This is a genomic window from Xanthobacter autotrophicus (assembly GCF_005871085.1).
GTDB lineage: Bacteria > Pseudomonadota > Alphaproteobacteria > Rhizobiales > Xanthobacteraceae > Xanthobacter > Xanthobacter autotrophicus.
In genome coordinates this window covers 281191-338861 of the sequence record NZ_VAUP01000031.1, presented here as the reverse complement: position 1 = coordinate 338861, position 57671 = coordinate 281191, and the positions used below count along the sequence as shown (strand labels likewise).

The window sequence follows — 57671 nt, the reverse complement described above, 5'->3', positions numbered from 1 at the left end:
GGCTGGTCACCAACATCGTCTTCATGGGCATGGGCGAGCCGCTCTATGCCTATGACAGCGTGAAGGAAGCCATCGAGACCCTGTCGGACGGCGATGGCCTCGGCCTCGGCCGGCGGCGCATCACGGTGTCCACCTCCGGCGTGGTGCCGGAGATCGAGCGGCTGGGCGCCGAGGTCGGCCCCATGCTCGCCATCTCGCTCCATGCGGTGCGGGACAAGCTGCGCGACGAACTGGTGCCCATCAACAAGAAATACCCCATCGCCGAGCTGATGGAGGCGTGCCGCACCTATCCCGCCGCCTCCAACGCCAAGCGGATCACCTTCGAATACGTCATGCTCAAGGGCGTGAACGACAGCCCCGCCGACGCCAGGGCGCTGGTGAAGCTGCTGGAAGGGGTGCCGGCCAAGATCAACCTGATCCCCTTCAACCCCTGGCCGGGCACGCAGTATGAATGCTCCGACTGGGAGACCATTGAGCGCTTCTCGGACATCGTGTTCCGCGCCGGCTATGCGAGCCCGGTGCGCACGCCGCGCGGCCGCGACATCCTTGCCGCCTGCGGCCAGCTGAAGAGCGAGAGCGAGAAGCTTTCGGCCCGCGAGCGCCTCGCCTTGCGCGCCATGATGGCGCAGGACGAATAGGCCGGCCCGTCGGGACCTTGTCGCGCGAAGCCGATAGGCTCCGCGCGGGCCGGGCAAACAGGCTGAGGAGACCATCATGCTGGACCATGTGGGCATTTCCGTGCGCGATATGGAGCGCTCGCGCGCCTTCTACCTCGCCGTCCTCGCCCCCCTCGGCTACGGCATCGTCATGGAGGCGAACCCGCCGGGCGGCCATGCCTATGTGGGCTTCGGCGCCGGCAAGCCGGAATTCTGGATCGGCGACGCGCCCATCGCCACCGGACATCTGCACGTAGCATTTGCCGCCACGAGCAGGGCGGCGGTGGACGCCTTTTACGCAGCGGCGCTTGCCAACGGCGGGCGCGACAACGGCGCACCGGGGCTGCGGCCCCATTATCACCCGCATTATTACGGTGCCTTCGTCTTTGATCCCGACGGCCTCAACGTGGAAGCCGTCTGCCACCTTCCGGAATGACGGAACCTGTATGGACAATTTCGCCCGCCTGTTGCTGCGCCTCATTCTGGTACCGGTCGGCTATCTCGCCGCGGTGATGGCGGGCTCGGCTGTCATTCTCATCGGCGAATGGCGCATCGGCACCCTGTTCGAGGCGACCCAGCCGGATGCGGCGGCGCTGGGCTTCGTCATCGCCATCGTCGCCTCGGCCACGGTGCTGGTGGTGCTCCTGTCCCTCATGTGGCTGGTGGCGGCGGTGGGCATCCTGTTCTCCGAGGCCTTCGCGGTGCGCTCCTGGATGTTCCATGCCGCCAATGGCGTGGTCTCCGCCTGGATCGGATCGCAGCTTTTCGCCCCCGCCGACGGCACGCCGGCCGTGGCCTCCGACCCGTTCTACGTGGTGGCCGCCGGCCTTGCGGCGGGGCTCGCCTACTGGCTGGTGGCCGGCTCCACCGCCGGCTTTTTCAAGCCGATCCTGCGGTCGCCGGCCGAGCGGGCGGGGCGACTTCCTCCACCGCCACCCCAGCCCGAACTGCCACCCCCGGCGGCATGACGAGGCGCACCGGCCGGGCGGCCTCCCAACAATCCTTTGATTCCGCGCCCCGTTCCGGCTAAGGCTCCCCCTCCCAGCCGCGCGAACGCCAAGATGCAAACTCAACCCCCGCTTTCGCTCGCCGACCTGCGCTCCGAGATCGACCGCATCGACGAGGCCATGCACCGCCTCCTCATGGAGCGCAGCGCGATCATTGACCGCCTGGTGCAGGTGAAGCGCACCGCAGGCGCGGAAAGCGGCTCGGCCTTCCGCCCGGCCCGCGAAGCCGACATGATGCGCCGGCTGGTGGAGCGCCACCACGGCCTCTTGCCCCTCGACACGGTGGAGAGCATCTGGCGCGTCATCATCGCCACCTTCACCTATGTGCAGGCGCCTTATTCGGTCCATGCCGACCTTGCCGTGGGCGAGCCAGCCATGCGCGACAGCGCCCGCTTCCATTTCGGCTTCACCGTGCCGTTCGTACCCCACATGGGTGCGCGGGGGGTGATCGACGCGGTGAAGTCCTCCAAGGGCGACCTCGGCCTCATCGCCGCCGTCGCCCCCGGCGCCGGGGACCCGTGGTGGACGGCGCTGGAGGCGGAGGGCGCCCCCAAGATCATCGCCCGCCTGCCGTTCGTGGAGCGCGCGGACCATCCCGCCGGGTTGCCGGTGTTCGTGGTCTCCCACCCCATCGATGATGCCGCCGTGCGCGAGGTCCGCGTCTATTCGCTGCGCGTCACCGGATGGAGCGCGGCGGCGGGCCGTGGCATACCCGCCTTCGCCGAAGTGGTGGTGGCGCCCGATGAAGCGCTAGACGGCGCGGCGCTCCTCGCTTCGCTGCCCCCCGGCCATGGGGTGGACGAGGTGATCACCGCCCTCACCGAGGCCGGTGCCGGCGTCCGCGCCGTCGCTGAGGTCGGCAGCCACGCCGCCATCCACAGGGTGGGGGCGGAAACGTAAGGGTAGACTGCCAAGGGCCGCCGGGCGGCCCGATCCGTCAGGTTCTGGAGTATGTTGAGATGACCGCCGTGCTGAAAGACCCGATCCCCGCTCCCGGCCGCCCCGAGCCGCGGCCCGGCGTGCTCGCCATCGAGGCCTATGTGCCCGGCAAGAGCCACGCCCCCGGGGTGGACAAGGTCTTCAAGCTCTCCTCCAACGAGACCCCGCTCGGCCCGAGCGAGAAGGCGCTCGCCGCCTTCGCCGAAGCCGGCCGCAAGCTGGAAGACTATCCGGACGGCTCCGCCACCGTGCTGCGTCAGGCCATCGCCACGGCCTACGGGCTCGATCCCGCGCGCATCATCTGCGGCGCCGGATCCGACGAAATCCTGAACCTCGTGGCCCACACCTATGTGGGGCCGGGCGACGAGGTGATCTTCAGCGAGCACGGCTTCCTCGTCTACAAGATCGCGACGCTGGCCTCCGGCGGCACCCCTGTGGTGGCGAAGGAGCGCGACCTCACCGCCGACGTGGACGCCATCCTCGCGCTGGTGACGCCGCAGACGCGGCTCGTCTTCCTTGCCAACCCCAACAATCCCACCGGCACCTACCTGCCGTTCGACGAAGTGCGCCGCCTGCACGCCGGCCTGCCCGCCAACGTGCTCCTGGTGCTGGACGCGGCCTATGCCGAATATGTCCGCCGCAACGACTACGAGACCGGGCTCGAACTGGCGCTCACCGCAGACAACGTGCTGATGAGCCGGACCTTCTCCAAGATCCACGGCCTTGCTGCCCTGCGCATCGGCTGGGCGGTGGGCCCGGCCCATGTGATCGACGCCATGAACCGGGTGCGCGGCCCGTTCAACATGAACACCCCGGCCCTGCTCGCCGGCGCCGCCGCCATCGCGGATGCCGCCCACGTGGAAAAGGCGGTGGCGCACAATGCGCGCTGGCTGCCGTGGCTGACGGAGCAGATCGAGGGGCTGGGCCTGAAGGTCACGCCCTCGGTCGCCAACTTCCTGCTCATCCACTTCCCCGACACCCCCGGCCGCACGGCGAAGGAGGCGGATGCCTTCCTGATGAAGCGGGGCCTGGTGCTGCGGCAAGTGGCGTCCTACGGCCTGCCACACGCCCTGCGCATGACGGTGGGCACGGAGGAGGCCAACCACCTGGTGGTGGCCGCCCTCGCGGACTTCATGTCGGGCAACGGGCCGGCGGGGCAGGAAACCGGGGGCAAGAACAAGTGATCCGCCCGCTCGTTCCCCGCCTCGCCATCATCGGGGCGGGGCTCATCGGCTCGTCGCTGGCCCGCGCGGCGCGTGAGAAGCATCTCGCCGGCACCATCGTGGTGGCCGATCGGGACGCCGCCGTCTGCGCCCGCGTGCGCGAACTGGGCTTTGCCGACGAGGTGACCCAGAGCGCCGCCGAGGCCGCCAGGGACGCCGACATCGTCATCGCCTGCGTGCCCGTGGGCGCCTCCGGCGCGGTGGCGGCCGAGGTGGGGCCGCACCTGAAGCCGGGCGCCATCCTCTCGGACGTGGGCTCGGTGAAGGCGTCGGTGGTGGAGGCCATGGCCCCCTTCGTGCCGGCCCATGCCCATCTGGTGCCGGCCCATCCCGTGGCGGGCACGGAGTTTTCCGGCCCGGACGCCGGCTTTGCCGCCCTGTTCGAGAACCGCTGGTGCATCGTCACCCCGCCGGAGGGGGCCGATCCCGCCGCGGTGGACCGCATCGTCGCCCTGTGGCGAGCGGCTGGAGCGAACGTGGAGACCATGAGCGCCCAGCACCATGACCTGGTGCTCGCCATCACCAGCCATGTGCCGCACCTCATCGCCTACAACATCGTGGGCACGGCGGCGGAGCTGGAGGAGACGCTGACCTCCGAGGTGATCAAGTTCTCGGCCGGCGGCTTCCGCGACTTCACCCGCATCGCCTCGTCCGACCCCACCATGTGGCGCGACGTGTTCCTCTCCAACCGCGAGGCCGTGCTGGAGATGCTCGGCCGCTTCACGGAAGACCTCACCGCCCTCCAGCGCGCCATCCGCTATGGCGACGGCGACGCCCTGTTCGAGCATTTCACCCGCACGAGGGCCATCCGCCGCTCCATCATCGAGCAGGGCCAGGAGACCGCCGCCCCTGATTTCGGCCGTCGCGCCGCCGAAAAGCCCAAGCACGAGCAGAGCTGACGAGCAGAGCTGACACAGCTGAAGCCGGGCAAGGGGATAACCGAGCCGCCGCCGTAGCGGCAGGCGCCGCTGTCACGCCACCGGCAAGAAACTGTGCCACTGGGGCGTGCCACTCTTCCGCCGAAGTCCGGGGCGAGGTGATAGCCGGATCGGATTCGCCGATGCGCCCGCACAGGCGGCATCGACGGACCGGTGAATGAGGACGATTGCCGATGACGCCGCGCACCGTGACGGTCGCCCTGAGCCTTGTGACCGCGCTCCTGTTCGCCGCTCTGGCGCCGCGCCCGGCGCAGGCGCATCCCCATGTGTGGGTCACCATGAAGAGCGAGCTGGTCTATGACGCCAGCGGCCGCCTCACCGGGGTGAAACAGATCTGGACCTTCGACGATGCCTTCTCCGCCTTCGCTTTGCAGGGCATGGATAAGCAGAAGGACGGCAGCTACGGCGACGATGTGCTCAAGCCCCTCGCCGAGGTGAACGTCACGTCCCTGAAGGAATACAATTATTTCGTCGTGGGCAAGACTGCGACGGCCAAGCTCGCCTTCAAGGACCCCATCGATTATTTCCTGACCTACGAGAATGAGCTGCTCACCCTTCATTTCACCCTGCCGCTGGAAAAGCCGGTGGCGGCGAAGGGGACAACCTCCCTTGAGATCTACGATCCCACCGCCTTCGTCTCCTTCTCCTTCAACGAGAAGGATCCGGTAAAGCTGGTGGCCGCTCCGGCCGGCTGCACCCAGGAGGTGATCTCCCCGGAGCCGCCGGCGAGTGGGACGCTGAACGAGGCCTTCTTCTCCAATCTCACCTCGGCCAGCACCTATGGCGCCCAGTTCGCCGACAAGATCACGGTGAAGTGCCCGTGAGCGATATCACCGTGAAAGCGCCGGCCGGGGCTGGACGGCCCCTGCGCCGGATCGCCGTGCTGCTGCTGGGCCTGACCGCCGCCCTCGCCTTTGCCTTGCTGGCGGCGCTGGTGCTGTATCCGGACCTCGCCTTCGCGCAGGGCTTCGGCCCGGCCCCCAAGGCGACGCCCTTCGGCCTCGGCGGCGGCGCCCAGCCCACCGGCATTGCCGGCTTCATCCTCGCCAAGCAGGCGGAATTCTACCGCGCGCTGGTGCAGGCGGTGCGCGCCAGCAAGCAGGACGGCAACGCCACCTTCCTCCTTGCCGGCCTGTCCTTCGCCTATGGCGTGTTCCATGCCGCCGGCCCCGGCCACGGCAAGGCGGTCATCTCCTCCTACCTGCTGGCCGATGGCGGCACGCTGAAGCGCGGCGCGGTGCTGGCGCTGGCCTCGGGCATGGTGCAGGCCATCGTCGCCATTGCCTTCGTCGGCGTGCTGGCGCTGGCGCTGAACGCCACCGCCGTGTCCATGGCGCAGGCCATGAACTGGGTGGAGATCGTGGCCTATGGCGGCATCGGCGTGTTCGGCCTTTATCTCGCGATCGTGAAAGGCCGGGCGCTGGTTGCTGCGGCGCGGGGCGAGAGCGCCCACGTCCACGGCGCCGATTGCGACTGCGGCGATATCCACGCCCCCGATCCAGCCCTGCTGGAGGGCAAGGGCGGCTGGAAGCGGGCGGCGGTGGCGGTGGTGTCCGCCGGCGCGCGGCCGTGCTCGGGCGCCATCCTGGTGCTGACTTTCGCCCTCGCGCAGGGCGTGTTCATGAGCGGCGTCGCCTCCGCCTTCGCCATGGGCCTCGGCACCGCGCTGATGGTGACGGCCATCGCCGCCATCGCGGTCTATGGCAAGCGCCTCGCAGTGCGGCTCGCCGGCCGCGACGACCGGCGCGCGGTGCTGCTGCGCCTCGGCGTGGAACTGGGGGCGGCGATCCTGGTGATGGCCTTCGGCTTCGCCCTGCTCACCGGCTATCTCCAGAGCGAGCGGCTGCTGCCGGGCTGAGCCAGCATAACCATGCTGCATCGCCGTGAGGCAGATGCCGCATTGCGCCAAAATTCGCCACGCCCGTCTTTTAAGCAATTTCGTTGCGCCTTGACTTAGAACAACGAAATTGCCGGGTGCGACACTCCGTGCCAGCCTAAGGTCGAACGGCTGCGACGGTTTGCCCCCGTCCGCGCCGCGCCCGCCTGGAGGCGCCCATGGCCCTGACGCCGGTCTCGCTCGACGACAAATACGACCTCACCCAGGACCGCGTCTTCGTCTCGGGGACGCAAGCGCTGGTGCGCCTCGCCTTGATGCAGAAGGAGCGCGACCGCCGCGCCGGCCTCAATACCGCAGGCTATGTCACCGGCTACCGCGGCTCGCCGCTGGGCGGGCTCGACCAGCAGTTCCTGAGGGCCGAGAAGCTCCTGAACATCAACGACATCAAGTTCCAGTCCGGCCTCAACGAAGACCTTGCCGCAACGGCCCTTTGGGGCTCCCAGCAGGCCGAACTTCGGGGCGAAGGCAAGTATGATGGCGTTTTCGGCCTCTGGTACGGCAAGGGGCCGGGGGTGGACCGCTCCGGCGACGTGTTCCGCCATGCCAATAATGCGGGCACCTCCCGCCATGGCGGCGTGCTCGCCCTCATGGGCGACGACCACACCTGCGAATCATCCACTACCGCCCACCAGAGCGAATTTCATTTCGTCGACGTGATGATCCCCGTGCTGAACCCGGCCGGGGTGCAGGAGATCATCGACTACGGCCTCTATGGCTGGGCCCTGTCCCGCTTCTCCGGCGCCTGGGTGGGCCTGAAGGCGGTGAAGGACACCATCGAGAGCACCGGCATCGTGGACGGGCGGCTGGACCGGGTGCGCATCGAGCCGGCGCTGGGGTTCCAGATGCCCCCGGGCGGGCTCAACATCCGCCTCGGCGACACGCCGCTGGCACAGGAGGAGCGGCTTCAGGAATACAAGCGCGACGCGGTGCTGCACTTCCTGCGCGCCAATCGGCTTAATCGGTTCATCACCTCGGGCGGATCGCGGCCGCGCATCGGCATCGCCACCGTGGGCAAGTCCTATCTGGACGTGCGGCTCGCGCTGGACGAGCTGGGCATCGACGAAGTGCGCGCCAACGATCTCGGCCTGCGCATCTGGAAAGTGGCCTGCCCTTGGCCGCTGGAGACGGAGGGCCTGAAGGAGTTTGCCCGCGGCCTCGACCTCATCATGGTGGTGGAGGAGAAGCGCTCCCTCATCGAGGTGCAGGTGCGCGAGGAGCTGTACGGCACCGCCAACCAGCCGGTCTGCATCGGCAAGAAGGACGAGGAGGGCCGCTGGCTGTTCCCGGTGAAGGGGGCGCTGGACCCCAACGACATCGCCATCCAGCTCGGCCGCCGGCTGCTCGCCTATGGCGACATCCCGGACATCGCGGCCCGTGTCGCCGAGCTGGAGGAGGCCCAGCGCGTGCTGGCCGCCACCTCGGACGTGGCCACCCGCATCCCCTATTTCTGCTCCGGCTGCCCGCACAATTCCTCCACCAAGGTTCCGGAAGGCATGCGCGCTTATGCCGGCATCGGCTGCCACTACATGGTGCAGTGGATGGACCGGGAGACCACCGGCTTCACCCAGATGGGCGGCGAGGGCGCCAACTGGATCGGGGAATCCTCCTTCTCCAAACGCCCCCACGTCTTCCAGAATCTCGGCGACGGCACCTACAACCATTCGGGCTACCTCGCCCTGCGCGCCGCGTGCGCGGCCAAGGTGAATGTTACCTACAAGATCCTGTTCAACGACGCTGTGGCCATGACCGGCGGCCAGAAGCACGACGGCGACCTCACCGTTCCGGTCATCGCCCGTCAGGTGGCGGCGGAGGGTGTCGAGCGGGTCGTGGTGGTCACCGACGAGCCGGGCAAATACGCGCCGACCACCCTGTGGCCCACCGGCCTCACCATCCACCACCGGGACGAGCTGGATGCGGTGCAGCGGGAGCTGGCGGCCATCCCCGGCGTCACCGTGCTGATCTACGACCAGACCTGCGCCTCCGAGAAGCGCCGCCGCCGGAAGCGCGGCCAGTATCCCGACCCGGACAAGCGGGTTCTCATCAATGAGCGGGTATGCGAGGGCTGCGGCGATTGCGGCGTGAAATCCAATTGTGTCTCGGTGCAGCCGCTGGAGACCGAGTGGGGCCGCAAACGGGAGATCGACCAGTCCTCCTGCAACAAGGACTTCTCCTGCGTGAACGGCTTCTGCCCCTCCTTCGTCACCGTGAAGGGGGCCAAGCCCAAAAAGGCGGCCGGGGCTGCCGGCGTGGCGGGGGACTGGCCGGCGCTGCCGGAGCCGGCCCATCCTGAGATCCATGGCACCTACGGCATCATCGCCACGGGCGTCGGCGGCACCGGCGTGGTCACCATCGGCGCCATCCTCGGCATGGCGGCGCATCTGGAAGGCAAGGCCTGCGGCATGATCGACATGGCCGGCCTCGCCCAGAAGGGCGGCGCGGTCTACAGCCACATCCGCCTTGCTAACGACCCCGCCGACATCACCGCCATCCGCGTGCCGGCGCGCGGGGCGGACGTGGTGCTGGGCGGCGACCTGGTGGTGGCGGGCACCAAGAAGGTGCTGGCGGCGGTGAAGCCCGGCAAGACCATCGTGGTGGTGAATACCCATGAGGTGCTGCCGGGCGATTTCACCCGCAACGCCGATTATTCGCTGCCCACCGAGCGCATCAAGCGCACCATTCGCGACCTCGCGGGCAGCGAGATGACCCATTTCATCGAGGCCAGCCGACTGGCCCAGGCCCTGTTCGGCAACGCCTTGGCGCAGAACATCTTCATGGTGGGCTATGCCTACCAGTTCGGCGCCCTGCCCCTGTCGGCGGAGGCCATCGAGCGGGCCATCGAGCTGAACGGCGAGGCGGTGGCCATGAACAAGACCGCCTTCCTGTGGGGACGCCGCGCCGCCCATGATCCGGCGGCGGTGGAACAAGTGGCGACGCCGAAGGGCGAGACCGCCAGCGACGCCCGCCGCCTCTCGGCCAGCCTCGAAGAGGTGATCGCCCGCCGCGTCGCTGAGCTGACCCTCTATCAGGATGCCACCTATGGGCAGCGCTATGCCCGGCTGGTGGAGAAGGTGCGCGCCGCCGAGGCGCAGAAGGCTCCGGGACGGGGCGGGCTGACCGAGGCGGTGGCGAAAAACCTGTTCAAGCTCATGGCCTATAAGGACGAATACGAGGTCTCCCGGCTCTATGCGGACGGTGCCTTCCAGGCCCAGGCCGCAGCCGCCTTCGACGGGGACCTCACCTTCGAGTTCCACCTCGCGCCTCCGCTGCTGGCCCGGCACGATCCCGTCACCGGCGAGCCGCGGAAGATGACGCTGGGTCCCTGGATGATGCGGGCCTTCGGTCTGCTGGCCAAGCTGAAGGGGCTGCGCGGCACGCCGTTCGACCCGTTCGGCTACACCGCGGAACGGCGCACCGAGCGCGCGCTCATCGGCGCCTATGAGAAGACGGTGGAGGAATTGATCGCCGGCCTCGATGGCGCAAGCCATGCCGTCGCGGTCGCCATCGCGGCGCTGCCGGAGAAGATCCGCGGCTTCGGTCCTGTGAAGGCGCGCAATCTGGCGGCGGTGCAGGCGGAGGAAGCCGAGCTTCTCGCCCGCTTCCGCGCCCCGCCGCAGGCGCCTGCCGTAGCGGCGGAATAGGCGGCGGACAAGCGGACGGTGGGGAGCTTCCCGACCGACTGCACCGAAGCGTCGGGGCAGAGGAAGCCGTTTCAGGGGCCGGACGCGCCGGCCCCTGAAACGTCAGGGTTCAGTTGCCGGCGAGCTCAGTTGGCGGCGAGCATGGCGTTCAGCTCGGCGCGGAACTCCGCCTCGATGTCCGGGCGGGACAGGGCATAGGCGACGTTCGCCATGAGGAAGCCGATCTTCGAGCCGCAATCATAGATGGCGCCGTCGAAGCGCACCGCGAAGAACGGGTCGGTTTCCTTCAGCTTCAGCATGGAATCGGTGAGCTGGATCTCGTTGCCGGCGCCGCGCTCCTGCTTGGCGAGCAGCTCGAAGATGGCCGGCTGGAGGATGTAGCGGCCGGAAATGGCGAGGTTGCTCGGCGCGGTGCCGGCCTTGGGCTTTTCCACCATCTGGGTGATGGCCTTGGCGCCCTTGGCCTTCTCCTCGCCGACGCCGACGATGCCATACTGGTGGGTCTGGTCGTCCGGCACCTCGTAGACTGCGACCAGATTGCCCCCGGTTTCATTATAGGCTTCTACCATGGAGCCGAGGCATCCCTGGCCATTCTTCGGCATGTGCAGCATGTCGGGCAAAAGCAGCGCGAACGGCTCGTCGCCGATGATCTCGCGGGCGCACCACACCGCATGGCCAAGGCCCAGCGGCAGCTGCTGGCGGGTGAAGGAGGTGGTGCCGGGCTTCGGCGTGTCGCGGTCGAGCTGCGCCAGCTCCTTGGTCTTGCCGCGCTCCTCGAGGGTGCGCTCCAGCTCGAACTGGCGGTCGAAATGATCCTCGATCACCGCCTTGTTGCGGCCGGTGACGAACACGATGTGCTCGATGCCGGCGGCGCGCGCCTCGTCCACCACGTGCTGGACCACCGGACGGTCCACGACGGTGAGCATTTCCTTCGGCACCGCCTTGGTGGCCGGTAGGAAGCGGGTGCCGAGACCCGCGACAGGAAGGATCGCCTTACGAATGGGTTGACGCATCAATTCTGCCCCTTCTTTGCCAGGCCGTCGGGTCTTGCAGAGCCGGTTCCGATCAGGTGGGCCCCACCGACCGGATCGGAGCCGCCTCTCCCCAGAATAGAGAACGCGGATGGACCGGCTTGCGATGCATGCCGGCCAGCGATTTGCTCTAGCACACCGTCACAGGCTGCGCTGCATTGCAACTCAGCTACGCTGCGTCGCACCAAATAAATCTGGGCATGGTAACCCGGCCGCCACAACGGGGGAGCGGCGCCGGCGCAGGTAGCCCTGTCCCGGCCGCGGGGCGTCCACGGGAAACTTGCCATCCATTAACCGCGACGCAACCATATTGCCGCCCAGTAGAGGCCTATCGGTGAGGTGAGGCGGCGGCAGAAGGACGCGCGCCGGGGAGGAAGGCTTGGCCATGGCTCAAACGACCTGCATGCGTGCCCTGAAGGGTGCCCTCAACGGGACCGTCAAGGGCGTCTGCGTCGCCGGGCTCGCGCTCGCGCTCGCGGCGCTGATCACGCCGGCACGGGCGCAGGCCCAGACCACGGGCTCCATCTTCGGCTTCCCGCCGCTGAGCCAGCCCCAGGCGGCGCAGGCGAACGGCGGCCATCCGCTGATGACGCCCCAGGCGCTGGCGGACGCCCAGGCCAATTTCCCCGCCTGCATCGCCAATCTGTGGCCGCTGGCCCAGTCGAAGGGCGTCTCCCGGCGTACCTTCGAGCGCTACACGGCCAACCTCGAACCCCAGATGAAAATCATGGAGTTCATGGACAGCCAGCCGGAATTCTCCAAGCCCATCGGCGCCTATGTGAACATGCTCGTCACCGAGACGCGCGTGAAGAAGGGCCGGGAGATCCTGGAGCGCTACAAGCCCATCTTCGACCGGATGGAAAAGGCCTATGGCGTGGACCGCTATGCGGTGACGGCCATCTGGGGCATCGAATCCACCTATGGCGACCCGGACGGCATCGGCCGGCGCAACGTGCTGGACTCCACCGCCACGTTGGCCTGCATCGGCCGGCGGCAGGATTATTTCCGCGACGAATTCATCGCCACCCTCCAGATCCTGGAGAAGGACGATGTGCCCTACGACCACCTGAAGGGCTCATGGGCCGGCGCGTTCGGCCCCACCCAGTTCATGCCCACCTCGTTCCAGCGCTTCGCCGTGGACTTCGACGGCGACGGCAAGCGCAACGTGGTGGATTCCATCCCCGACATCATCGCCTCCACCGCCAACAACCTGAAGCTGGACGGCTGGGAGTTCGGCAAGGCCTGGGGTTATGAGGTGGTGCTGCCGCAGGGCTTCGACTACCGCAACGCCAACCGCTCCATCAAGCGCACGCTGGGCGAGTGGAATTCCATGGGCCTGCGCCGGCCCAGCGGCGTCGCCTTCCCCCGCGCCGGGGAGACCGCCTACCTGCTGTTGCCCGCCGGCGCCAACGGCCCGGCGTTCCTGATGATGAAGAATTTCGACGCCATCCTGAAATACAACCCGGCCGACGCCTACGCCCTCGCCATCGGGCACCTGGCGGACCGGCTGCGGGGCGGCGGCACCTTCGCCCAGTCCTGGCCGAAGGAGGAGCGCGGCCTCTCCAAGGCCGAGCGGCAGGAAATCCAGTCCCGCCTCGCCCAGATGGGCTACGACATCGGCAATGTGGACGGCATCCTGGGCCAGAAGTCCCGCGTGGCCATCCAGGATTATCAGGTGCGCTCGGGCGCGCTGCCCGACGGCTACCCCGACTTGCAACTGCTCCAGCAGATGCGGCGCTGAGCGGCCCGCGCTTCCCCTGAAACGAAAAACCCGCCGGTGCGAGCCGGCGGGTTTTCTTTGGCCTCATGCCGGGGCCGGGCCCCTCACCCCAGCCCGATGCGGTAGCTCTGGGGGAACGGGGTGCCGGCCATGTCCACCGGCGCCAGCGGCCGGGCGGCGGGGCGCTTCAGCACCCGTTTGACGATCTCCGGGATCATCACGGAGCCCACATAGCGGCCGAGGCACTCGTGGTGGCCGTAGCCGAAATGCAGGTAGGTGTGGAACGGCCGGTCGGGCCGGAACGCCTCCGGGTCCGGCACGAAGTCGGGATCGAACATGGCGGACAGGCTCAGCGGCAGCACCACCGTGCCCTTGCCGATCACCTTCTCCCGGTCGGTGCCCTGGGCAATGGTGATGGTGGAAGCCGCCTCCCGGAACATGAAGGCGACAATGGGCGAGAAGCGCAGCGCCTCCCACACATAACCGTCGAAGGCGGCATCGTTCCCCGCTTCCGCCGTCGCGCGCGCGCCGGCCAGCGCCTCGGGACGGGCGAACAGCTCGGCCAGGGCGTTGACGACCGCTTCCGCCGTGGTCTCGATGGCGCCGATGAGCAGTCCGCCCACATTGATCACCACCCGGTCCATGCCGAAATGGTCGGCCGCCGGCAGGTTCAGGCTCAGGATGCGGGTCAGGCTGTCGTCGGGGGCGGTGCCGGCCTTGATCTCGGCGATGCGCGCCGGGATCAGCTGGGCGAACAGGGTGCGCAGCTTCACCCGCGAATCTTCCGCCGCCTGGTGGATGGCCTCGGCGTCGGGGCGGTCGTCGTAGGGCAGGTTGTTGAACTGGTCCATCTGGTTGGCATAGGACCAGTCGAGCAGGTCCTGGTCCGGCCCGTGGATGCCGAAGCAGCGCTGCACGATGCGCATGGGCACGTGGCGGGCGAGCTGCTGCACTGCCTCGATCTCGCAGCCGGCGGCGTCCAGCGCCGTGTCCGCCACCTCCGCCGCGATGGCGCGGATCTTCGGCAGGTCGTCCCAGGCGAGGATGGCGCGCATCACCGACTTGTCGCGGTAATTCACGATGGTTTCGTCCATGGCCAGCATGAAGTCGCCCATCTTGGGCTTGTAGAGATCCACCGTGAACACCTTGGGGAGCGAGAGCACCTCGATCACGTCGGCGCGCTTGGCGACCAGCGTCACCTCGCTGGTCTCATAGATGGGGGCGTGGGCGCGCAGCTCGGCGAAGAAGGCGCGCGCCTCGTTGGCGATGAAATCGCGGGCGAGCGGCCAGCGCTCGGCCGGCCGCAGGGCCGCGAGGCGGTCGAGCAGGGGCGTCGGCGAGGCCCTGTTGCCCTCAGTGGCGGCGGACATCCGGCCCCTCCAGGATCTTGAGATATTCGATGATGGCGGTGCGATCGTCCGGCGAGAGCTTCGCCACCGAGGGGTCGGGGAAGGCGTGGCCCCGGTTGGAATTGCCCGCAAGGTTGGTGTCGAACAGGAACAGGCCTTCGCGCTCCTTCTCGGTGAAGGCGTCGGGCGAGGAGACGAAGCCCAGCTTCTGGGTATCGAGCTGTTTTGCGCCCACATAGAAGCGGGCGGGCCGCTCGTCCTCGGGCGACAGCAGGTCGTAGACGGTGGGCACCGAGCCATTGTGCAGGAACGGCCCCGTCGCCCACACGCCGGCGAGCGGGCCGGCCTTGTAGCTCGCGGGCGTCAGCCAGCCGGACTGGGGCGCGGTGCTGCCGGGGGCGAAGCGCCAGCCGTACCACTGCTTGCGCGCATCTCCGGTGATGCCCTGGGCGCGCAGGCTGTTCTCGGTGATGACGGTGACCGCCGCCAGCAGCACGGCGCCGGCCGGCACCTGCCCGTCGGACAGGTGCGGCGCGTTGGCCACCAGCGGGCCCAGCACGCCGGGCTTGGCGAAGCGGCCGGTGAAATTGGTGAGCATCTTGGGGTCGGTCTTCACCTTGGCGATGTCCACCATGGAGACCGCCAGCCACTGGCGCCCGCCCTCGGTATCCGCGGCAGGGGTGAAGCGATACTCGGGACCGCCATGGCAACCGGAGCAATGGGTCTTGAACAGCTCGGCGCCGCGCTTCGCCTTGGCGGCGTCCACCTTGCCCAGCTCTTTTTCCGGCCACGGCGGCGGCTTCAGGTCCGCCACCCAAGCCTCCAGCGCCACCAGATTACCGGGCAATGCGGTGGAGGCGAAGGCGCCGGGATTGCCGTTGGCAAAACTGGTGTGGCCGAACACGCCCAGCACCTCGCCCAGGTTGCGCCCGAGCGGATTGCCGGCCACGCCGTTCCACTGCACGTAGCGCTGGGCCGGGGTGGTCCACAGGAAGGGATAGCTCACCGGCGCGTCGGGCATGCGGAAGTTGGCGGGCTCGCCGAGGGCGTCGGCGGCCACCGCATTGAGGATATGGCCGAACGCGTCGAGCCGGCCGCGCCCGTAGGGCACCGGCGTCCAGGACGCGGCCTCGAGCCGGCGGATCTCGGCGGCGGTGGCCTCCAGCGCCGGGCGGATCTGCTTGGGATCGGCGGCCACGAGGCGCGCGGCGAAGCGCTGGAACTTGGCGGGATCGGCCAAGGTATTGTCGAGGGCGCGGCTCAGGCGCTTCATGAACAGCTGGTAGTCGGCAAGGGCGGCGCCGCCATCGATGCGGATGCGCACGCCATTGGCCTCGATATCGGCGGTATGGCAGGCGGCGCAGGTCATGCCCACGCTGGGGCCCAGCGCTCCGCCGGGCCGCGGGTCCTTCACGAAGCCGATGGGCAAGCTGTCCGGATTGAGCTGCGAGGGGCCGTCCGCCGGCAGGAAGCCCATTTCGGCGATGTGCGCCGGATCGAGGAAGAGCTTGTCGGAGAGCGGCTGCTCCAGCGCCCGCAGGAACACATAGGGCAGGAGCTGCGAGCCCTGAGAGGTATAGTAGAACTGCTCGCGCAGGCTGTCCGACCAGCCCTGGTCGAGCACCTTCGGCGGCCCGGCCTGCTCCACCGCCTGCCTCCGCGACATGATCGCGTCGGTGGCCGCCGCAAGGCCCAGAAAGCCCGCGACGCCCGCGAGCACGAACAGACCCTTTCGCCCCAGCATCTTCTCCCCCAAAGCTTGTTGCGGGTCTTCATACGCCCGCACATGCGCCGGTCCGAAACCGGTGCCTCACCCCCGTGAAGCTTCAGCTCGGCCGGCGCAGAATGTCCGCAATCGAGACCGGCGTCAGCCGCCGATCTCAAGAACCTCGCGCGCCCGCATGTCAGGCGAGCGACAGCTCACACCCACTCCGGCTCACACCAGCGACAGGTCGAGACTTTCGCGCAAGCGGGCCACCAGCTCGCCCTGGCGGTTGGTGTCGGTCTTCTCGTACAGCGCCTTCAGCTGGCTGCGCACCGTGGACATGGCCACGCTGCGCTGCTGGGCGAAATCGGCGAGCGAGGCCCCCACCGCCAGCGCTGCGCCGAGCGCGGCTTCCGACGGGGTGAGGCGGAAGGTGGTCTGCAGCCGGCGCGCCACGTCGGTACCGCTGCGGCCCGGTGCCCGCACCACCACCGCGATCTGCGAGCGGGTGGCGAGCTTCACATTGCCCGTGCCCAGCGGCAGCGGATGCAGCGACACCCGGTAGGGGCCGCTGTCCGAATTCGGGCGCGGCACTTCCATGTGCTCGGCGTGGGGCAGGTTCGCTTCGCCCCGGGCCGCGGCCAGCGCCAGCGCCACCGCCGCCGCCACCTGCCGCGAGGCGCGGTCGTCGCGGAAGGCGAGCTTGCCGCCGCGCAGGGCGATGTCGCCCTCCTTCACCATGGCGTCGCCCGCCATGTTGACGTGGGCCACGCGCATGTCGGCGTCCACCAGGAAGATGCCGGCATCGACGATGTCGAGTGCGGCGGCGATGTCGCCCACCTTGGCCTTCGCCTCGTCGAGCAGCGCGTACAATTCAAAGGCCCGGCGCAGGTGCGGCACCACGAGGCCCAGCTTCTGCTTCTCGGGCGCGCCGAACGCCCCCTGCCCCCGCCCGCGCATGGCGCACACGGTGGCCATCACGTCCGCCTCCTGCGCGAAGTAGGAGACCAGCGAATGTTCGAGGTCCATGGGCTCCACCACCTCGCGGAACATGGCGGTGGCGCGGAACTGGTCGGGGTCCACCCCGTCCTCGCCGCAGATGATGCGGCCGGGGTTGGAGAGGATGTACGACAGGCGCGGGTCTTCCGTGGCGTGGCGGTACAGGAAGGTCTTGTAGTCCTGCGGGTCGTGGCCCCACACGCGCCAGGTGGGCTTGCGCTGCTGCTTGAGGCTGAACACCGCGAGCTGGCCGACGCGGCCGTCCACGAAGCGTGTCACCCCCTCCAGCAGGATGCCCCACTGCTGGGGATCGCCGCTGAGTTCGTACACGTCGCCGATGAGGCGGGAATATTGATCAAGATCGCCCATGTCCGTCCCATTTCCGCGCATCGCCGCGTCCGGCCGGGCCGGAAGGACGAAACGCTCAGATCCGTTGGACCGCCATGGCTCATCCCCGCGAGAGCCAGAGGCGCGCTGGCACCCTCAATTCTCGCCGACAGGCAAGGAAGAGGGCGAACGGTAGCGCCCAAGACGCCACCCGATGCCGCCGTCGCCGGAGCGGTCACGCTCCTTGATCGCAGCATTGCACAACCGTCTCAGGCTGCAAGACGGCGGATGGGTGGGTCATCCCCCATTCGCGGGATGCTGCCCCATGGGGCTCCATGCTGCCCTAAGGGAGAAGGGCAAGGGCAACAAGAACAGCGTGAAGAACCGAATGACATTTGGAAGGTCCATGGAAATGTGTGCGGGGGGAGAGGATCCGCGCCCGTCGCGCCACGAGGCGATCGGGGAGCGTGTGCGTGCCCTGGCGCTGGAATCGGGCGCCCGCCCCGCCGATCACGGCTTCGGCTTCATGTTTCCCGCCTTGTGCGGGCCGGCCCATCGCCTGGCGCCGGAGCCGCGCACCCTGAAGGACCTCGCGCGCCTCGCCTCGGTCATGGCCGAGCCGCAGGACACGCTCCAGGACAGCCCACCGCCGCCGCGTGTCCGGTCGGCCGGCGATGGCGATCTGCCGGCCGCCTATACCTATCTGGTCGAATTCCTGCGCAACGATCTCATTTGGGAGCGGCGCACGCCCGACGAGGCGGGCCTTGGCCCCGATGCCCTCGCGCCGCTCTCCTCCCTCGCCGGCCTTTTGAACCGACGCTCGGGCGGGCTTGACCTCGACAGCGTCTATGATGCCCCGCGCGACCCCCAGGCGGTGCGGCGCATGCTGGTCGGCACCCTGTCGCCCAGGCCCAAGGACTGCCCCCATGGGCGGCCGCCGCGCACGGGCCCGGGCAACGACCTGCCGCGCCATCCCCGCAGCCCCGAACCCGGCCGCGACCGCGCCCCGCGCATGAGCGATGCCCGCAACGACGAGCAGCTGATTCTCAGCCAGCTGCACGTGGCCTTCCTCAAGGCCCACAACGCCCTCATCGCCTCCGGCCTGTCGTTCGAAGCGGCCCGGCGCGCACTGCGCCGCCGCTTCCAGTGGATGGTGCTGTTCGACCTGCTGCCAAAGCTCGTGGCGCCGGATGTTCTCGAAAATGTGATGGAAGACGGCCCCCGGCTGTGGCGCGTGGAGCGCCCCGCCGCCCTGTTCATGCCGGTGGAACTGTCCGCCGCCGCCCTTGTGCTGGCCCCGTCCATGCGCCGGCCGAGCTATGACTACAATGTCCATTTCCGCAACGTGGAACACGGCGCGCTGGCGACGCGCAACGTGCTCGCCGGCGGCCGGCACGGGCCGGAGACCCTGCCGGAGCACCATGTGATTTCCTGGGGGGGCTTCCTGCCCCTGGCCGCCGAGGCTCCGCAGCGGGCGCGGCGGCTCGACACCCTCATCTGCGGCGCGCCCGAAAGCGTGGAAGCGCTCGCCACCCGCCATCTCCTGCGCGGCTTCCGGCTCGGCCTGCCCACCGGGCAGGCGCTGGCGCGACACATGGGCCTCAAGCCCCTGAAAGACGACACCCTGCTCGCCGCCCTGCCGGACCATCAGCGCGTCGCCGCCCTGCCGTTCTGCGAGGCAACGCCGCTGTGGTTCTACATTCTCGCGGAGGCCGGCGATCCCGAAGGTCCCGCCGGCCGGCACCTCGGTCCGGTGGGCAGCCGGATCGTGGCCGAGGCCCTGTGGACGCTCGCCCGCCATTCGGATGCATCCATCCTCGCGCCGGGCACCCTGCCCGACTTCGCGCGCTTCTCCCTGGGCGACCTCATCCTGCTCGCCGCGGAGGAGGACCGGCTCTGACCTTTGGACAGGGCCAACACCGCACGCGAACGGCTAAGCTTTATAAATTCCGCACGGACCTAGGAAAACCTCCCGGCCCCGGTCAAAGACCGGGGCCGTTTCATTGTACGGCGCGCTCTTCTTCACACGACAGATCCCGCCTTCCGCCGGACGCACCGCGACGGCGAATCTTCTGGTCCACGTCACGACGCCCCCGAGTTGCAGCGCATCATGAGGAGGATGAGCCTGGGCGACTGGTCCGCACCGTGGTGAGGCAAAAGCTCTGAAGAGTCCAAGCAAAACCCGGTAGTATGATGCCTCACTCTGCTTAACTTGCAGGCATCTACTTTCAAATCGCAAAAAGTTCGAAGAAATCAGGTGACAGCTCCGCGCCGGTCCGCATAGGTTTGCGTTGCGGCAATTCTGCGGAAGAGGGCGCTTCCCATGGATAGCTTGGATCTTCTGGACGGTCAGGCACGGGCGGTCGGAAACGGCCTTGGTCAAGAACCCGAAGCTGTTGCCGTTATCGGAATCGGCTGTCGTTTCCCCGGTGGCATCACGAGCGCGGACGGATACTGGTCCTTCCTGCTCGGAAAACGATGCGGAATTCGCGAAATACCGGCGGACCGCTGGAATGTCCGCAATTATTACGATCCAGACCCCGAGAGCGCCGGGCGCTCCTATTCCAAGTGGGGCGGATTCCTGTCGGGCGACGTCTTCAACTTCGATCCGGCCTTCTTCGACATGGCCCCGCGCGAAGTCATGCTGATGGACCCCCAGCAGCGCCTGCTGCTGCAGGTGGCTTACGAATCCATCGAGGATTCCGGCGTGCCGCTGCGCACCCTGCAACGCCAGCGCGCCGGCGTGTTCGTGGGCATCTCCACCTCCGACTTCAGCTACAGCCAGCGCTACCGGCGGGTCGCCACCGACATCTTCGCCGGCACCGGCTCGGCCTATTCCATCGCGGCCAACCGCATCTCCCACCGGCTCGACCTGAAGGGGCCGAGCATCGCGCTCGATACCGCCTGCTCCTCGGCCCTGGTGGCGGTGGACCAGGCCATGCGCCACCTCGCCATGGGCACCTGCGACGTGGCGCTGGCCGGCGGCGTCAACCTGATGCTGGACCCCGGCCCGTTCGTGGCCTTCGCCAGTGCCAACATGCTGTCGGCCACCGGCAAGATCTATACGTTCGACGCCCGCGCCGACGGCTTCGTGCGCGGCGAGGGCTGCGGCATCGTGGTACTGAAGCCGCTGGCCCGCGCCGTGGCCGACGGCGACCGCATCTATGCGGTGATCCGCGGCTCCGCGGTGAACCAGGACGGCCGCACCCCCACCCTCACCGCCCCCAGCGACGTGGCCCAGACCGCCATGCTGGAAAGCCTGGTGGGCCACGCCAACATCGATCCCGAAGACGTGGGCTACGTGGAGGCGCACGGCACCGGGACCCCGGTGGGCGACCCCATCGAGGCCAGCGCCATCGGCCGCGTGTTCGGCGCCGGCCGCGTGGACCGGCCGGTGCTGGTGGGCTCGTTCAAGCCCAATCTGGGCCATCTGGAATCCGCCTCCGGCGTGGCCGGGCTGATCAAGATCGTGCTGTCCACCCATCACGGCATCGTGCCGCCCAACCTCAATTTCGAGACCCCCAACCCGACCATTCCGTTCGATGCGCTGGGCCTGTCCGTCCCGGTGGAGCCCACCCCCTATTCGAGCGAGCACGACGTACGCCTCGCGGTGGTGAATTCCTTCGGCTTCGGCGGCACCAATGCCTCGGTGGCGGTGGAAAGCTTCCACGGCGGCAAGCGGCCCCGTGCAGACATGCGTGCCGACTTGCGCGCCCGGCCGGCACCCGCCGAAGGCCCGGTGTTCATCCCGCTCTCGGCCAACGGCAAGGCCGCCCTCGGCCTGTGGGCGGAAGAACTCGCCGACGCGGTGGATGAGGGCGGCACCCTCGCCGAAGTCCCCTACGAGACCCTGGCCAGCGCCCTCAAGACCAGCCGCGACCACCTGACCGAGCGGGCCGCGATCCTCGCCGATCCGCAGGCGCAGGATCTGCCGCTGAAGCTGCGCACCCTCGCGCTGGGCGCCGACGCGCCGGCCAACGAGGCCATCGCGCCCTATATCATCACCGGCCGCGCCAAGCCGCGGCGCCTCGCCTTCACCTTCTCGGGCCAGGGCGGCCAGTGGTGGGCCATGGCCCGCAAGCTGCTCACCGAAGACAAGACCTACCGCGCCTTCGTCGAGACCTTCGACGAGGCGCTGAAGCCCTATACCGGCTGGTCGGTGATCGAGGAGATCACCCGCGACGAGGCCACCACCCGCATCAACGACGCGGACGTGACCCAGGCCGCCATCTTCTCCAACCAGGTGGGCCTCTACCGCATGTGGCGGGAGCGCGGGCTCACCCCGGAACTGCTGGTGGGCCACAGCTTCGGCGAGGTGGCGGCAACCCATATCGCCGGCTGCATTGACCTCGATACCTGCGCCAAAATCATTTATCACCGCGGCCTCATCCCCCACGGCAGCACGCGGCGCGGCGCCATGGCGACGCTCGGCGTCACCTATGATCAGCTCGCCCCCCTGCTTCCGGCGGACGAGAGCGTGGTGGTCGCGGCCTATAATGGCCCCACCGCCCAGACCATCTCCGGCATGGAAGCGCCCGTGGTGGCGTTGCTGGAAGAGGTGAAGCGGCTTTATCCGGATGTCACCGCCCGCCGCCTCACCATGGATTTCGGCTGGCATTCGCCCCACCTCGATGATTGCGAGGCGAAGTTCCGCGAAGGCCTCGGCGAGATTTCCTGGAAGACGCCGGCCTTCCCCATCGTCTCCACCGTCACCGGCATGCTGGAGACCTGCTTCGACAGCGAATACTGGTGGCAGAACCTGCGCCAGGCGGTAAGCTACAAGAAAGCCATCGATTTTTGCCTGGATCTGGGCATCGATGCCTTTCTTGAACTGGGGCCGCACCGCACCGTTACCCCGCTGATCCACGGCATCGCCCAGGAGCGCAACGCCTCCGTGGTGGCTGTGTCCTCGCTGGAGCGGCAGGGCGACGACCGCCTGGTGATGGCCCGCTCGCTGGCGAGCCTCTATGTGAACGGCGTATCCTTCGACTGGAGCGAGAGCGACACCGGCGCCGAGGAACATCTGCCCCTGCCGCGTCGGCCGTGGGTGAACGAGCGCCTGGTGCAGTTGCCGCTGGAAGCGCGGCAATTCCTGTTCGACAGCGACCGCCACCCGCTCCTGGGCTGGCGCGAGATCGGGCCGGAGCCGGCCTGGACCAACGAGATCACCCTCAAGAGCGCCAAATATCTCGCCGACCATCGTCCCGGCGGGGACTGCCTGTTCCCGACTGTCGGCTATCTGGAAATGATGACGGGCGCCCTGCGCGAGCTGTTCGGCGAAGCCCCGGTGGAGCTGCGCGACTTCCGCATCCACGAGGCCCTGTCCATCGGCGGTGACGACGTGGTGCTGCTGCGCACCTCGTATGATCCCGCCACCAGCCGGCTGCGCATCTCCTCCATGAAGCGCGACACCGAGGAAGACTGGCGGCTGCGCGTGGAGGCCTATGGCTGGCAGCATGCCTTCGCCGTGCCGCCGGCCAGCTTCGACCCGGCCATCCTCGCGACCCGGCCGGCCATCGAGCGCGAGGATTTCTATCGCCTCACCGCCCGCCACGGGCTCGATTACGGCCCGACCTTCCAGGCCGTGCAGGCCCTGTGGCTCGCCGGGCCGCGCCACGCGGTGGCGCGCATCTCCAGCGCCGATGCCGCCAAACGCGACGGCTTCATCGCCTTCCCCGGCCTGTTCGACAGCGTGCTCCAGTCCGGCCTCGTGCTGGAGGACGTGGACCTTGGCCTGTGGATCCCCGGCGAACCGCTCCCCGACGAGGAGAGCGTCGCCGGCAAGTACAAGCTCATGCTGCCGGTGGGCATCCGCAAGGTGATGGTGGCGGGCCCCCTGCCGCCGGAAGTCATCTGCGAATTCTTCACCGATCCCGCCGACGACACCGGCATCTACCGCGTCTACGCGCTCGACGGCACGCCGCTGCTCTCGGTGGAGAACCTCAAGGTCAAGACCCTTGGCGCCCTGAAGGCGAACGCCGGTGACGGCGGCTCCGTGGTGATCGAGGAAACCTTCGAGACCGTGGCGCCCAAGGCCGACACCCCGGTGAGGCTGGGTCGCTGGCTGGTGCTGTCGGGTGATCCAGCGACCACCGAGCCGCTCGCCTCCGCCCTCGTGGCATCGGGCGCCATCGTGGAAACCCTGGCACCGGACATCTTCACCGCCATGCAGGCGGAGGACGCCACCCGCTTGATCGAACAGCGGCTCGCCGCGCCCGAGGGCCTCACCGGCATCGTCTATGCGGCGACGGCGGGGGTCGAGCTGGGACCCGAGGCGGAGCTGTCCACCGAGCGCCTGGTGGCGGCGGTGGAAGCGGCCTCCTTCGGCCTCGTCACGGTGGGCCAGGTGCTGGACCGCCTGCGCACCGCGCCCAGCCGGCCGGCCCTCGTGGTGATCGGCCGCGCCAGCCGCCTGATCCCCGGCGACGGGCCCATGGCGACGGAAGGCCTCGCCGATTCCGCCCTGCTCGGCCTGTCGCGGACGCTCGCCAACGAGTGCCCGGAATTCGCCGTCCGCCATGTGGACGCCGACGCCGCCGCCTTCAGCGAGGGCATGGCCCTGGCCCAGGCGGTGCTGGAGGAGAGCGACGAGGCGGAAATCATCCTGCGCGGCACCGAACGGACCGTGCCGCGCCTGCGGCAGGGCCCGCTCAACAGCCTTGCGCCGCGCCGGCGCACCATCACCAAGAGCGCCGACCCCGCCAACTTCACCGTGACGATGACCAGCCCCGGCCTCATCGACAATGTGGTGGTGCGCGAGTGTCCCTACCCGACCCCCAAGGCGGGCGAGGTGGTGGTGGAAGTGGCCGCCGTGGGCCTCAACTTCCGCGACATCATGGCTGCCACCGGCATCCTGCCGGACGAGGCCGAGGGCGAAGGCGCCTGGTGGCGCAATCTCGGCCTGGAATTCGCCGGCACCGTGCGCTCCACCGGCGAAGCCATCACCGCCTTCAAGGTCGGCGACCGGGTGATGGGCATGGGCAAGGGCTTCCTGCGCCGGTTCGCCGCCGCCGACGCCCGCTTCCTCATGCATGTGCCCGACGACGTGGCGCTGGAAGACGCCGCCACCCTGCCGGCCGCCTTCATGACCGCCCATTATTCGCTGGTGGACATCGGCCGGCTCGAACCCGACGAGAAGGTTCTGGTGCACCTCGCCACCGGCGGCGTGGGCCTTGCCGCCATCCAGGTGGCGCGGGACATCGGCGCCGAAATCCTCGCCTCCGCCGGCTCCGACGCCAAGCGCAACTTCCTGCGCGACCTCGGCATCACCCATGTGATGAACTCGCGCAGCCTCGAATTCTCCGAAGGCGTCCGGGCCGCCACCGGCGGGCGCGGCGTGGATGTGGTGCTGAACGCTTTGTCGGGCGCCGGCATCGACAAGGGGCTGGAGTGCCTTGCGCCCTTCGGCCGCTTCGTGGAAATCGGCAAGCGCGATCTCGCCCAGGACAAGCCCATCGGGCTGAAGTCGCTCTATTACAACAACTCCTATTCGGTCATCGACCTCTCCACCATCGCCGACGAGCGCCCCGCGCGCCTGTCGTCCCTGCTGCGGGCGGTGGAGGCCAAGGTGGCGCAGGGCCTGTATCGGCCCCTCGTCGCCACGCGCTTCCCGGTGTCCCGGGCGGCGGAGGCCATGCGCCTGTTCTCCAAGGCGCAGCATCTGGGCAAGGTGGTGCTCACCTTCGACGAACCCGCCATCGAGGTGGAAGTCGACCTCAACCAGACCATGCGCTTCTCGGGGGAGGCGAGCTATCTCGTCACCGGCGGCCTGCGCGGCTTCGGCGTGGCGGTGGCGGACTTCCTCAGCCGGCAGGGCGCCGGGCGGTTGCTGCTGTGCGGCCGCAACGGCACCCCCGACGCGGATTCCGAGCCGGTCCTCGCCGCCATCGCGGCGCGCGGCACCGAAATCGTCCCCATCGCCCTCGACGTGACCGACGCTGACGCCGTGGACGCGCTGATCGCCGCCCACGCCAAGTCGGACAAGCCGCTCAAGGGCATCGTCCACGGCGCGGCGGTGATCCAGGACGGCTTCGTCAGCCAGCTCGACGAAGGCCAGATCTCCCGCGTCATCCGCCCCAAGGCGGGCGGCGCCTGGAGCCTGCACCGCGCGGTGACCCGGCACGGGGCGGACCTCGACTTCTTCGTCAGCTTCTCGTCGCTGGCACAGGTCATCGGCAGCCCCGGACAGGCCAATTACACGGCGGCCAATTCCGTGCTCAACGGCATGGGCTCGTTCCGCAAGAGCCGCGGCCTTGCCGGCTCGGCGGCGGCCTGGGGTTCCATCGCCGGCTCGGGCTTCGTCGCCCGCTCCGAAGCGCTGGGCAATTATCTTGAAAGCATCGGCATGAAGCCGGTGCCGGACACGGAGGCCGCAGCCTCCCTCGGCACGCTCCTGCGCGCCGAGGACGAGAATCTCGGCTTCGCCCGCGCCGACTGGGCGGCCATCTCGCGCGCTCTGGCGCGCACCGCCGGAACCGCCCGCGTGAAGCCGCTTCTGGCCCAGCGCACCGGCGGTCGCTCGCGCATCCAGGCCGAGCTGCTCGCCGCCCCGCGCGAGGCGTGGGACGGCATGCTGGCCGACCTTATCCGCGGCGAGGTGGCGAAGGTCCTGAAGGTGTCGCCCAACGACATCCCGTCCGACCGCCGCCTGTCGGAACTCGGCCTCGACTCCTTGTCCTCGTTCGAATTGAAGAACCGCATCGAGGCCCATGTGGATGTGAACATCCCGGTGGCCAAATTCCTCCAGACCCCCACCGTCACCGGCCTGTCCGGCGTGGTGGCGGCCACTTTCGAGGCCACCCAGAAGGCCCGGGCCGCCACCGCCGCCGCGCTGGCCGACGGCGGTGGTGGCGTCGGCGGCGCAGGCGGCGGCACGGTGTTCCGTCCGCTGGTGAGGCAGGAGGCGGTCATCGCCCTCGGCGGCCGGCCCATGACCTCCGGCATCACCCGCGCGGCGCTGGAGGTCGCGGCCTCCCGCGCCATCGATCCCACGCTCGATTTCGAGACGCTGGCGCAGGCGCTCGCCGCCCTGGCTTCGGCCGAGGACGCCCTCAAGCTCACCGGCACGGCGTCGGGTGAGATCGTGGCCGGCGAAGCCCCGGACCTCGAGTGGATCACCGACGCCTCCGGCCTTGCCCCGGTCACCCAGCCGGGGCCGCTCTGGCGGTTCGGGCTCTCCAAGGCGGCGGACGGCGCCCTCACGCTCCATGCGCGGGCCCACCGCGCAGCGGCGGATTCCCTCTCGCCCCACCTCGCGCTCGCCGCCCTCGTGGCGGCGGCTAAGGCAACGCCCGCGCCGGGCACGCCCTTTGCCGCCTTCGCCGCGGCGGAACGGCCCGTGGACGGCACCATGGCCCTTGCCGGGCACATGGCCTTCTGGAAGGAAATGCTGCGCACCCCGCCGGCCGCCCTGCCGAGCCTTGGCCGCACGCTCGCATCCGCGCCCACGGGCTTCGGCCTCAATCGCGGCGCGGTGGGCCATTTCGACGCCACCCTGACCGTACCAGGCTTCGACGCGCTGTCCGCGCCGGACCAGGAAGCGCTCCTCATCGCCGCGCTGGGCCGTGCGCTGGCCGCCGGCTCCGGCATCGACCGGGCGCTGGTGGAATGCCATGACCCAGCCCGGCGGGAGGTCCCCGCGACCCTGATCGGTCCCGTGGGCACGGGCATGCCGGTGCTGCTGGACCGCCTCGACGCCCCCGCCGACTGGCTGATCCGCCGGGCCCGCCAGCGGCTCGCCGCCGCGCGCAGCCACCGGGCGCTGGACACGGCGGCCGTGGAAGCCCTGCTGGCGGACCGCCTCAACGCCGCCGGCGCGGCGCTCCGACAGGTGGGCTTCGCCTTTATCGACGCGGACGGCGCGGCTCGGGCCAAGGCCCTCGGCATCGCCGAGCCGCTGGCGGCCCTCACCGATCCGTTCAACGAGCTGCGGCTCGACGCGACGGCGGACGGCGCAAGCCTCAAGCTGCGGCTCGCCCTCGACACCGCCGCCTTCCCGACCGAAGTCGGGCGCGCCCTCCTCGACGCCATCGCCACCGCCGTGGCGGAGCTCTCCGGCACGCCGGCGACGATGGGACCAGCCACCTGGCACGGATCCACGGGAACAGCCCGCCGCGCGGCGGCCGCGGCCCCCCTGCCGCCTCCCGTCGTGGCGGCCCCCGCGACCCCCGGCCTGACCCCCGCCGGCGAACGGCAGGTTCCGCTTTCCGTCAAGCAGAACAACGTTCTGCGGTCCCTGATGAAGCCGGGGACCAACCACGCCTACCGGGTGTTCTGGTCCATCGGCCGCGCCTTCCGCATCGCCCCCCGCGCCGATATCGATCGCCTGCGCCGGGCCCTGAAGCTGGTGGAGGAGCGGCAGGAATCCCTGCGCACCCGCTTCGTGGTGGACAACGACGGGCAACCCCGCGCCCTCATCCTGCCGTGCGGCGAGCCGCCCCTGGTGGTGGAGGACATGCCCGGGGCCGATGCCGCGGCCGTGCAGGCGCGCCTGTCGGCCCTGCTGGACTCCCCGCTCGACCCCTTCGCGGAGGCGCCTTACCGCGTCACCGTGCTGCGCGGCGGCGAAGACGGCGACGTGGTGGTGGCTCAGGGCCATCACCTCATCTTCGACGGCTGGGCGCTGGGTGTCTTCGTGGAGGAAGTGTTCCAGGCCTTCCTCGGCATTCCGCTTGGCCCCCCCGAGATGACCGTCGAACAGTATGTGAACGAGTTCGACCGGGCGACGGACCCCGTCTTCATGGCCGAGCGCGAAGCCTATGTGCGCGAGCTTTACGGGGCCAATCCGCCGCCGCTGCCGAATTTCGGCCGCAAGGCGAAGGGCCTCGCGCCCAACCTCGACCGCACCCAGGCCGGTCCGGGCGGCGAGATCTTCGCCTTCCTCAACGCCACCGGGCACGAAAGGGTGCAGACCCGCGCCCGCCGGATCGGCATCACCGAGACCTCGCTCCTCAACGCCGCCGTGGCCCAGGCCATCGCCGTGCGCGGCGGGGTGGAGGACGTGATCCTCAACATCCCGGCGGCCATGCGGACCGACCGCCGGCTGAACAACTTCGTGGGCTGGGTGCACGGCTCCACCCTGCTGCGCGCCCCCGGCGGGGCGGTCGCCGATCTCGACGTGCTCGGCGTGATGCTGTCGGACCAGCTCAACCGGGCCCTCGTCTACACCCCGTTCGAATTCTGCTTCCTCGACGGCGACCTGCACGACGATCTGGTGGCCAAAGGCTCCTATCTGGCGCTCTTCGTCAGCGGCATGCAGACGCCGGACCGCTTCGCCCGGGGGGCCACCACCTCCGCGCTCCAGCGTCAGGGCAAGACGGAGGAACTGGACCTCGGTCTCATCAAGGTGGCGCCGCTTTCGGCCAAGCTGCTGCGCTACGCCATCAACGAGATCGACCTCAGGTCCTTCCAGAGCGCGGATGGTCTGGCCTATCGTCTCGGCTACGACACCACGGCGCTGACGGCGGCGGAAGGACTGGAGCTCGTCGCCGACGTGCTCGATCGCCTGGGTGTCGGCCCCGATGGCTGCGAAGCCATCGTGGACACCGACGCGGAGGAGAAGAACGCGTGAGACAGGCCGCCAGCGCCCGCACGGGCCCCCCCCTTGCGGCGGCGGAGGGGATGCGGTGAAACCGCAACCTCTTCCCCCCGCCCTGACCGAGACGGACTATTCCGCAGGGTGGCGCCGTCTTGCCGTCGTGCTCGCCCTCGCCGTGGTGGCGGGGGCCCTGCTCGGCTACTGGTACGTGGTGCCGCGCACCGCCGCCTGGCATGCGGTGCAGGCGCGCCCCATGAGCCTTGAAATCAACGGTCCCGGCCTGCTCGACGCCATCAATCGCGTGGTGGTGACGAGCCGCATCCAGGGCTTCCTGAAATCCATCGAGGTGGACCGCAACGACGTGGTGAAGCGCGGCCAGGTGCTGGCGCGGCTGGAATCCGTCGACCTCCAGAACCAGCTCGCCACCGCCGAGGCGCAGGCGAGCGCCGCCGCCCTCGGCATCACCGGGAGCGAGAGCGAACGGGCCCGCGCCAAGGCCGGCTTCGACCGGGCCAAGATCGAGTTCGAGCGGCGCACCACGCTTGCCCGCACCAATGTCATCTCGCCCGCCGAGCTGACCACCGCCGAATCCAACTTCCTGCAGGCCCAGGCGGACATGGCCCGCGCCGACGCCGCCATCGAGCGCTCGAAGGCGGAACTGCTCGCCCAGCAGGCCAACGTGAAGGTGCTGGAGGCCCGGCTCGCCGATGCCACCATCACCGCCCCGCTGGACGGCGTGGTCATCTCCCGCGAGCGCAATCCCGGCGACCTGCTGTTGCCCGGCGCCAACCTGATGCAGGTGGTAGAGTTGTCCACCATCATCATCTCCGCGCGCTTCGACGAATCCGCCCGCTCCGCCATCAGGCCGGGCCAGCCGGCGCGCATCCGCTTCGCCTCCGACCCCACGCGGGTATGGACCGGGCAGGTGCTGCGCCTGTCCCGGCAGGTGGACCAGGAGACCCGCGAGTTCACCATCGACATCACCCTCGATGCCCTGCCCGAGAGCTGGGCCATCGGGCAACGCGCCAATGTGGCGGTGGAGGCGCAATCCCCGGCAGTGGCCATCGGCGTGCCGGAGACCTTCGTGACCCGCCGCGACGGGCGCGCCGGGGTCTGGCTGGCGCGGTCCGGCCGGGCGACCTGGACGCCGGTGTCGCTCGGCTATACCAGCGGAACGAACATCGAGGTCTCCCGCGGCCTCAAGGCCGGCGACGTGGTGCTCTCACCGGTCGGCCGCTATGCGTTCGAGCCGGTCGATCTCGGCGAAGAGGTGCCCTGAGGCGGGTGGCGGAGGCGGAGGCCCATGAACATCGCCCTCAAGGACATGCGGTTCTCGATGCTGCGCTTCGCCCTAACGGCGGTGGGCATCGGCCTCCTGTTGGGGGCGACCATGGGCATGATCGGGCTCTATCGCGGCATCGTCCACGAGGCGCTGCTCATCATCAACGACGTGGGCGCCGACCTGTGGGTGGTGGAGGGCGGCCGCTCCGGCCCCTTCGCCGAGACCTCCGCCGTGCCCTCCAGCCTCGACCGCCGGGTGGAAGGGGTGCCGGGGGTGGCCGCCACCCGCCGCTTCATCCAGTACAACCAGCAATACGACATCAACGGCAAGAGCGTGCGCCTCGCCGTCACCGGCATCGACTATCCCAAGGATTCCGGAAGCTGGATCCCGCTCATCGACGGCAGGCTGTTCCGCTCCACCCGCTACGAGGCCATCGCCGACCAGACCACCGGCCTTCTGGTGGGCGACGTGATCCGCCTCGGCCACGATGATTACACCGTGGTGGGCCTGACCAAGGGCCAGGTGGACATGGGCGGCGACGGCATGTTCTTCGTCACCATCCCGGACTCGCAGGCGATCAACCGGGTGCTGCCCTCCGAGGCCATCCTGCTGAACCGGGTGGCCAAGGGCCGCTCGCGCATGGGCCTCGGCGACGGCGGCGCGCTGGCGGCGGTGATGGTGGAGCTGAAGCCCAATGCCGACCCGCAATTGGTGAAGGCCCAGATCAAGGCCTGGGGCGACGTGGAGGTGCTGACCAAGGAGGAGGAGCGCTCCATGCTGCTCGACGGGCGGCTGTGGCGCCTCCGGGTGCAGATCCTCGCCTTCACCGCCATGACGCTTCTGGTGGCGGGCTCCATCATCGCGCTCACGATCTACATGCTGACCCTGGAGAAAATCAACCAGATCGCTCTGCTGAAGCTCATCGGGGCGCGGGACCGGGTCATCATCGGCCTGATCGTGCAGCAGGCCCTGTGGATCGCTGTGCTTGGCTTCTCGGTGGCTCTGCTCATCTCCTTCACGATCTATCCCCATTTCCCGCGCACCGTGCTTCTGGTGTCGGAGGACCTCGCGGGTATCGGGGGGGCGCTTCTGGTGATCAGCCTTGGCGCGAGCTGGTTCGCCATCCGGCGGGCCATGAAGGTCCGGGCGCAGGAGGTGCTGGCGTGACCGCTCAATTCTGGCCCAGCCATGTGGTGATGGAGGTGCGCAACGCCTCGAAGACCTACCTTTCCGGGGCCAACGAGGTGCGCGCTCTTACCGACATGACGCTGGCGCTGAAATCCGGCGAGCTGACCGGCATCGTCGGCCCGTCCGGATCAGGCAAGACCACCTTCCTGATGATCGCCGGCCTGCTGGAGCCGCCCACCAACGGCACCGTGCACTTCCGCGACCAGCCGATCGCCAACGCCGCGACCCGCCTCAACAATTTGCGCGACTTCCGCCGCACCCATGTGGGCTTCATCTTCCAGAAGGCGAACCTGATCCCCTTCCTCACCGCGGTGGAGAATGTGCAGATCGCCCTTGAGATCAACGACGTGCGGCCCAAGCAGGCGAAGGCGCGGGCGCGGGAGCTTCTGGCCCAGTTCGGCCTCGACCACCGGGAGAACAATTACCCCTCCCAATTGTCCGGCGGCGAGCAGCAGCGCGTGTCCATCGCGAGGGCGCTCGCCAACGATCCCGTCATGCTGCTGGCGGACGAGCCCACGGCGGCGCTGGACGGCTCGCGCGGACGGCAGGTGATGGAGGTGTTCCGCACGCTCGCCGACGTGCACCGGGTGGCGGTGTGCGTGGTCACCCACGATCCGCGCTGGTCCGACATCTTCGACCGCATCGTGGAGATGAGCGACGGCCGCGTGGTGGAAGTCCGCCCCGGCGGCGCCATGAAGGCGCGGCTGCAGGTGTGAGACCATTGCCCCGTGAGCTTTGCTCAAGGGTCAATGGTCAAGCCCGCGCGGCGTTCGAGCGGACCCACCTGGCATCGGTCGAACACCGGGGCCGATGGTATGAGTCGCCGTCCGGCCGGTTTTCCAGCTTCCGGATCGCAGCCCCTTACACCACCGGCGGCAGGTGGTCGGCGACATCGTCCAGCGTGCCCTTGGGCGCGAGATATTCGATGAGCCGAAGGGTGCGCTCACCGGTGCCGGCGAGCTTGGCGATGATGGCGCGCAGCGCCTTGAAATCGGCCGCCGAGAGCGGCTCGAACAAAGCGTCGTTGGCCGGCACCTGAACGCGCGTCAGCTCGGCGAGGCGGCGCTCGGCCTCCACGGTCACCGCCAGCACCACGCGGCGGCGGTCATCCGGGTTCGGCACCTTGGTGACGAGGCCGGCCTGCACCAGCTTGTTGACCTCGATGGTCACGAACGCCCCCGACAGGTGCAGGTGTTCCGCCAGCGCGTTCACCCCCAGTTCCGGCGTGCCCCGGCTGAGCCGGGCGATGGAATTGAGGATGGTGTATTGGGTGCCCGACAGCCCGATGAGGCCGCCGAGCCGGTTGCGCACCTCCTGCAGGGCGGCGGCGAACGCCAGCATGTTGTGCACCATCTCGCGGAATTCGAGATCCGACCCGTTCACGAGCAGGGCGGCGCGGGACGCGGTCAAAGGCAGTCGCCGACGGACTTTGGACGTGGATTGCGGCATGCGGGCGCTCCCTAGCCGGGCCGGCGGCGGGCGCGGATCGGACGGCGGGCGCAATCCCTGAACCGCCGGGTCCCGACCCGCCTTGCCCCGACGCAGACGTATCGTGTTCGCGCTTCATAGGCGCGGAATCGGCTTGACGTCTATCGCCTCTTCATAATAGCTTTGTTACAAAGCTAATTGAAGCGGACATTGCCCCATGTCGGCCATCCCAGCAGACCCCTTCGACACCCGCGCCTTCCGGTGCACCCTCGGCGCCTTCGCCACCGGCGTCGCCATCGTCGCCGCCGAGGGCGAGGACGGCACCCTCGTCGGCATGACCATGAGTTCGTTCAACGCGGTGTCCCTCGATCCGCCGCTGGTGCTGTTCTCGGTGGCGCGGGCCGCCCTGTCCCTGCCCGCGCTGAAGTCCGCGCGCGCCTACGGCATCTCCGTGCTGGCCCACCACCAGCAGGATCTCTCCGGCCGCTTCGCCCGCGCGCAGGGGGAGAAATGGGCCGGGGTGGCGCACCTGCGGGGGGCCGGCGGCGCGCCGCTGATCGCGGAGGCGGCGGCGCATCTGGAATGCGCGCCCCACGCCATCCATGACGGCGGCGACCACGAGATCTTCATCGCCCGCGTCCTCGCACACCGCTGCGAGCCCGAGGCGGCCCCCCTCGTCTTCCATGCCGGACGCTATCGCAGCCTTTCGGCCATCGCGTCCTGACCCCCTTCCGGAGCACCAGCCATGATCAAGACCGGCAGCGCCCATATCGCCAGCCTCAGGGACGGCCGCGAGATCTTCCTCGACGGCCAGAAGATTTCCGACGCCACCGCCCACCCCGCCTTCCGCCGCGCGGTGGCCTCGGTGGGGCGCATGTTCGACTTCCACAGCGCGCCGGACAACCGCGCGCTGATGACCTTCGAGACCGACACCGGCACGCTCGCCAACCGCATCTGGCAGTTGCCTACCAGCTATGACGAGCTGAAGACCCGCCGCCGGGGCCTTGAGGCCTGGACCGAGCTGCACGCCGGCTTCCTCGGCCGCGCGCCGGACCATGTGGCGTCCTGCATCTCCGGCATGTACATGGGCCTCGACCAGTTCGAGCTGTACGACCCGGCCCGCGCCCGGGCGCTTGGCGACTACTATCGCCACGCCCGCGACAACGATCTTTATCTCACCTACGTCATCATCAACCCGCAGGCCGACCGCTCCAAGAACGCGGCCGAGCAGGCCGACCCGTTCCTCTCCGCCGCCATCGTGGACGAGGATACTTCGGGCATCACCGTGCGCGGGGCCAAGATGCTGGCCACCGGCGGCATCATGGCCAACGAAGTGTTCGTCACCTGCATCCAGCCGCTGCAGAAGGGCGAGGAGGCCTATGCCCTCTCCTTCGCCATTCCCATGAATACCAGGGGCCTGAAGATCCTGTCGCGCAAGTCCTATGAGGCGGGCGCCCCGTCGGTGTTCGACAATCCCCTGTCGAGCCGCTTCGACGAGAATGACGCTGTGCTGTATTTCGACGACGTGAAGGTGCCGTGGGACCGCGTCTTCATCGCCGGCGACATCGCCATGACCGGCCGGCAGTTCCATGCCACCCCGGCCCATGTCTACCAGAACTACCAGGCCCAGATCCGCCTGTCGGTGAAGCTGAAATTCCTGCTCGCCATCGCCCGGCGCACCGCCGAGGTGAACGGCACCACCGGCTTCCCGCAAGTGCGCGAGACCTTGGGCCAGCTCGCCGCCGAGGCCGCCATGGTGGATGCCTTCGTGGCCGCCATGGAGGCCAAGGGCAGCTATTACGGCCCCTATTTCGTGCCCGACCGCCACACCCTCTATGCGGCGCAGACCCTGACCCAGCAGCTCTACGGCAAGTTCATCACCAGCCTTCGCGAACTGGCCGGCGGCGGCATGATCATGCTGCCCTCCTCGGTGCAGGATTATCAAAACCCGGAGCTGGCCGCCCTCATCGCCAAGACCCAGCAGTCGCCGGCCGCCAGCGCCGAAGAAAAGGTGAAGTTCTACAAGCTCGCCTGGGACGCGGTGGGCTCGGAATTCGCCTCCCGCCACGCCCAGTACGAGATGTTCTATGCGGGCGCCGGCTTCGTGGTGAAGAACCACTCCTTCCGCACCTATGACTGGGCCGGCGCCGAGCGCCTGCTCGACATGATGCTCTCCTCCTATTCCCTCGCCGACGAGGTGGCCCAGCCCGCCGCCCGCGCCGCCGAGTGATCCCCTTTCATCGCAGGACTGCCCCCATGCCCATCACCAAGATCCACGACGAGTTCCACACCCTCGACCTCGCCACCGGCTGGGAAGTGCCGCCCGGCTATCCGGAAGGCATCAAGCAGAAGATCCTTTCCGGCGCGCTGGACGAGGAGAACAAGAGCGGCTCGCGCACGCGCCTGCTGAAGTTCGATGCGGGCGTCTTCACCACCAAGCCGTTCGTGCATGAGTATTGGGAAGAGGTGTTCCTGGTCACTGGCGACCTCACCGTTGGCAATGACGACAAGGGCGAGGGCGGCGAGAGCTTCTCCCCCTTCACCTATGCGGTGCGCCCCCCGGGCGCGTTCCATGGTCCGTTCAAATCGGATAAGGGCTGCATACTGCTCGAAATCCACTATTTCGACCCCGCCTGATCCCGCCCGCCCCTTCTGCTGACCCGGACTTCGCCATGCCCCAGCCGACCCTTGCCGCCCTCGCCGAAGACCTCGCCTCCGGGCGCACCACGGCGCGGGCCCTGGCGGAAGCCTGCCTCGATCGCATCGCGGACCCCGACGGCGAAGGCCCCCGCGCCTTCGTCAGCGTGAACCGGGAGGGCGCGCTGAAGGCGGCGCAGGCGCAGGACGACCTGCGGCAGGCGGGGGCGGCACCCTCGCCTTTCGCCGGCATCCCCATTTCGGTGAAGGACCTGTTCGACGTGGCCGGCGAGGTCACCGCGGCCGGCTCCAAGGTGCTGAAGGACAATGCCCCGGCCACGGCGGATGCCCCGGCGATTGCGCGCCTGCGCCGGGCGGGGTTCGTCCTCCTCGGCCGCAACACCATGACCGAGTTCGCCTATTCCGGCCTCGGCATGAACCCGCATTATGGCCACCCGCGCGCCCCGTTCGAGCGGGCTGAGGGTGGCCGCGTCTCCGGCGGCTCCAGCTCCGGCGGGGCGGTGGCGGTGGCGGACGGCATGGCCCACGCGGCGCTGGGCACCGATACCGGCGGCTCCTGCCGCATCCCGGCCGCCTTCTGCGGCATCACCGGCTACAAGCCCACTGCCAGCCGGGTGCCGCGCGAGGGCGCCTTCCCGCTCTCCACGACGCTGGATTCCATCGGCCCCATCGCCCGCTCGGTGGCCTGCTGCGCGGCGCTGGACGCTATCCTCGCAGGCGTCGAGCCGGCGCCGCTGGCGGTGCGCCCCGTCAAGGGGCTGCGCCTGCTGGTGCCCACCACCGTGGCGCTGGACGGGCTCGATCCCGAGGTGGCGAAAGCCTTCGAGGCGGCGGTGGAGGCGCTGGCGCGGGCCGGCGCGCACATCGTCTCCGCCCCCTTCCCGGAATTCGGCGAAGTGGCCACCATCAACGCCAAGGGCGGCTTCTCGGCGGCGGAGAGCTATGCGGTGCACCGCCGCCTGCTGGCGGAGAAGGCCGACGCCTACGACCCGCGCGTCGCCGGCCGCATCAAGCGCGGGGCGGAGCAGTCCGCCGCCGATTACGTGGAGCTGGTAGCCGCGCGCCGGGCGCTGGTTGCGCGGGCCGCTGCGCGGCTCGCAGGCTTCGACGCGCTGGTGATGCCCACGGTGGCCATCCTGCCGCCGAAGATCGCCGATCTCGCCACCGACGACGACGCCTATGGCCGCGCCAACCTGCTGGCCCTGCGCAACCCCACCCTCATCAACATGATCGACGGCTGCGCCATCTCCCTGCCCCTCCCCGGCGCGCCGGTGGGCCTGATGCTGGCCGGCGCGCCGGGGACCGATCAATCCCTCTTCGCCGTCGCGGCGGGGGTGGAAGCGGCGCTGGCCGACTGAGCGCCGACACCCGTCTTCGGCAGCAGCACCCGCAGGCGGGCGCCGCCGCCGGGGCGGTCGGCGATGACGACCTCGCCGCCGTGCCCCTCCACGATCTGCCGCACGATGGTGAGACCGAGCCCCGCCCCGCCGCTCTCCCGGCTGCGCGAGGGCTCCACCCGGTAGAAGGGCTCGAACACGCTCGCCCGCTCGGCCGGCGGAATGCCCGGTCCGCGATCGTCCACGCGCAGTTCCACCTGGTCGCCGAGATCGAGCAGCGTGATGTCGGCGCACTGACCATAGGCCAGGGCGTTGCCTACGAGATTGGCCAGCACCCGCGCCAGCGCCCCGCGCGTGCCATCCACCAGCAGGGGGCCATCGGCGTCGGACAAGCTCACCGCGCCTCCCTCAGCAAGATGGGCTTCATATTCGTCGCGGGCGAGCGCGGAAAGATCCACCCGCTCGCCTGAGGCCGGCGCAAAGGTGGCGCGGGCGAAGGCAAGGGCGTCGTCCACCAGCGCCTGCATCCCCGCGAGGTCGGCCTGCGCCTTCTCCACCTGCGGCCCCGGCGGCAGCAGCTCCAGCCGCAGCCGCAGCCGGGTGAGATAGGTGCGCAGATCGTGACTGATGGCGCCGAGCACCAGCGTGCGCATGCGCACCAGCTCGGCGATGCGCGCCTGCATGGCGTTCACCGCGCGGATGACGAGCCGCACGTCCGGCGCGCCGCGCTCGGGCACCTCCAGCGGCTCCAGCCGCGCGCCGAAGCGTTCGACCACCGCGGCAAGATCGGAAAGCGGGCGCGTCTCCCGCCGCACGGCGAACAGAGCGACCAGCGCCACGAGGAAGCCGAGGATGCCGGCGATCAGCCCCACCGGCAGGCCGAGCAGGCGAACCGTCAGGTCACCGCCCGCCAGCACGTCGAGATAGCCGCCGCCATCGAGCGCCACCACCACCCGGAGCCGCGCCCCGCGCAGGTCCCGCAGGCGCTCCACCCTGCCGAGCCCCGCTGCCTCCCCGCCGATGAGAGCCAGTGCCACAAAACGATCCGGCGGGCCGCCCATGAGCTGGCGGATCCGGGCCGCGGCAAAACCGAGATAGGCCGGCGTCTCCACCTGCGGGCGCTCGACCCCATAGACCGGCGCGAATCCGGACACGGTGGTGGCGCGCAAGGCGAGGTCGCGCTGGCTGGGGCTCACCTCGCCAAGGAGCTGGGCCAGCGCCGCCACCCGCTGCAGCATGGGCACGAAGGGGCCGAGGGGGGCGGCGCTGCGGCGCTCGGTGATATAGGCCACCAACATCAGCACCTGCACCGCCACCAGTGCGCCGACCACGATGACCGCGATACGCGCGGCGATGCCGAAGCGGGGCCAGGAGCGGTCGGTGCCGCGGTCCGTGCCGCGGTCCTTGGGGCGAAGCTCCCGTTTGGTGCCAGGGGCGGGTTCAGAGGGTGCGGACATCGGCGGCGAAGAGATAGCCGCCATTGCGGACGGTCTTGATGAGAAGGGCCGCCTCCGGCGCGGCGATGACGAGCTTGCGCCGCAGCCGGCTCACCGAGACATCGATGGTGCGATCGAACGGATCGGCGTTGCGCCCGCGGGTCCAGTCGAGCAGTTGGTCGCGGGAGAGCACGCGCTTGGGCCGCTCCAGGAAGCAGGCGAGCAGCTCGAATTCGGCGGAGGTGAGCTCCAGCACCACGCCTTGGGCATGCTCCACGCTGCGCGCGTCGAGATCGGCCACGAAGCCGGAGAAAGCGACCCGTCGCGAGGGGAGCTGGGGTTGCGGCATGGCCCCCTCGGCCCGTCGCAGCACGGCGCGGATGCGGGCCAGCAGCTCGCGCGGGTTGAACGGCTTTGCCAGATAGTCGTCCGCCCCCATTTCGAGGCCGACGATGCGGTCCACGTCGTCGCCCTTGGCGGTGAGCATGAGGATGGGCAGCCCACCCCGCGCCCGCAGCCGCCGGCAGATGGAAAGCCCGTCCTCCCCCGGCAGCATCAGGTCCAGCACCACCAGGTCCGGCCGCGTGGTGGCAAGCAGGCGGTCCATGGCGGCGCCATCCTCCGCCGCCAGCACGCCATAGCCCTCCCGTCCGAGGAAATCGGCGAGGAGGGAGCGGATTTCGCGATCGTCCTCGACGAGGAGAAGGGTGCGCTGGGCCATGAGGGGAGTGTCGCCAAGCCGGGAGCAGCCAGCAATACGCGCGGCAGCGTCGGTTACAAAACGTTACAGCGCCTCACCCCGGTGCAAATCCGATGCAACGGCCGCGACTGAAGGTGGCGTCATTGCAAACGGGCGACACGGTCCATCCCTGCGGATCAGGGCTTCGCCGTTCACCCGGCCCGCGACAGATGGGGTTCATCCGTCGCGCTTGAACCACCAGGAGTCAGACATGAACCGCACGGTGCTCGCCCTCTCCCTCACCGCCGTCGTCTCCATCGCCGCCGTCACCGAGGCCGCCGCCTGGACGCGGACCGGCTCCACCACCACGCCGCGCGGCACCTACAGCAGCGCCGCAGCGGGCGGCTGCGCCGGGGGCACTTGCAGCCGCAGCGCTGTCGCCACCGGCCCTTATGGCGGCTCGGTGGCGCGCTCCGGAAGTGTCACGCGGACGGCGCCGGGCACCTACAATTATTCCCGCACCACCACCGGGCCCTACGGCAACAGCGTGAGCCGCTCCGGCACCGTGTCGCGCTACTGAGCCCCCCTTCCGGGCCTCACCGCCCGGAGCGCCGGGCCGCGGCGATCCGCCCCAAAGCCGCGGCCCGGTCGACCTGTACGGCCGGACGCTCTGCCCGAGGCCGGCGCGCGGACACGGCACGCGGGGCGCGGCGGGGGGCGTTCGACATGCAAGAGGTGAAGCCATGTCCGGCTTTTTTACCAACGGCGCCATCCTGCCCCAGTCCGGGGGCTTCGCGCTGATCGTCCTCGCCCTGATGGCAGCAGAATACCTATTCCACAAGGTGAACCACGTGGACAGCCATGACGCTGGTGAGACCGCCGCCTCCCTGGCCATCGCGGCGGGCAACAAGATTATCGGCGCGCTCACCGCATCGCTGGCCGCCGCGCCAGCGATCCTGATCCACCAGCACCGCCTGTTGGACATTCCCATGCAGGGCGTCGCGGCCTGGGCGGCGCTCTTCCTCGCGGTGGAATTCTGCTACTTCCTCCACCACCTCGCCATGCACAAGGTGCGCTGGCTGTGGGCGACACACGCGGTGCATCACTCGGCCACGCGTCTCAACCTGTCCGCCGCGGTGCGGCTGGGCTGGGGCGGCCCCCTCACCGGAGGGCTCCTGTTCTACCTGCCGCTGGTGGCGCTGGGCTTTCCGCCCCTCGCCGTGTTTGGCGTGCTTGGCGCAGGGCTGGCCTACCAGTTCTTCTTGCATCTGGCTCGGCCGCCCCATCTCGGCCCGCTGGAATGGGTGCTGAACACGCCGCGCCACCACGCCGTGCACCACGCGTCCAATCCCAGCGTCATCGACCGCAATTTCGGCGGCGTCCTCATCGTGTTCGACCGCCTGTTCGGCACCTTCGCCGAGGCCCCGGATGATGAACCGCTGAGCTTCGGCGTCGCCGGAGCCACAAGCAGCCGCAATCCGCTCGCCATCGTGGTCCGCGAGTGGATCGCCCTGTTTCGCGATGCCCGGCGAACTCCGGGACTGGGCGGCAAGCTACGCGTCCTGTTCGGGCCGCCCGGGTAGAATCGGTATCAGGGTGGCGCCTGACATGAATGGAATGCATTTCTGTATTGCGGAAAATGCGGATTGTGCATTGCAACAATCACGATATGTTCAACGCAGATAAGCGCACCGAAACCTAGGCCGTCGGCCGCACGCGTGCGCAGAGGCTGACATGAACAACATCCTCAAGATCGTCGGCGCGGCCGGCCTCCTTGCCACGGCGGCTGTGACCGTGGCCGCCACCACCTTCGCCGGCGAGCCGCTTCCCGCGGAGCGTCAGGCCATCGTGACTCACTTGGGTGGCAAGGCTTCCGCCGTGACCTATTGGGTCAAGGATGCCAAGGGCTACGAGGTGATCACCACCGTCGATGCCGCCGCCGAGCCCAACGCCGCTCCGGCCGTGATCCGCGTGTCCACGCTGCTCCAGCCCGGCCAGCAGCAGGTGATCTCCCTGCCCGGCCCGGTGGGCCGCAGCGGCACCACCCTGAAGATCAGCCGCGTGGCCGACCACGTGGAAGTCGAGAAGGTCGGCGCGCTCTCCTTCTGAGCCACCCATCCAACGCACTGCAGCAAAGGGCGTCCACCACGTGGGCGCCCTTTTTGCTTGGCGATCCGCTCGGCTGTTCCCGCCCGAATTCCCTACGATCGCCTAGGCGCCGGAGCCCACCAAGAAGAAACATCGATAGTTCGTTGACGAGTTATCGAGATCACTCAACAATCCTGCCGCGAGGGACCAGCCGCCCGCCGTGATGACGCCACCGAACGGCCGCGCCCGCCAGAGATGAGGAACACCATGGGCACTCTGTCGGGTTTTCCTTACGGAATGGGGGCTGCCGTGGCGCCTGGCTTGCCCATGGCAGCGCCCGTGGCAGTGGCCAGCCCTGCGGTGGCCAATCCCGCCGGTGGGGTGAGCCGATGAGTGACAGCATCAGGGAAGCCGGCCGCCCCGGCCCCGCCATCGTCTCTTCCGCCCACCTCGCCACCGGCACCCTGCCCGCGCTCTCCGAGTTCGAATTCGGCCTCAACATGCTCACCCACGCCTATGGCCGCTGGATGGTGCGCTGCATGGCGGCTGCCGGCGTGCCGGACCTGTCGCCCCTCGACGTGCAGGTGCTCCACCACGTGGTGCATCGCGACCGGCCGAAGACCATCGCCGACCTGTGCCTCGTGCTGGACGTGGAGGACACCCACCTCGTCACCTATGCGGCAAAGAAGCTCCAGGCCCTCGGCCTCGTCACCTCTGGTCGGCGGGGGAAGGAGAAGACCCTTATCGCCTCGCAGCAGGGCCGCGCCACCTGCGAGCGCTACCGCGACGTGCGTGAGGCCCTGCTCACCGGCGCCGTGGCGGCCACCGGCGTCCCGCCCGACACGCTCTCGGAGATCGCCGCCCTCATGCGCACCCTCTCCGGCCACTACGACCAGGCCGCCCGCGCCGCCGCTTCGCTCTGACCCCGTGGGCCCGGGCTTCGACCGATGCCTAGGCGGCCAAGTGGGCTCGCCCAAGCGCCGCGCCACGGGCCGGACGAAAGCGGCTGGTGGATCGGGGTATGGATACTTTTGCCTGTCCTGCCAAGGCCATGGTGCGGCGGGTGCATCTGGCCCTATGATGCCCGCCGACCAAGCTGGAGGATGACCCGGCACCATGTGGCTTGACGATCTGCGCCCGCTTCAATTCGGTGCGCCCGCCGAAGGCGAGCGCCTGAGCGAGGGGGCCTACCAAGCCTTCGGCATCGCCGGAAGCGGCGCGACTGTGGCGAACGTGGTGGGGGCCCGCGATGTGGTGGGGGCCCACCTGCCGTTCGGCCAGTTGCGGATCTTCTCGCGCAGCCCGCAGCCGCGCCGCCGGGTGCTGGTGGTGGCGCCCCTCTCCGGGGCCTATCCCTTCCTCATGCGCGACCTGATGGTTGCCCTGCTCGACATCGCCGACGCGGCGGCGATCACCGAATGGCCCAACGCCCGCTATGTGCCGGTCTCGGCCGGGCGCTTCGGCTTCGCGGAAAACTGCATGGAGACCGCGCAGATGGCGCGTGCCCTGTCCGAGGATGGGGACGGCATCCACATCATCGGCGTCTGCCAGGGGGCGCTGCCGGCCCTGGCCGCCGCCTGCCTGCTTGCCGAAGCAGGCGCGGCGCCGTTGAGCCTCAGCCTGATCGGCGGCCCCATCGACCCCTCGCGCAACCCCACCCGCCTGTGGCGCGTGCTACAGGAGCGTTCGCTGGAGGCTCTGGAGCAGCAGGTGATCGAGACGGTCTCCAGCGCCTTTCCCGGCGCCGGGCGGCGCATCTTTCCCGCCTGGCGGCAGATCGACGCCTTCGCCCTCTATCTGTGGCGCCAGGGCATGACGGGCGGCGACCTGCCGTTCCGCCTCGCCTTCGACGACGGCGACGATCCCATGCGCTTTCCCCTCGCGCGGCTGTGCTGGAACATGATGGATGTGGCCGGCGAGTTCTTCATGGAGAATGTCGCCACCGTGTTCCGGGAGAATGCGCTGGCCCGCGACCGCCTCACCGTCGCCGGGCACGCGGTGCGGGCGCAGGCCTTGTCCACCACCGCCCTCCTCACCGTGGAGGGGGCGGTGGACGACATCTCGGCCCGGACCCAGACCGAGGCCGCCCACGATCTGTGCGTGAACATTCCAGCCGGCCTGAAGCGCCAGATGGTGGTGCCCCACGCGGGCCATTTCGCGCTGTTCTACGGCCGCCGCATGCGCGAGAGCGTGCTTCCCGCCCTCGCCGAGGTGATGCAGGCTGGCGAGGCCGCCCGGCCGGTGACCTGATCGGGCGGGGCTCTCACGGCAGAAGCGAGGGCGCGCGATGCACCGGCCTGTTGCCCTTGCGGAGCCGATGAAAGCCGGGCCCTCTCGGCATCAATGCCCGCCGCGGGCTCCCCGGCCGGCGAGATGGCGATGCAGGGTGCTGCGGTGGATGCCGAGCCGGCGCGCCGCCTGGGAGACATTCCCGCCGCTGGCGGCCAGGGCCGCGTCCATGGCCGCACGCGTCACCGTCCCAAGATCACCTGCCCGAAGGTCACCTGCCCGAAGATCACCTGCCCGAAGATCACCTGCCCCAAGATCACGGGCGCCAAAATCCTGCGATGGGGCAGTGTCCGCCTCGGCTCGGGCGGGCATGATCTCCGCCGGCCGGCCGGCGCCGCGCCATTCCAGCGGCGCGCTGCGCACGTCCGCCGGCAGGGCATCGACGCCCAGGATCTCGCCCGGCTCCGCCAGCGCGTGGAGCACCCGCAGGACACCCACCAGCTGGCGGAAATTGCCCGGCCAGCCGTGGCCGGCGAGCGCAGCCCGACATTCAGCCGAAAGCGACGGCGCAGCGGGGCCGGTCCCCGCCAGCTCCGCCCACAGGCGATCCACCAGCGCCTCACGATCGGCAAGCGTGCGCAGCGCCGGGAGCGTCACCGTATATTGGGCGATGCGGAAATAGAGGTCGGCCCGGAAGCTGCCCTCCTCCACCCGCTGCTTCAGGTCGCGGTGGGAGGCGCAGACGAGGGCGAAATCCACCGCCACCGGCCGCCCGCCGCCGAGCGGCGTCACCTCCCGCTCCTGGAGCACGCGCAAGAGGCGGCTCTGGAGGGAGAGCGGCATGTCGCCGATCTCGTCGAGGAACAGCACCCCGCCGTCCGCCTCGCGGAACAGGCCCTTGAAGCCGGCGCGACGGGCGCCGGTGAAGGCGCCTTCCTCGTAGCCGAACAGCTCGGATTCGATGAGGCCCTCGGGCAGGGCCGCGCAATTGACCGCCGCGAACGCCTTGGCGCCCCGGTTGCCGCGCCGGTGGATCTGGCGGGCGAACACTTCCTTGCCGACGCCGGTCTCGCCCTGGATCAGCACCGGCACGCCGGCTTCCATCAGGCGCACGGCGCGGCCGAGGTCGCGTTCCGTAGCAGCATCGAAGCGCGGGCCCGTCGGGGCGGGCGGCTGCGCGGGCACAGGCGCGGGCTGACGCTCCACGGCAGGTGCGGAACGCGGCGCAATGGTGCGCACCGGCAGGCCCTGCCGTTCGAGGCGCATGGCCACGTCGCCGCGGCGGGTGCGCACCCGTCGCTCTTCCCCTGCCTTGCCGAGGCTGCCCTCGAACAGGTCGCCGAAGCGCTTGGCGCCCAAGGCATCCCAGCCGAGGCCGAGCAGGGCGAGGCCCGGCCGGTTGGCGGCGACGAGGCGATAATCCTCGAACACCAGGATGCCCTCCCGCGCCGTGCCGAGGAAGCTCGGGTCGGCATGGAAGCGCACCAGGCTATGGTCGGGGAAGGCGCCCTCGAACATGCGGTGCTCCACCTGGCCGGCGGCCAGCTCCACCAGCGCCAGCGCATGCAGATGCGGCACCGAGGCCGGACCCGACAGGTCGAGCAGGCCCACCAGTTCCCCGAACGGGTCGTGAATGGGGGCCGCGGCACAGCTGAGGATCCCGTTGGCCTCGGCATAATGCTCGGCCCCGCGCACCTCCACCGGGCGGCGCTCCACCAAGGCGGTGCCGATGGCGTTGGTGCCGGTCTCAGCCTCGCTCCAGCTCACGCCGGGGCGCAGCGCCACCTTGGCGGCGCGGTCGGCGAAGTCGGCGCTGCCGACGGTGTCGAGCACCAGTCCGGACGGATCGGTGAGGATGACGATGCTGTCCGCCGCGCGGGCGGCGGCATGCAGCGCCTCCAGCTCGGGGCGGCAGCGGCGGCGCAGGGCCTCGTGGCGCTCGCGCCGGGCGGCGAACTCGCCGTCCGTCAGCGGCTCCATCCGCGAGCGGGATTGCGGCCCCAGGCCCCGCGCGGCGCAGCGGGTCCAGGAGCGCAGGATGGGCTGCGCCAGCGCGTCCTCGGGCACCGGCGCGCCGGAGAAGAAGCGGCGCCGGGCGGCAAGGACGGCATCGGTCGCGGCGCAGGACGACAGTGCAGAGGTCGACACGGCAGGCGTCGGCGCAGCAGGCATCTTGGTCCCTCGCTTGGCGTTTCTCCCTGAAACACCTGTCGCAAATCGCGACAGGTGTCGCAGTTCTTGTTCTTATGTGCGTCAGTCTGGCACGACTATTCGTGTCGCGTCCAGCGGACCTTCCGGCAAGGCTTGGCCACCGTTGGCAAAATCAAGACAGGCCAGCATCTTCCCGCAGTGCAAATAAAGCCGCCGACCACCCCCGCGAGATCTGGCACGGGCGCTGCAAACCGTCTGCGTCACCAACTCTCGGGAGGGAATAATGAACATACCCGCATTCCTCGCCAGCCACCACACCGCGCCCTTCAAGGCGCGCTACGGCAACTTCATCGGCGGCGCCTTCGTGGAGCCGGTGAACGGGCGCTATTTCGAGAACATCTCGCCCATCACCGGCAAGGTGATCTGCGAAGTGCCGCGCTCGGATGAAGCCGACATCGAGCGCGCGCTGGACGCAGCCCACGCCGCCAAGAAGGCCTGGGGTCGCACCTCCGCCGCCGAGCGCGCCCTGGCGCTGCTCAAGATCGCCGACCGCATGGAGGCGAACCTCGACCTGCTCGCCCGTGCCGAGACCTGGGACAATGGCAAGCCCATCCGCGAGACTACCGCGGCCGACATCCCCCTCGCCATCGACCATTTCCGCTACTTCGCCGCCTGCGTGCGGGCGCAGGAAGGCGCGCTTTCCGAGATCGATCACGACACCATCGCTTACCACTATCACGAGCCCCTGGGCGTGGTCGGACAGATCATTCCCTGGAATTTCCCGATCCTGATGGCAGTGTGGAAGCTCGCCCCGGCACTCGCCGCCGGCAATTGCGTGGTGCTGAAGCCCGCCGAGCAGACCCCCGCCTCCATCCTGGTGCTGGCCGAGCTGATCGGCGACCTCCTGCCTGCCGGTGTGCTCAATATCGTCAACGGCTTCGGCCTCGAGGCCGGCAAGCCGCTCGCCTCCTCCACCCGCATCGCCAAGATCGCCTTCACCGGCGAGACCGGCACCGGCCGGCTCATCATGGGCTATGCCAGCCAGAACCTCATTCCGGTGACCCTGGAGCTGGGCGGCAAATCGCCGAACATCTTCTTCGAGGACGTGGCGGCCCACGACGACGACTTCCTCGACAAGGCGGTGGAAGGCTTCGTCATGTTCGCCCTCAACCAGGGCGAGGTCTGCACCTGCCCCAGCCGCGCGCTGGTGCAGGAGAGCATGTTCGACCGCTTCATGGAGAAGGCGCTGGCCCGCGTCGCCGCCATCAAGCAGGGCTCGCCCCTTGATCCCAGCACCATGCTCGGCGCGCAGGCCTCGTCCGAGCAGATGCACAAGATCCTGAGCTACATCGACATCGGCCGGGCCGAGGGTGCCGAGGTGCTGGCCGGCGGCGAGCGCAACCTGCTCGACGGCGACCTGGCAGATGGCTTCTACGTGAAGCCCACCGTGTTCCTTGGCACCAACAACATGCGGATCTTCCAGGAGGAGATCTTCGGCCCCGTGGTGTCGGTGACCACCTTCAAGGACGAGGAGGAAGCCCTCTCCATCGCCAATGACACGCTGTTCGGCCTCGGCGCCGGCGTGTGGACCCGCGACGGTTCGCGCGCCTACCGCATGGGCCGCGAGATCCAGGCCGGCCGGGTGTGGACCAATTGCTACCACGCCTATCCTGCCCATGCGGCGTTCGGCGGCTACAAGCAGTCCGGTATCGGTCGCGAGACCCACAAGATGATGCTCGACCACTACCAGCAGACCAAGAACCTCCTGGTGAGCTACAGCCCCAAGAAGCTCGGGTTCTTCTGAGCCCGGATTCTTCTGAACTCGGGTTCTTCTGAAGCCTGTTGACGGGTTCGGCATCGTCCGGACCCGGCATCTTCCAAGTTTGCCCCCCTCCCGGGGCATCTTGCCGGGGGTGGCCTGGAGCCGGACCCGTTCAGGTGAAGCAGCCGGAGCGGTGAATGCGTCTCCAACCCAGCAAAAGAGAAGCTTCCGACGCTTCTCTTGGTCTCGCGCTCACTGAGCGCGTCCTCGGCGCGGGGGCCGGTTGCAGCCACCCCCGGTTTTTTCTTCTCGCGTCTTTTACCACCTTCTAATGGAGGGCCGACAGCCATGCGCCTGGACCGGAGACCCGATTCCCCCGGGTCTCCGGTGTCGGCGCGCGTCGATGCCCGATCACGCAATCGCCAAGGACGAAAGCGGGGCGAAAGCGGAACGCAAGCCCGGCACCGGCGTTGATTCCGAGCTGCGGAGGGGTTTTTTCCGCACCTTGGAGGATGTTGCCGTGAACAGCAGGCCATCTGTGTCGCCGGATCGCTCCGCCCAGACCGAAGCCCGGCTGGACGAAGCGCTGGAGGAGAGCTTTCCGGCCAGCGATCCCCCCGCCGTTTCGCGCCCCGACCCGGCGCCCGCCCGCTCTCCCGAGCCCTCAGCGCAGGAGGAAGCTGCGCGCGCCGCCGGATGCGAGCACAAGGCTCACGATTCGCAGACCCTCGACGAGGCCCTCGACGAGAGCTTTCCGGCCAGCGATCCCCCGGCCATCGTCCAGCCCCACGGCCCGGACGAAAACGACGAGGCGGCGCAGAACTGCCCGATCCCGTGATTTTGCCCGTGAGCGTCGGCCGCGATCCCTGGAGCAGGACGCGGCGCGGTCTTCGCGCGCACCGGCCTTACGGGCGCGGCGCCTGAGGTCTCGGGCGGCCGGCACCGTCCTCAGGGGCCGGGATGAACTCGTCATGATCCATGGGGATGAGGTCGAACCGCCCCGCCCGCCACGCGGCCTTGGCGGCGTCGAGCCGCTCCAGGTCCGACGAAACGAAATTCCACCAGATGTAGCGCGGGCCCTCCAGCGGCTCGCCGCCCATGAGCATGAGCCGCGCCGGCGTGAGCGCCCGCGCGCTGGTGGCAAGGCCCCGGCGGATCACCAGCATGCGCCCCGGCTCGAAGGGGACCCCATCCACCTCCACCTCGCCCTCCAGCGTGAACACCGCCCGGTCCTCATGGGTGGGATCGATGGGCAGGCGCGCGCCGGGCGCCAGTGTGACTTCGGCATAGGTGGCGGGCGAAGCCAGCGCCACCGGCGAGGACACGCCAAAGGCGCTGCCGAGGATGATGCGCGCGGTCAGGCCGCCCTCGGACACCACCGGCAGGTCCTCGGCGCTGGTGTGGAGGAAATCGGGCGTGTCCTCCTCCCGCGCCTTGGGCAAGGCGATCCAGCTCTGGATACCGAACAGGGGGCCGCCGCGGTCCTTCACCGTCGCCTCGTGCCGCTCGGAATGGACGATGCCGCGTCCGGCGGTCATCAGGTTCACCGCGCCGGGGGCGATCACCCGCTCGTTGCCCAGGCTGTCGCGGTGGACCATGGTGCCGTCGAACAGATAGGTGACGGTGGCTAGGCCGATATGGGGATGCGGGCGCACATCCTGCGCCTGATGGGCGGTGAAGCGCACCGGCCCCATGCGATCGAAGAAGATGAACGGCCCGATCATCTGCCCCTGTGGCGAGGGCAGCACGCGGGCCACCTCCATGCCGCCGATGTCGTGCGCCCGCGGGATGATCACCGTCTCCACCGCGTCGCAGCTGCGGGCGTCTCCGGGCGTGGGGTCGGGGCACGGGGCAAAGCTCACGGCGGGCACTCCCTGGCAAGGCACGTCCCTGGAAGCTTGCCCCCATCCTACGGCGCGGTCAAAGGGCGCCCGCAGGTTGCACCCGGGAGGGGAGCGTTAACCCTCAGATCATCCGGTGGCGCCGTCAGGGCTGCCGCGGGCGCGTTCTTTACTTCCCCGCAAGGGGGCGCCCCTAGCGTCGGCCTCACCGCGGCGCATCTGCCGCGTGGTACCGGATTTTCAAGCCATGAAGCTATTGTTCTGGCGCTTCATCAGGGAGGAAGAGGGCTCCACCGCCCTCGAATACGGGCTCATCGCCGCGGGCCTCTCCATCGCCATCGTCACCGTGCTGGTGCAGATCGCCGCCACCTTCGCCCGGCTTCAGGCGTCCTCGGCCGCGGCCGGAAACTGACGGCACGGACAGGCGCACCCATGCCGGCGGCTGAACTCCTCCTTCTCGGGCTCTATCCCGCCGCCCTGTGCCTCTGCATCGGAACGGATATTGCCCGCCGCATCATTCCCAATGCCGTCATCGCCGCCCTGCTGCTCGGCTTCACCGCCCTCGCCATTCTCACGCCCCTGCCCGACCTGTCGCTGCGCCTGCTGCTGGCGGCGGCCGTCACGGGGCTTGGCTTTTCCCTGTTCGCGGAGAATGTCGTGGGGGCGGGCGACGCCAAGCTCGCGGGGGTGCTGATGCTGTGGACGGACCCGGCGCAGTTACCTCTGTTCGTGCTCGCCTGCGGCCTCATCGGCGGTTTCCTAACCCTCGCCGCCCTGGCCGTTCACCGCCCGGCGGAACAGCTGGACACCGCCGTCGCAGTTCCCCGCCAGACCATCCCCTACGGTGTCGCCCTGGCCGGCGCCGGGTTGCTGCTGCATCCCTTCTCCAGCCTGCTCGGCACCGGCTGACCCCTCCCCGCCGCTGACGGCGACGTTGGGGCAGGCGCGCACGCTCTCGGCCCGCGTGAAGGCGATTTTGCCGTCGGGACGGCAACGAAACCGTTGCCATACCGGCGGATCGCGCTCTACCCATTGGCCTACAGGTCCTTTCGCGTGCCACGCCGTCGCATCCACGACGCCGCCGGCACGCAGGAGTTCATTCATGCTCGATTGCATTGCGCCCGCCTCGTCCCTCAGCCTTCCCGTCTGGTGCGTCACCAAGGACACCTTCGCGTCCGCCGCCGTGCCGGAGACCGCCCGCCGCTTCGCCGAGGCCGCGGGCTTCGGTGGCGAGCCCGGCAAGCTGCTGCTTGTGCCCGCCGCCGAGGGCGGGCTGGCCGGCGCCCTGTTCGGCGTCGCGGCAGGAGCCCGGGCGGATGCCTTCGCCGCCGGCGCCCTGCCGGGGCTGCTGCCCGCCGGGGCCTGGCGGCTGGAAGGCGAGGTGGCGAGCCCGCGCCTCGCCGCCCTGGCCTTCGCGCTGGGCACCTACCGCTTCACCCGCTACAAGGCCGCCGCCGGCCGCGACGTGCGGCTCGTGCTCCCCGAAGGGGTGGATGCCGACGCCCTGGTCCGCACCGTCGAGGCGGTGACCCTCACCCGCGATCTCGTCAACACCCCCGCCAACGACCTCGGCCCGCCCGAGCTGGAAGATGCCGCCCGGGCGCTGGCGGCCCGCCATGGCGCCGCCTTCCGCTCGGTTACCGGCGAGCGGCTGCTGGCGGAGAATTTCCCCATGATCCATGCGGTGGGCCGCGCCGCCGACCGCGCCCCGCGCCTCCTCGAAATCCGCGCCGGCGATCCCGCCCACCCCAAGGTGACGCTGGTAGGCAAGGGGGTCGCCTTCGACACCGGCGGCCTCGATCTCAAGCCCTCCTCCGCCATGCTGCTGATGAAGAAGGACATGGGCGGCGCGGCCAACGCTTTGGGCCTCGCCCATCTCCTGCTGTCGCGTGGGGCCAAGGTGAACCTGCGGGTGCTGATTCCCGCCGTGGAGAATTCCGTCTCGGCCTCCGCCTTCCGGCCGGGCGACATCCTCAAGAGCCGCAAGGGCCTCTCGGTGGAAATCGGCAACACCGACGCGGAGGGCCGGCTCGTGCTCGCCGACGCCCTCGCCCTCGCCGACGAGGAGGCGCCCGAGCTCGTGATCGATTTCGCCACCCTCACCGGGGCGGCGCGGGTGGCGCTGGGGCCGCAGTTGCCGGCGGCCTTCACCCAGGACGAGGACCTTGCCGCTGATCTTGCCCGCCACGCCATGGTGGAGGCCGACCCCCTGTGGCGCCTGCCCCTGTGGGCGCCCTACCAGGGCATGCTCGAGTCCAAGATCGCCGACACCAACAACGTCTCCTCCGGCGGCCTCGCCGGGGCCATCACCGCCGCCCTGTTCCTGGAGAAGTTCGTGGGCGCCGCCCGCGCCTGGCTGCATCTCGACCTGTTCGCCTGGAACCCCTCCAGCCGTCCGGGACGGCCGGAGGGCGGCGAAGCCCAGACCATCCGCGCCCTCGATGCGCTGTTGGCAGAGCGCTACGGCTAGAGCGTTTTCCGTTCGCATTGGCTCACGGAAAACGCTCTAGATTCTCTGGTTGACGCGTTCTCTTCACGCGAACCGGTGCCCACTTCGCTCGAAAACGCTCTAAGGCCCGCCATGCCGCTGGATCCCCGCCTCACCCCGGCCCGCCCGGACCTCGCCTCGGCCGCCCTGAAGGGACAGGTGGAGGCCGCCCGCTATGTGGAGGGCGACCTGCGCCGCGTGGCCGTCCCGGTGGCGCCGCTGCGTCGTCGCCCCGCCAGCGATGCCCCGCTCGAAACCCAGGCCCTGTTCGGCGAGACCGTCCGCGTGTTCGAGGACGACCCCGAAGGCTGGTCCTGGGTCCAGCTCGAGGCCGACCGCTATGTGGGCTACCTGCCCACGGAAGCCCTTGCCGCGCCCGGCACCGCGCCCACCCACACGGTGCGCGCGCTGCGCACCTTCCTGTTCCCCGGCCCCGACATCAAGCTGCCGCCGCGCGAGGCGCTGGTGCTCGGCAGCAAGGTGGCGGTGAGGGAGGTCCGCGGCGGCTTCGCGGTGACGCCCGACGGCTTCCTGCCCATCGTGCATCTGGCCGAGCCCGCCGAGCGGGAAGGCGATTTCGTCGCCGTGGCCGCGCGCTTCCTGGGCGTGCCCTATCTGTGGGGCGGCCGCTCCAGCCTCGGCCTCGACTGCTCCGGACTGGTCCAGACCGCGCTCGCCGCCGCCGGCGTTGCCGCCCCGCGCGACAGCGACATGCAGGAAGCCGCCCTCGGCAAGGCGTTGCCGCTGGACGCCGAGCCTCGGCGCGGCGACCTGCTGTTCTGGCCCGGCCATGTGGGCATCGTCGAGGCGGCGGATACCCTGCTGCACGCCAACGCCTTCCACATGGCGGTGGCGCGCGAGCCCCTCGCCGAGGCGCTGACCCGCATCGCGGCGGCCGGGCTTGCGCTGCGCAGCATCCGCCGGCTCGCCTGAGGCAGCCGCACCTGGCTGGGAGCGCTTTGGTTTTCAGCCAGGCCGGCCACACACTGGCAACGGTTCAGTCTGCCCGGATCACGCGCTAGGCGAAGGCGCCGTTGGCCCCGCCGGCAAACCGGTCGGTATTGGCGACCACACGATCCCGCCCCGAACGCTTGGCCTCATAAAGCGCGGCATCGGCCGCGGCGACCAGCGTATCCGGGCTGTCATCCAGCGTGGGGATGGCGCTGGCCACGCCGAAGCTCGCCGTCAGGCGACGGCGCGGCGAGGCCGGATGGGCGATGGCCACCTCGCTCAAGAGGCGGCGGACATCTTCCGCGAAGGCCCGGCCCGCCGCCAGATCCACGCCGGACATCAGCACGATGAATTCCTCGCCCCCGTAGCGGGCGACGAGATGGGTCGTCCCTGTCGCCGCGGCCGACAGCATGCGCGCCACCCCACGCAGGGCCTCGTCTCCGGACAGGTGGCCGCGCGCGTCGTTGAACGCCTTGAAGTGGTCCACGTCCAGCATCACCAGGGTCAGGGGGGCACCATCGCCGCGGGCGCGCACCCAGTCCTGGGAAAATTGCACATCGAAGGTGCGGCGGTTGGCAAGGCCGGTGAGCCCGTCGGTGCGGGCGAGGGAGGCAAGGCGCCCGTTCATGGTGCGCAGCTCACTGTTGCGCTGGGACAGGCGGCGGGCCATCTCGTTGAATGCCCGCACCAAAGGCGCGAATTCAGCGACGTTGTTGTCCTTCACGTGGTCGGCTTCGCCGCGACCCACGGCGGCAACCGAGCGCGTCAGCCGCGCGATGGGGGTGATGACGATGCGCTCGGCGGCAAACCACGACACCAGCAGGAAGCACCCCAGCGCGGCGAAATAGGCGATGGCCGTGGTCTGGATCTTGGCGTCGATGGGGGTGAGGACCTTGGCGGTGTCGATGCCCACCACCACGCGCAGGTCGAGCCCCTCGAAGCGGTTGAAAGCGAAGATCCGCTCCTTGCCGTCGTAGCCGATGGTGGCGACCACGCCTTCCTCGGCGGCCATGATGTGCCGCGTCAGCGGATGATCGGGGAAACGGTGCTCCACCACGTCGGCCAGGGTCGGATAGCGCACCAGCACGGCCCCGCCTTCACCCACCACATCCACCACCGCGCCCGATTCCACGGCGCTGCCGGCGGCAATCCGCGACAGCCATTGCAGGTCCAGGATGATGCCGGCGACGGCAAGCGGCTTCCCACTTGGGGCGCGCTCCGTCCGCAGCAGGAAAACGGAGTTGCGGCCGCTGATCCGCGAAAAGAACAGGTCGGTCATGAACATGTCTTCGGCGGCGAGAGCCTGCCGAAAGAACGGCCTGTCGGCGATGTTGACGCCCATGACAAGCGGCGCGTGGGCGCATTTCACGTCGCCTTCAGGCGTGGCGATGAAAACGCCCTGGATGCCCGCCACCTGGTCGGCGAGCCGTGTCACGAAACGAATGCAGGTATCAGGATCCTCCAGCAGACTTTCCGCCTGCCGTGACACCACGTCGAGCACGGTGCGGGCCCGCGTCAGGCCTTCAAGCTGGGCGAGCGTGGCGCGGCGGACAAGGTCCCGGACATCGTCCTTGATGGACTGGATCTGATCCTGTCGATCCGCCAGAAGGGCCATGATGCGCTCGATGGACAGCGGCACGGCAACGAGGCAGATGAGAAACAGAATGCGCAGGCGCAGGCTCGAAAGCCGTCTTGAAGCGACTGGCGCCTCTTCGCCGCTACGCTCGACCATGCTTGGCCATGCCCCCTCAGGACAAAATCTCGAAACCGTCGCCAGGAGTGTTGTAAGCGCTTCTTGATCGGATGGGGAGATCGGTTCATCTGCTGCCCGAGGGCCGGTCGAACAGGCCGGTCACGGCGAAAACAGTTTCCGCTTGAACCTTCCGGGGAACCTTTCCTGAGTTTTGTTTACCGCATTTTCTTTCAAGCTAGGCGGTATCCCCCCTTTAAAAATGCCCAGAGGAAGAAGTCGAGGTATCATGAACAGGCAAGCCGAGACACAGGGCGCGGCAGAGGGCCTTCAGGCGGTGCGCGCGCAGATCCTGTCCGCCTGCCACGATGGCGGTCGCGATCCGGCATCCGTGACGCTGGTGGCGGTCTCCAAGACCTTTCCCGCGCCCGAGATCGCACCGGTCATCGAAGCCGGCCAACGGGTGTTCGGCGAGAATCGGGTGCAGGAAGCCCAAGGCAAGTGGCCCGCCTTGCGCGCGGAGCATCTGGACATCGAGCTGCACCTCATCGGACCGCTGCAATCCAACAAGGCGCGCGAGGCCGTTGCCCTGTTCGACGTGATCCACACGGTGGACCGACCGAAGATCGCCATCGCGCTGGCCGAGGAGATGGCCCGCCAGGGCCGGCGCCCGCGGCTGTTCGTGCAGGTGAACACCGGGGCCGAGCCGCAGAAGGCCGGCGTTCTGCCAGAAGCCGCGGATGCCTTCATCGCCGAGTGCCGGGACCAGCATGGGCTGGAGATTTTCGGCCTGATGTGCATTCCGCCGGCCACGGAGGTGCCCGACCCGCACTTCGCGCTGCTGGCCAAGATCGCCGCCCGCAACGGGCTTTCAGGGCTTTCCATGGGCATGAGCGCCGACTTTCCGGCCGCGATCCGCCAGGGCGCGACCCACATACGTGTGGGCAGCGCCATCTTTGGCCACAGATCCCTGCCCCGAGAGGCTTGAAGTCCCCGCCGAACGCCGCTATAGAGCACCCCTCTCGCGAGATGCTCCCATCGTCTAGCGGTCTAGGACGTCGCCCTCTCACGGCGAAAACAGGGGTTCGATTCCCCTTGGGAGCGCCAAGCCTTCTTCAAGGCCTTGGTTGGGCGAAGAAATAAGCATGACCAATAGCTTGCGCCTGCCCATTGCGACATGCACGCGCTACATGGGCCGCATTGCGATGGCGTTCATGACGACCTGATCTGACGGGGCCCAACGTGGCATTTCGGCTTCCGGCTCATCGCCCCCTACAGGAAGGTTCGCTCTTGGGGGCAAGCTTGGCCTTCCAAGGAGCCCACCCAGTTCGAGGCAGCTCACGATCCTCGGATCAAGATCGAATAGGAAAGCGCCGTCCACCACCTTCCAGACGAGGCCCATTCGGTGGCCGTCTCAGCGGGGAGCGGCTCTGCGAGGAGCATGAGCGCCCGCGCCCGTGCGTCGCCGATGAAACGAGGGGGAAATAAGGTTCCTCCGGAATCGGGAATGAGGCTGATCCTCACGGACGACGGGATGAACTTCGCCGACCGCGCCGCCAGCACGATATGGCAAGCAATCGCAATGCTCGCCCCGGCCCCGGCCACGCGCCCATTTACGGCGCAAATGACAGGCTTGCGCAAAGCACGGATGCCTCGGACGAGCGGATTGTAATGGGCTTCGAGGCTGGCGCTCAGGTCCGGCGTCTGGTCTGCGAGAGCGCGGGCGGCGAGATCCTGGCCGGCGCAAAAGCCGCGGCCAGCTCCGGTGATCAGGGCAGCACGGCAATCATCGGCAGCGGGCATATCGAGGGCTGCCACCTTCCATCCAAGCGTCGCCCCGCTCCAGCAGGAGCGGGGCGGCCGACTGCACTGCTGTGGTGGGCCATGTGGGCATCGACGCGCCTTCCTGGTTCTGGCGAGCCCCTTGAATTAAAAATACGATCGGTTGATCTTTTATTTGAATAGGCCGTATTGTCAATGCCGCACCCGCACCTCAGCCCCCAGGGACAACTCAATAGACGAGCGGTTCCGGGGCATGCCGCGGTGTCCAGCGCCGCTGCCTGAGCCCTCATTCATCTGGGAGACGACCATGGCTGACGCCTTAATCCGGGACTTCGCGCGCCCCCCCATCGGACGCTATGCCGATGCCCTGAAAGAAGTACGCGCCATTGCGCTTGGCCATCCTCTTGGGATGTCGGGGGCGCGGCTTGCGATGACGGCGGTGAGCGCGCTGGAGGTGCGCGGGGGTAAGCGGGCGGTGGCGACCATGTGCATCGGCGTCGGCCAGGGCATCGCCGCCCTCATCGAGAGGGTCTGAGCCGTGGATGCCGTGACACCTCCGGTCACCGTCGCGCGGCAAGGCAAGGTCGGCGTGATCGCCATTGAGTTTGCGCCGGTGAATGCCTTGTCGAAGGCGGTGCGGCAAGGGCTGCTGGATGCCGTGCGCGCGCTGGAGGCCGATCCCGATGTGGCGGCGCTGGTGATCAGCGGCGGGCCGGGCCGCTTCATCGCCGGCGCCGACATCCGCGAGATGAGCCAGCCGCCGGATGCGCCCTTCCTGCCGGATGTGGTGGCGGCCATCGACGCCTGCGCAAAGCCGGTGGTGGCGGCCATCGCCGGGGCGGCGCTGGGTGGCGGCTGCGAGATCGCGCTCGCCTGCGACCTCAGGCTCGGCGGGCCGAAGGCGCTGATGGGGCTCACCGAGACCCGGCTCGGCCTCATCCCCGGCGCCGGCGGCACCCAGCGCCTGCCGCGCCTCGTCGGCGTGGCCCAGGCCATCGCCCTCATCTGTGAGGGGCGGGTGCTGAAGGCGGGCGATGCCCTTGCCCTTGGCCTGCTCGACGAAGTGGTGGAGGGTGACCTCCTCGCCGAAGCCATCGCCCGCGCACCGGGCGTCACGAAGCGCCGGCTCTCGGAACTGCCGGTTCCCGCCGGCGACGACGGGGCGGAGGCGGCCATTGCCCGCGCCCGCAAGGGGGCGAAGGGCGTCCCGGCCATCGACGAGGCCATCCGCGTCATCCGCGCGGTGGGGGAGGCTGAGTTTGCGACCGGCCTCGCCCTTGAACGCGCCGCCTTCCTCGCCCTGCGCGAGAGCGCCGAGGCAAAGGCGCTGCGCCATCTCTTCTTCGCCGAGCGCGAGGCAGGCAAGGTGCCGGGGCTGGAGAGCGTCGCGCCCCGTCCGCTGGAGGCGGTAGCGGTGATCGGCGCCGGCACCATGGGCGCCGGCATCGCCGTGGCGCTGGCAGACGCGGGGTTTTCCGTCACCCTGGTGGAGCGGGATGGGGTGGCCGCCGCCGCCGGCTTGCAGCGGGTGGCCGACCTTTATGCCCGGCAGGTGAAGAGCGGTCGCCTCACCGATGCGCAAGGCGTCGAGCGCCGCGCCCGCGTCACCCCCACCGCCGACTGGGCGTCTCTTGCCGCCGCCGACCTGGTGGTGGAGGCCGCCTTCGAGGACCTCGCCGTCAAGGCCGACATCTTCCGCCGTCTCGATGCGGTGGC

At 69.3% G+C, this 57671-nt stretch carries 43 protein-coding genes, 1 tRNA gene and 1 pseudogene (2 of these 45 only partly in view); 34 read left to right on the top strand and 11 right to left on the bottom strand.

Annotation, left to right across the window (positions count from 1 at the left end):
* From rlmN to FBQ73_RS15480, 9 genes are all read left to right on the top strand, one after another.
* On the top strand, positions 1 to 638 hold the 3' portion of the coding sequence (gene rlmN, locus FBQ73_RS15520) for a 23S rRNA (adenine(2503)-C(2))-methyltransferase RlmN (protein ID WP_246089737.1). 547 nt of this gene lie to the left of the window's left edge; the window shows 638 of its 1185 coding nt (coding positions 548–1185); the start codon falls outside the window, past its left edge; the stop codon is at positions 636 to 638.
* A 76-nt stretch (positions 639 to 714) separates the two neighbouring features.
* Positions 715 to 1092: a VOC family protein gene (locus FBQ73_RS15515; protein ID WP_138400383.1), complete on the top strand. Its 378-nt coding sequence runs from the start codon at positions 715 to 717 to the stop codon at positions 1090 to 1092.
* Between the two features lie 10 nt (positions 1093 to 1102).
* Positions 1103 to 1624 (top strand): hypothetical protein, encoded by a 522-nt coding sequence (locus tag FBQ73_RS15510; protein ID WP_138400382.1) that lies wholly within the window; start codon positions 1103 to 1105, stop codon positions 1622 to 1624.
* 93 nt (positions 1625 to 1717) lie between these two features.
* A complete protein-coding gene (locus FBQ73_RS15505; RefSeq protein ID WP_138400381.1) occupies positions 1718 to 2563 on the top strand; it encodes a chorismate mutase in 846 nt (281 codons plus the stop codon).
* Positions 2564 to 2622: 59 nt separating this feature from the next.
* Positions 2623 to 3786, top strand: coding sequence for a histidinol-phosphate transaminase (hisC, locus tag FBQ73_RS15500; RefSeq protein ID WP_138400380.1), 1164 nt, complete (start codon positions 2623 to 2625; stop codon positions 3784 to 3786).
* Entirely contained in the window at positions 3783 to 4724 is a 942-nt protein-coding gene (locus tag FBQ73_RS15495) for a prephenate/arogenate dehydrogenase family protein (protein ID WP_138400379.1), read from the top strand. The genes hisC and FBQ73_RS15495 overlap by 4 nt, the downstream gene beginning before the upstream one ends.
* Before the next feature lie 212 nt (positions 4725 to 4936).
* Positions 4937 to 5587, top strand: a complete 651-nt coding sequence (locus FBQ73_RS15490; protein ID WP_138400378.1) for a DUF1007 family protein — start codon at positions 4937 to 4939, stop codon at positions 5585 to 5587.
* A complete protein-coding gene (locus FBQ73_RS15485; protein ID WP_246089723.1) occupies positions 5584 to 6621 on the top strand; it encodes a nickel/cobalt transporter in 1038 nt (345 codons plus the stop codon). Before FBQ73_RS15490 ends, FBQ73_RS15485 begins: the two co-directional genes overlap by 4 nt.
* A 197-nt stretch (positions 6622 to 6818) precedes the next feature.
* Complete coding sequence (locus FBQ73_RS15480) at positions 6819 to 10298, top strand: indolepyruvate ferredoxin oxidoreductase family protein (protein ID WP_138400377.1); 3480 nt, start codon at positions 6819 to 6821, stop codon at positions 10296 to 10298.
* A 125-nt stretch (positions 10299 to 10423) separates the two neighbouring features.
* Here the strand turns inward: FBQ73_RS15480 and galU are convergent, their stop codons facing one another.
* Positions 10424 to 11311: a UTP--glucose-1-phosphate uridylyltransferase GalU gene (galU, locus tag FBQ73_RS15475; protein ID WP_138400376.1), complete on the bottom strand. Its 888-nt coding sequence runs from the start codon at positions 11309 to 11311 to the stop codon at positions 10424 to 10426.
* Between the two features lie 403 nt (positions 11312 to 11714).
* Between galU and FBQ73_RS15470 the strand changes: the two genes are divergently transcribed.
* Positions 11715 to 13070 carry a lytic murein transglycosylase gene (locus FBQ73_RS15470; protein ID WP_138400375.1) on the top strand — a complete coding sequence of 452 codons (1356 nt, stop codon included), beginning with the start codon at positions 11715 to 11717 and terminating at the stop codon, positions 13068 to 13070.
* An 83-nt stretch (positions 13071 to 13153) separates the two neighbouring features.
* Here FBQ73_RS15470 and FBQ73_RS15465 read toward each other — a convergent pair whose 3' ends face one another.
* From FBQ73_RS15465 to FBQ73_RS15455, 3 genes are all read right to left on the bottom strand, one after another.
* Positions 13154 to 14419: a cytochrome P450 gene (locus FBQ73_RS15465; RefSeq protein ID WP_138400374.1), complete on the bottom strand. Its 1266-nt coding sequence runs from the start codon at positions 14417 to 14419 to the stop codon at positions 13154 to 13156.
* Positions 14403 to 16142 (bottom strand): di-heme-cytochrome C peroxidase, encoded by a 1740-nt coding sequence (locus FBQ73_RS15460; RefSeq protein WP_138400373.1) that lies wholly within the window; start codon positions 16140 to 16142, stop codon positions 14403 to 14405. The genes FBQ73_RS15465 and FBQ73_RS15460 overlap by 17 nt, the downstream gene beginning before the upstream one ends.
* A 192-nt stretch (positions 16143 to 16334) precedes the next feature.
* Complete coding sequence (locus FBQ73_RS15455; RefSeq protein WP_138400372.1) at positions 16335 to 17471, bottom strand: helix-turn-helix transcriptional regulator; 1137 nt, start codon at positions 17469 to 17471, stop codon at positions 16335 to 16337.
* Between the two features lie 364 nt (positions 17472 to 17835).
* On the opposite strand from FBQ73_RS15455, the gene FBQ73_RS15450 reads away from it, so the two are divergent.
* The 5 genes from FBQ73_RS15450 (at position 17836) to FBQ73_RS15430 (ending at position 32151) form a co-directional block, all read left to right on the top strand.
* Positions 17836 to 19329 carry a peroxidase family protein gene (locus FBQ73_RS15450; protein WP_138400371.1) on the top strand — a complete coding sequence of 498 codons (1494 nt, stop codon included), beginning with the start codon at positions 17836 to 17838 and terminating at the stop codon, positions 19327 to 19329.
* A gap of 423 nt (positions 19330 to 19752) precedes the next feature.
* The gene (locus FBQ73_RS15445; protein ID WP_138400370.1) at positions 19753 to 28998 is read left to right on the top strand and encodes a type I polyketide synthase; all 9246 of its coding nucleotides are present in this window, start codon (positions 19753 to 19755) and stop codon (positions 28996 to 28998) included.
* Positions 28999 to 29053: 55 nt separating this feature from the next.
* Positions 29054 to 30244, top strand: coding sequence for an efflux RND transporter periplasmic adaptor subunit (locus FBQ73_RS15440; protein ID WP_170218918.1), 1191 nt, complete (start codon positions 29054 to 29056; stop codon positions 30242 to 30244).
* Positions 30245 to 30268: 24 nt separating this feature from the next.
* The gene (locus tag FBQ73_RS15435; RefSeq protein ID WP_138400368.1) at positions 30269 to 31414 is read left to right on the top strand and encodes an ABC transporter permease; all 1146 of its coding nucleotides are present in this window, start codon (positions 30269 to 30271) and stop codon (positions 31412 to 31414) included.
* Positions 31411 to 32151 (top strand): ABC transporter ATP-binding protein, encoded by a 741-nt coding sequence (locus FBQ73_RS15430; protein WP_138400367.1) that lies wholly within the window; start codon positions 31411 to 31413, stop codon positions 32149 to 32151. Before FBQ73_RS15435 ends, FBQ73_RS15430 begins: the two co-directional genes overlap by 4 nt.
* 145 nt (positions 32152 to 32296) lie before the next feature.
* Here the strand turns inward: FBQ73_RS15430 and FBQ73_RS15425 are convergent, their stop codons facing one another.
* Positions 32297 to 32845: a MarR family winged helix-turn-helix transcriptional regulator gene (locus tag FBQ73_RS15425; RefSeq protein ID WP_246089722.1), complete on the bottom strand. Its 549-nt coding sequence runs from the start codon at positions 32843 to 32845 to the stop codon at positions 32297 to 32299.
* A gap of 235 nt (positions 32846 to 33080) precedes the next feature.
* Between FBQ73_RS15425 and FBQ73_RS15420 the strand changes: the two genes are divergently transcribed.
* Genes FBQ73_RS15420 through FBQ73_RS15405 form a run of 4 tightly spaced genes read left to right on the top strand, consistent with a single transcriptional unit; the run spans position 33081 to position 36879 of the window.
* The gene (locus FBQ73_RS15420) at positions 33081 to 33587 is read left to right on the top strand and encodes a flavin reductase family protein (RefSeq protein WP_138400365.1); all 507 of its coding nucleotides are present in this window, start codon (positions 33081 to 33083) and stop codon (positions 33585 to 33587) included.
* A gap of 21 nt (positions 33588 to 33608) precedes the next feature.
* Positions 33609 to 35093, top strand: coding sequence for a 4-hydroxyphenylacetate 3-hydroxylase family protein (locus tag FBQ73_RS15415; RefSeq protein WP_138400364.1), 1485 nt, complete (start codon positions 33609 to 33611; stop codon positions 35091 to 35093).
* 26 nt (positions 35094 to 35119) lie between these two features.
* Positions 35120 to 35500, top strand: coding sequence for a cupin (locus FBQ73_RS15410; protein ID WP_138400363.1), 381 nt, complete (start codon positions 35120 to 35122; stop codon positions 35498 to 35500).
* Between the two features lie 35 nt (positions 35501 to 35535).
* A complete protein-coding gene (locus FBQ73_RS15405; protein ID WP_138400362.1) occupies positions 35536 to 36879 on the top strand; it encodes an amidase in 1344 nt (447 codons plus the stop codon).
* Here FBQ73_RS15405 and FBQ73_RS15400 read toward each other — a convergent pair.
* Together FBQ73_RS15400 and FBQ73_RS15395 are read right to left on the bottom strand one after the other, a co-directional pair.
* Positions 36828 to 38315 (bottom strand): sensor histidine kinase, encoded by a 1488-nt coding sequence (locus FBQ73_RS15400; protein ID WP_138400361.1) that lies wholly within the window; start codon positions 38313 to 38315, stop codon positions 36828 to 36830. The genes FBQ73_RS15405 and FBQ73_RS15400 overlap by 52 nt on opposite strands.
* Positions 38299 to 39015, bottom strand: coding sequence for a response regulator (locus FBQ73_RS15395; RefSeq protein WP_138400360.1), 717 nt, complete (start codon positions 39013 to 39015; stop codon positions 38299 to 38301). The genes FBQ73_RS15400 and FBQ73_RS15395 overlap by 17 nt, the downstream gene beginning before the upstream one ends.
* 229 nt (positions 39016 to 39244) lie before the next feature.
* Here FBQ73_RS15395 and FBQ73_RS15390 point away from each other — a divergent pair, with 229 nt between their 5' ends.
* The 5 genes from FBQ73_RS15390 (at position 39245) to FBQ73_RS15370 (ending at position 43311) form a co-directional block, all read left to right on the top strand.
* Complete coding sequence (locus tag FBQ73_RS15390; protein WP_138400359.1) at positions 39245 to 39553, top strand: hypothetical protein; 309 nt, start codon at positions 39245 to 39247, stop codon at positions 39551 to 39553.
* Between the two features lie 163 nt (positions 39554 to 39716).
* Positions 39717 to 40556 (top strand): sterol desaturase family protein, encoded by an 840-nt coding sequence (locus FBQ73_RS15385; RefSeq protein ID WP_138400358.1) that lies wholly within the window; start codon positions 39717 to 39719, stop codon positions 40554 to 40556.
* A 151-nt stretch (positions 40557 to 40707) separates the two neighbouring features.
* Positions 40708 to 41082 (top strand): hypothetical protein, encoded by a 375-nt coding sequence (locus FBQ73_RS15380; RefSeq protein WP_138400357.1) that lies wholly within the window; start codon positions 40708 to 40710, stop codon positions 41080 to 41082.
* Positions 41083 to 41450: 368 nt separating this feature from the next.
* Complete coding sequence (locus FBQ73_RS15375; RefSeq protein ID WP_138400356.1) at positions 41451 to 41984, top strand: winged helix DNA-binding protein; 534 nt, start codon at positions 41451 to 41453, stop codon at positions 41982 to 41984.
* Positions 41985 to 42177: 193 nt separating this feature from the next.
* Positions 42178 to 43311 carry an alpha/beta hydrolase family protein gene (locus tag FBQ73_RS15370; RefSeq protein ID WP_138400355.1) on the top strand — a complete coding sequence of 378 codons (1134 nt, stop codon included), beginning with the start codon at positions 42178 to 42180 and terminating at the stop codon, positions 43309 to 43311.
* A gap of 90 nt (positions 43312 to 43401) precedes the next feature.
* On the opposite strand, the gene FBQ73_RS15365 is transcribed toward FBQ73_RS15370, so the two are convergent.
* On the bottom strand, positions 43402 to 45462 hold the full coding sequence (locus FBQ73_RS15365) for a sigma-54-dependent Fis family transcriptional regulator (protein ID WP_138400354.1): 2061 nt from the start codon (positions 45460 to 45462) through the stop codon (positions 43402 to 43404).
* Positions 45463 to 45724: 262 nt separating this feature from the next.
* Here FBQ73_RS15365 and adh point away from each other — a divergent pair, with 262 nt between their 5' ends.
* Both adh and FBQ73_RS15355 read left to right on the top strand, forming a co-directional pair.
* A complete protein-coding gene (adh, locus tag FBQ73_RS15360) occupies positions 45725 to 47245 on the top strand; it encodes an aldehyde dehydrogenase (protein ID WP_138400353.1) in 1521 nt (506 codons plus the stop codon).
* A gap of 361 nt (positions 47246 to 47606) precedes the next feature.
* Positions 47607 to 48041, top strand: coding sequence for a hypothetical protein (locus FBQ73_RS15355; protein ID WP_210236793.1), 435 nt, complete (start codon positions 47607 to 47609; stop codon positions 48039 to 48041).
* 67 nt (positions 48042 to 48108) lie between these two features.
* Here the strand turns inward: FBQ73_RS15355 and FBQ73_RS15350 are convergent, their stop codons facing one another.
* Positions 48109 to 49065, bottom strand: coding sequence for a pirin family protein (locus FBQ73_RS15350; RefSeq protein ID WP_138400352.1), 957 nt, complete (start codon positions 49063 to 49065; stop codon positions 48109 to 48111).
* Between the two features lie 226 nt (positions 49066 to 49291).
* Here FBQ73_RS15350 and FBQ73_RS15345 point away from each other — a divergent pair, with 226 nt between their 5' ends.
* From FBQ73_RS15345 to FBQ73_RS15330, 4 genes are all read left to right on the top strand, one after another.
* Complete coding sequence (locus tag FBQ73_RS15345; protein WP_011995941.1) at positions 49292 to 49456, top strand: Flp family type IVb pilin; 165 nt, start codon at positions 49292 to 49294, stop codon at positions 49454 to 49456.
* Between the two features lie 20 nt (positions 49457 to 49476).
* The gene (locus FBQ73_RS15340) at positions 49477 to 49953 is read left to right on the top strand and encodes an A24 family peptidase (RefSeq protein ID WP_138400351.1); all 477 of its coding nucleotides are present in this window, start codon (positions 49477 to 49479) and stop codon (positions 49951 to 49953) included.
* Positions 49954 to 50146: 193 nt separating this feature from the next.
* A complete protein-coding gene (locus FBQ73_RS15335; protein ID WP_138400350.1) occupies positions 50147 to 51514 on the top strand; it encodes a leucyl aminopeptidase family protein in 1368 nt (455 codons plus the stop codon).
* A 111-nt stretch (positions 51515 to 51625) separates the two neighbouring features.
* Positions 51626 to 52465: a C40 family peptidase gene (locus FBQ73_RS15330; protein WP_138400349.1), complete on the top strand. Its 840-nt coding sequence runs from the start codon at positions 51626 to 51628 to the stop codon at positions 52463 to 52465.
* 85 nt (positions 52466 to 52550) lie between these two features.
* Here FBQ73_RS15330 and FBQ73_RS15325 read toward each other — a convergent pair whose 3' ends face one another.
* The gene (locus FBQ73_RS15325; protein ID WP_138400348.1) at positions 52551 to 54215 is read right to left on the bottom strand and encodes a sensor domain-containing diguanylate cyclase; all 1665 of its coding nucleotides are present in this window, start codon (positions 54213 to 54215) and stop codon (positions 52551 to 52553) included.
* 247 nt (positions 54216 to 54462) lie between these two features.
* Here FBQ73_RS15325 and FBQ73_RS15320 point away from each other — a divergent pair, with 247 nt between their 5' ends.
* Both FBQ73_RS15320 and FBQ73_RS15315 read left to right on the top strand, forming a co-directional pair.
* Positions 54463 to 55161, top strand: a complete 699-nt coding sequence (locus FBQ73_RS15320; protein WP_138400347.1) for a YggS family pyridoxal phosphate-dependent enzyme — start codon at positions 54463 to 54465, stop codon at positions 55159 to 55161.
* Between the two features lie 43 nt (positions 55162 to 55204).
* Positions 55205 to 55280: transfer RNA gene (locus tag FBQ73_RS15315), tRNA-Glu, on the top strand.
* Positions 55281 to 55511: 231 nt separating this feature from the next.
* Here the strand turns inward: FBQ73_RS15315 and FBQ73_RS15310 are convergent.
* Complete coding sequence (locus tag FBQ73_RS15310) at positions 55512 to 55991, bottom strand: enoyl-CoA hydratase-related protein (RefSeq protein ID WP_392567237.1); 480 nt, start codon at positions 55989 to 55991, stop codon at positions 55512 to 55514.
* Positions 55992 to 56337: 346 nt separating this feature from the next.
* Between FBQ73_RS15310 and FBQ73_RS15305 the strand changes: the two are divergent.
* A pseudogene (locus tag FBQ73_RS15305) lies at positions 56338 to 56490 on the top strand (3-oxoadipyl-CoA thiolase); the annotation flags it as partial.
* A 3-nt stretch (positions 56491 to 56493) separates the two neighbouring features.
* On the top strand, positions 56494 to 57671 hold the 5' portion of the coding sequence (locus tag FBQ73_RS15300) for an FAD-dependent oxidoreductase (protein ID WP_138400346.1). 901 nt of this gene lie beyond the right edge of the window; only the first 1178 of its 2079 coding nucleotides appear in the window; the start codon lies at positions 56494 to 56496; its stop codon lies off the right edge, out of view.

What these genes read in the sequence shown, in the direction of transcription:
- FBQ73_RS15515 (WP_138400383.1), top strand. Translation starts at nt 715, where the DNA reads ATGCTGGACCATGTGGGCATTTCCGTGCGCGATATGGAGCGCTCGCGC.
- FBQ73_RS15510 (WP_138400382.1), top strand. Translation starts at nt 1,103, where the DNA reads ATGGACAATTTCGCCCGCCTGTTGCTGCGCCTCATTCTGGTACCGGTC.
- FBQ73_RS15505 (WP_138400381.1), top strand. Translation starts at nt 1,718, where the DNA reads ATGCAAACTCAACCCCCGCTTTCGCTCGCCGACCTGCGCTCCGAGATC.
- hisC (WP_138400380.1), top strand. Translation starts at nt 2,623, where the DNA reads ATGACCGCCGTGCTGAAAGACCCGATCCCCGCTCCCGGCCGCCCCGAG.
- FBQ73_RS15490 (WP_138400378.1), top strand. Translation starts at nt 4,937, where the DNA reads ATGACGCCGCGCACCGTGACGGTCGCCCTGAGCCTTGTGACCGCGCTC.
- FBQ73_RS15480 (WP_138400377.1), top strand. Translation starts at nt 6,819, where the DNA reads ATGGCCCTGACGCCGGTCTCGCTCGACGACAAATACGACCTCACCCAG.
- galU (WP_138400376.1), bottom strand. Translation starts at nt 11,311, where the DNA reads ATGCGTCAACCCATTCGTAAGGCGATCCTTCCTGTCGCGGGTCTCGGC.
- FBQ73_RS15470 (WP_138400375.1), top strand. Translation starts at nt 11,715, where the DNA reads ATGGCTCAAACGACCTGCATGCGTGCCCTGAAGGGTGCCCTCAACGGG.
- FBQ73_RS15465 (WP_138400374.1), bottom strand. Translation starts at nt 14,419, where the DNA reads ATGTCCGCCGCCACTGAGGGCAACAGGGCCTCGCCGACGCCCCTGCTC.
- FBQ73_RS15460 (WP_138400373.1), bottom strand. Translation starts at nt 16,142, where the DNA reads ATGCTGGGGCGAAAGGGTCTGTTCGTGCTCGCGGGCGTCGCGGGCTTT.
- FBQ73_RS15455 (WP_138400372.1), bottom strand. Translation starts at nt 17,471, where the DNA reads ATGGGCGATCTTGATCAATATTCCCGCCTCATCGGCGACGTGTACGAA.
- FBQ73_RS15450 (WP_138400371.1), top strand. Translation starts at nt 17,836, where the DNA reads ATGGAAATGTGTGCGGGGGGAGAGGATCCGCGCCCGTCGCGCCACGAG.
- FBQ73_RS15445 (WP_138400370.1), top strand. Translation starts at nt 19,753, where the DNA reads ATGGATAGCTTGGATCTTCTGGACGGTCAGGCACGGGCGGTCGGAAAC.
- FBQ73_RS15435 (WP_138400368.1), top strand. Translation starts at nt 30,269, where the DNA reads ATGAACATCGCCCTCAAGGACATGCGGTTCTCGATGCTGCGCTTCGCC.
- FBQ73_RS15420 (WP_138400365.1), top strand. Translation starts at nt 33,081, where the DNA reads ATGTCGGCCATCCCAGCAGACCCCTTCGACACCCGCGCCTTCCGGTGC.
- FBQ73_RS15415 (WP_138400364.1), top strand. Translation starts at nt 33,609, where the DNA reads ATGATCAAGACCGGCAGCGCCCATATCGCCAGCCTCAGGGACGGCCGC.
- FBQ73_RS15410 (WP_138400363.1), top strand. Translation starts at nt 35,120, where the DNA reads ATGCCCATCACCAAGATCCACGACGAGTTCCACACCCTCGACCTCGCC.
- FBQ73_RS15405 (WP_138400362.1), top strand. Translation starts at nt 35,536, where the DNA reads ATGCCCCAGCCGACCCTTGCCGCCCTCGCCGAAGACCTCGCCTCCGGG.
- FBQ73_RS15400 (WP_138400361.1), bottom strand. Translation starts at nt 38,315, where the DNA reads ATGTCCGCACCCTCTGAACCCGCCCCTGGCACCAAACGGGAGCTTCGC.
- FBQ73_RS15395 (WP_138400360.1), bottom strand. Translation starts at nt 39,015, where the DNA reads ATGGCCCAGCGCACCCTTCTCCTCGTCGAGGACGATCGCGAAATCCGC.
- FBQ73_RS15390 (WP_138400359.1), top strand. Translation starts at nt 39,245, where the DNA reads ATGAACCGCACGGTGCTCGCCCTCTCCCTCACCGCCGTCGTCTCCATC.
- FBQ73_RS15385 (WP_138400358.1), top strand. Translation starts at nt 39,717, where the DNA reads ATGTCCGGCTTTTTTACCAACGGCGCCATCCTGCCCCAGTCCGGGGGC.
- FBQ73_RS15380 (WP_138400357.1), top strand. Translation starts at nt 40,708, where the DNA reads ATGAACAACATCCTCAAGATCGTCGGCGCGGCCGGCCTCCTTGCCACG.
- FBQ73_RS15375 (WP_138400356.1), top strand. Translation starts at nt 41,451, where the DNA reads ATGAGTGACAGCATCAGGGAAGCCGGCCGCCCCGGCCCCGCCATCGTC.
- FBQ73_RS15370 (WP_138400355.1), top strand. Translation starts at nt 42,178, where the DNA reads ATGTGGCTTGACGATCTGCGCCCGCTTCAATTCGGTGCGCCCGCCGAA.
- FBQ73_RS15365 (WP_138400354.1), bottom strand. Translation starts at nt 45,462, where the DNA reads ATGCCTGCTGCGCCGACGCCTGCCGTGTCGACCTCTGCACTGTCGTCC.
- adh (WP_138400353.1), top strand. Translation starts at nt 45,725, where the DNA reads ATGAACATACCCGCATTCCTCGCCAGCCACCACACCGCGCCCTTCAAG.
- FBQ73_RS15355 (WP_210236793.1), top strand. Translation starts at nt 47,607, where the DNA reads ATGCCCGATCACGCAATCGCCAAGGACGAAAGCGGGGCGAAAGCGGAA.
- FBQ73_RS15345 (WP_011995941.1), top strand. Translation starts at nt 49,292, where the DNA reads ATGAAGCTATTGTTCTGGCGCTTCATCAGGGAGGAAGAGGGCTCCACC.
- FBQ73_RS15340 (WP_138400351.1), top strand. Translation starts at nt 49,477, where the DNA reads ATGCCGGCGGCTGAACTCCTCCTTCTCGGGCTCTATCCCGCCGCCCTG.
- FBQ73_RS15335 (WP_138400350.1), top strand. Translation starts at nt 50,147, where the DNA reads ATGCTCGATTGCATTGCGCCCGCCTCGTCCCTCAGCCTTCCCGTCTGG.
- FBQ73_RS15330 (WP_138400349.1), top strand. Translation starts at nt 51,626, where the DNA reads ATGCCGCTGGATCCCCGCCTCACCCCGGCCCGCCCGGACCTCGCCTCG.
- FBQ73_RS15325 (WP_138400348.1), bottom strand. Translation starts at nt 54,215, where the DNA reads ATGGTCGAGCGTAGCGGCGAAGAGGCGCCAGTCGCTTCAAGACGGCTT.
- FBQ73_RS15320 (WP_138400347.1), top strand. Translation starts at nt 54,463, where the DNA reads ATGAACAGGCAAGCCGAGACACAGGGCGCGGCAGAGGGCCTTCAGGCG.